Raw genomic sequence first — 57,671 nt, forward strand, 5'->3', positions numbered from 1 at the left:
GTTGCTGAGATTGCTCAAAACCATATCAATCATCTTAAAGATATGATTTCCGATGAAAAGAGTGAAGCCTTTCACGCTTTTGATACATTTCATAAGGAACTAAAGAACAACGTCAACAGCGATATCAAACAAGAAGAAGCGATTGAGATGTTAGCGCAACATCTTGTCACGCGTCCCGTGTTTGAAGCCTTGTTTGAGGGCAATAAATTTGTACAGAACAATGCCATTTCACAAGCAATGGACGAGATCTTAAGAGAACTGGATAAAACGAACATTGAAGAAAAAACCAAAGATCTTGATAAATTTTACAAAAGTGTCACGTTCTGTACAGCAGGTATTACCGAAACTCATGCAAAACAGAATCTTATTATCAAACTTTATGAAAGTTTTTTTGCCAAGGCATTTAAGAAAACCACGGATAAGCTTGGAATTGTTTATACACCCGTTGAGGTTGTTGATTTTATCATTCATTCTGTTGATGATGTATTGCGTCATGAATTTGGAAAAAGCTTGGGGTCACGGGGTGTCTCCATTCTAGACCCTTTTACGGGAACTGGAACCTTTATCACACGGCTTTTACAATCAGATCTCATCAAACCAGAGGATATGGAATATAAGTTCCGTCATGATATACATGCCAATGAGATTGTTCTCTTAGCCTATTACATAGCAGCGATTAACATTGAATCGACGTATCATAGTCTTATGAAAGGAGAGTATATTCCCTTTAAGCATATTGGTTTGGCTGATACGTTTCAGACGCTTAAAGAAAAAAATTTGATAGACGGTATACTTAAAGAAAACAGTGAATATTTGAAACATCAAAAGAAACTGGATATCAAAGTTATCTTTGGCAATCCTCCTTATTCGGTAGGACAAAAAAGCGAAAACGATAATGCAAAGAATACACCTTATCCGATATTAGATGACCGCATTCGTGAAACTTATGCTGCTCAATCTAAAGTAACGAATATACGAGCGCTTTATGATAGTTATATCCGTGCCATTCGCTGGGCAAGCGACCGTATTGATAATGCTGGGATAATCGGCTTTGTTTCTGGTTCAAGCTATATAGAAAAGCCAACAATGGATAGTTTACGAAAATCTTTAGCCAAAGAATTTACGAGTATTTATGTACTTAATTTACGAGGTGATCTTCGTAAAAATATGTTAAGCAATGGAAATGCTCATGAAGGTGAGAATATTTTTGGCAATGGGAGTATGACTGGTATTGCCGTAACCTTATTTATCAAAAATCCCAATGCTGTTGGACCTTGTAAAATTTACTATCATGATATTGGTGATAATCTTTCCACTGAAAAAAAACTTGAGATGCTTCAATACCTTGGTAGTATTGGTGGTATTACACGTGAAGACGGTTGGAAAATAATTACACCAGACAAGCACGGTGATTGGATCAATCAACGTGATGAGAGTTTCGAAACATTCCTAGCTATAGGTGATAAGAAACCTAATGGTAAAAAACTCTTTGAAACGTTTTCTCGTGGTATTATGACGAGTCGTGATTTTTGGGTTTATGACTCAAGCTATAAAGCTTTAGCTACCAACATGAGTAATATGATCACATTCTATAACAGCGAAGTGGAACGTTTTAATAATGCTTATGGACATATTGATCGCAAGATACGTAAAAATGCTGTAAATAATTTTGTCAATTCGGATGAAAGCAAAATTAGTTGGAGTCATAATCTCAAACGAGACTTGGACAAAGGCAAGACTTTTAACTTTGAAGGTGATTGCCTTACTCAAAGCCTTTATCGTCCTTTTACTAAGCAGTGGCTTTATTATAATCGGGATCTCAACGACGGTGTTTACAGAATGCCGCGTATATTCCCAATAGGAAAAGCGATTGATAATAAGGTAATACAAATTTCTACTGTAGGAGCAAGATGTGGTTTTTCTATTTTAATGGCTAAAAATGTACCTGATGTGAATATGGTAGATGGTAGTCAATGCTTTCCACGTTATATTTACGAAAATACTACGGTTTCAAAAAGTAAAAATGAGAGGCAATCTCATTTATTTACGAATTCTACAGAAGCAAGCGTAACAGCTGATTTACAAAAGCGTGATGCCATTACGGATGAAGGGCTAACATATTTTAAAGCTGCTTATCCTAATGAAACTATCACTAAAGATGATTTGTTCTATTATGTTTACGGTTTACTTCATTCAGAAGATTATCGTGCTCGTTATGCTCATAATTTATGCAAAGAATTACCTCGCATTCCTTGCGTAAAGAGTGCTGAGGATTTTTGGAAGTTTGTAACAGCAGGGCGTGAACTAGGTCATTTGCACGTAAATTATGAAGATGTAGAGCCTTATCCAGTAACTTTTAAAAAGGGTAATCCAAAAGTTACAGAGATCTCTAATCCCGAAAAATTCTATTATGTGACTGAAATGCAATTTGCAAAAGCAGGTAAAGAGAAAGATAAATCAACAGTTATTTACAATAGCAATATTACCATAACAGATATCCCTCTTGAAGCTTATGAGTATATCGTTAATGGTAAACCAGCTCTTGAATGGGTTATAGGGCGTCAATGTGTTAAGACTGATAAAAAGAGTGGCATTGTTAATGATGCTAATTGCTATGCTGTTGAAACCATTGGCAACCCTGCCTACCCTCTAGAGTTATTTCAGAGGGTTATTACCGTAAGTTTAGAGACAATGAAAATCGTTAAGAACCTACCAAAACTAGAAATTAGAGAAACTGAATAGACTTGGCTTGCTAAACTCACAAGGGGTATAGAATCTTATAACTATAATCTATACCTCTCTTGTTAAGTTGATTAGATACAATCCTAATATGCGTTATTCTAAAAAAGAAATCATTTCCACTTTTAAATACTCTTATTTTGATTGCTTTAAGACTTTTAAAAAATCCCATCTTAAAGTGAATACGCTTCTTTTACATTGCCTTTAAAAGATTATACCGTAATCTAAAATGATAGCTTTATCCTTTTCAAAAGCTTTGTTTAAACAGAATTATGTATATTCATTTTCTTATATTACTTATAGGTTTTGAAGGTTCTTAAAACCCTCAAAACTAAGTACCATAAAAGTCTTGATAACATTTCTTATGAGTTACAAACTATCTTTTGAAAGGCTTTAAAGGTTACATACTCTCATAAGACATGTTTTAATCATTCACTAAATGATCACTTTTGTCGATTCAATGTACTGACATAAACTGACAAATATATATTTACAGTTGTATTTATTTGTTATGGCTATTTTAATAAGTTGTATTTTGAAAAATTCATAAAACTTAACTTATTGAAATATAATGATTTTAATTTTCTCTCATTTAAAAAAAATGATATAGGTTCTAAAAAGAACTGACAAAAATGACAAAAGTTTATTAAAAGGGATTTTGCTCATCTCTATAATTATCATTCTCTCTTTAGATGTTTTCATAAAAAGCAGTAAATCATAATTATCATATATTCTATTTATCATTTCTCTTATGAAAATGGAAAATGATGCCATGGCTATAAAGAACATAACAGCTATAGAGAAAGCAAAAATGCAAATGAAGGCATTTTTTATAAGAGCGTGGTGCTATTAAGGTCGTTTAAATTAAAGCCTCTTATAAACAAAATTCACAAAAAATTTAAAATTCATTTAGTAAAAAAATGATAGGTTATAAAGCTAAAAATACGCATTATGAGAGCGTTTCTAAATATTATAAATGTATAGATTCAAAGCATAACGCAATCGTTTCTAAAGCCATAATATAGCTCTAAAAGCATATAAATATAAAAGAAGCATTTCATAAGCACATGATAACATTAATACACAATTAAATTTAAAAAATACAAAAAAATATCTAAAAAATATGAATTTACTAGTGAAATGGATTGCGTAGCTGGTCATTTCTTATATCGCATTTGTGCTTTAAGAGATTTTGGGGATGTTAAAGCTGGCGATCTAGGCGGCTTTATTGAAAAGGAAAGCAACTTATCTCACAAAGGAAATTGCTGGGTTTATGACAAAGCGCGCGTCTTTGAAAATGCATCTGCTTCATTATCATCACAAGGCGCATGACCTTTGGAACATATCGCCTTAATCATCTCTTCTTTCGACGCATTCCCCTTCCCCGTCATCGCTTTCTTAATCGTACTTACTGCTATCCCCTCATACGGTATCTGATGCTGTTCACACCACGCCGTTAACGTTGCTAACAAACCACCGTAAATATGCGCGGCATCTGTACCTTTATGACACCTCACCTCTTCAAAATACACCGCGTCAATTTGACCTGCTGTCTGCTTTATTTCATTAAGCCATTGCTTAAAACGCAAGTAACGCATTCCACCGCCTTCAAAACGGCGTGATTGAAAATTCACGGTACCACTGAACATGTCACCACTTGCACCACGTATCGCCCACCCCATCTTCGTACCTAGATCAAAACAAATAATCGTGTTATTCACCACGCCTCTCCATACAAAACGTGTTTTATAAGATTGCTCTTTTTACGAAAATGCTGTTGTAGATCCCTTAAGCGTACCATGTTTCTTTTTTTTATGTGTAATATATTCATTTTATTTGTGTTTTTAAAAATGAGGGATGCATAAATAAAAACGAGGGAATAAGATTTTAAAAGGAATCTCTTCGTAAAAAGGATACAAGAATCATTAGGTGATTAATTTCTTTGTTGCATTTCGAGGATAGTGCTTTACTGCGCACAGTTAATAACAATAAGAATCGATAAAACATAAAAATTAGAAGATTCTAGCTCGCGATACGGTAATTTTATAAGTCATATCCTTGCGTATTTTCCAACCTTCAAAATTGAAGTTTATCCCAAACGCATTTTATATGAAGCATTTCTAATTACAGTGCCATTGTTATCACATTAAACTTTTTATAAACAAACAGACCGTAAGCTTAAAATTGAAATAGCAATATAAAAATAGTTTCTTATTCACCTAACACAACAAATCAAGAAACTATAATTCAGAATACGATCAACTTATTAAATGGAATCTCTGATAATAAAAATGTATAATCTTGATCCCCCGATGATCTAACTACCTTATCTATTAAACAGATTCCTCATCAATCATAGAATAATTATAGATTTGCAAACACATCACTTCTTTTCAAAAATTAAACCCTCCAACAAAATTTTACACTCTATTGATAATATATTCTAAAAGCTCATATTTGAATGCTTTTTTCCCCTGTTTTTACTTTTCATTATAAACTTGAAAGTGTTATACAAATAGTATCGCTTAAAAGAAAAAGGATTTCTAATGGTAAAGATCAAAGTAGAAAACCCCGTTGTTGAACTTGATGGGGATGAGATGACCCGCATCATCTGGAAATATATCAAAGATAAATTAATCTATCCCTACCTCGACATTGATCTAAAATATTATGATCTTTCCGTCGAAAATCGTGATGCAACCAATGATCAGGTAACTATCGATTCTGCCAATGCTATCAAAAAATATGGGGTTGGTATAAAATGCGCAACCATCACACCTGATGAGGCACGCGTTAAAGAATTTAACCTAAAAAAAATGTGGAAATCACCTAATGGCACAATCCGCAATATTTTAGGAGGAGTCATTTTTCGCGAACCCATTATCTGTAAAAATGTCCCTCGCCTTGTTCCTAACTGGACAAAGCCAATTATTATCGGACGTCACGCTTTTGGTGATCAATACAAAGCAACAGATTTTAAATTTCCAGGAAAAGGAAAATTAAGTATTAAATTTGTCGGTGATGATAATCAAGTTATTGAACATGATGTTTTTGATGCTCCAAGCGCAGGGGTTGCCATGGCTATGTATAACCTTGATGAGTCAATTCGTGATTTTGCCCGCGCATCCTTTAATTATGGACTACAACGAAATGTTCCAGTTTATCTTTCAACAAAAAATACCATTCTAAAAACTTACGATGGTCGTTTTAAAGATATCTTTCAAGAAATATTCGATACGGAATTTAAAACTGGATTTGAAAACCGTAAATTATATTACGAACACCGTCTTATTGATGATATGGTTGCTTCTGCATTAAAGTGGTCAGGTGGATACGTATGGGCATGTAAAAACTATGATGGTGATGTCCAATCTGATATTGTTGCCCAAGGCTTTGGTTCTCTGGGTCTCATGACTTCTGTTCTCATGACACCTGACGGCAAAATTGTTGAAGCAGAGGCAGCACACGGCACCGTAACACGCCATTACCGTCAGCATCAAAAAGGTGAAGAAACATCAACAAATTCCATTGCCTCTATTTTTGCATGGACGCGTGGACTAGCGCACCGTGCTAAACTAGATAACAATGAGAAGTTAAAAAACTTTTCCACGACATTGGAAGAAGTTTGTATTAAAACCGTCGAAGAAGGTTTTATGACTAAAGATCTCGCACTTTTGATTGGGCCTAAACAAAAGTGGCTTTCTACAACAGGTTTCCTCAATAAAATTGATGAGAATCTCAAAAAAGCAATGGGCAATTAAGTTATTACTTAAATTAAAATTCAAAGCTCTAAACAGAGCTTTGAATTTCTCTTGGCAAATTTAAAGAACTGCCTTATAAATAAAAAGAGGATAAATTTTATTAAATAGCAAAAACAGTGAAAAAACAAAGCTGGTCTGCGCTTTTATTAGGTAAAAATGGTCTTTGCTTTTTGACGTTTATAGGCGGTGTTGTGTTACACGCTACCAACGTTTATATTGTTATTACTATTTTGCCCTCTCTTATGAATCATATTGGCAATGAAATATATTATTCTTGGGTGGCAACTGTCTTTATTACAGCTTCACTTCTTGGGACTTCACTTGCAACAAAAATATTAGGGAAATTAGGTCCTCGCAACACTTATGTTCTCTCTGGACTTATCTTTACCCTAGGCACTTTCATGTGCAGCATTTCTTCATCTATGCCATTATTTTTAATAGGACGTTTTATTCAAGGATTTGGAAGTGGTTCTTTGTTATCCTTATCCTATTCCATGGTACGTATTGTTTTCAGTCCATCTTTATGGTCACACGCATTAAGTGTCATCTCTGGAATGTGGGGAATATCAACCTTGTTAGGACCAGCAATCGGAGGAATTTCTGTATATTATGGCATGTGGAGAGCATCTTTTTGGATCATTGGTGCATTAGCTATATTATTCTCACTCATAGCCTTTAAATTTTTACCCCAAAAGAATGAAAATTATATTCCAACAACCCCTCTCCCTCTGCTCCAGCTTCTCACACTCACCTTATTGATTTTTATCATTTCTGTTGGAGGAGCTATGGACACAACAATGGCCAAAATTTGCGGATTAGTTATCGGACTTAGTCTCCTCTTTGTCCTAGCAAAAATCGAATCATCTACCCTTCATCCTATGTTGCCACGCAAATCCTTTTCTTTTTCTTCTGAAATTTTTCCTGTTTACGCATTAATACTCGTTATGACGACAGTCGTATATAGTATGGAGCTTTATTTCCCACTTTTTCTTCAAGAGCTTCATGGACAAACTCCACTTCTTGCTGGTTACATAGCAGCACTTATGAGCCTAGGATGGACATGTGGAGCCCTCTCAAGCGCTGGTGTATCGGCAAAAAAAATTCGCAACATCATTATATACTCCCCCCTATTAAAACTATTAGGCATAGCTATTCTTTTATGGCTCATTCCAACAGAAGTTTCCACACTTGAATATATTTTTATGATCTGCTTAGCACTGTTTTCTATTGGAATCAGTGCGGGCATAGCATGGCCACATTTGCTCACAAGGATCTTACAATGTGCAAATGATGAAGATGCTCTCCGTGCCAGTGAATCCCTTACCTCTGTACAACTATTTTCAGCGGCCTTAAGTGCAACTCTAGCAGGAGTTATCACCAATCTTGCTGGCCTCTTTAATCCTGGAGGAACAATAGGAATGATCTTAGCAGCAAAAACTCTTCTTATAGTGCTTATGGGTCTTTTATTTTGTCTTGCTATTCCATTAGCACTGCGCATTTCTTACTGCATATTAAAAAAACCAACAGGACATTCCAATAACTAAAAATAAATATAAAAATTCCTTCTTCATTTAAAAAATGAAAAATATTAAGCATGCTTCTCCATATACCATGAGATGCAAAAAACCATTAATCCACACAAAGTTAGAACACTTCCTAAAACAGCTGTATATTCATAACTATAGCCCAATTTTAAAACTAATGCTCCAGATTCTGCACCAAGAGCGTTGGCAATATTAAAAGCAGACTGCATTAATGCTCCTGCCAAAATCTGTCCCTGTAGTGCAACATCCATAATTTTTGTTTGTATAGAAGGCATAGCAGCAAAAGAAGTTCCAACAAAAAAGCATCCTATTGCCGCTGTTAACGGAGCATAGGATAAAAAGAAAAAAAGAAAAAAAACAAATACGCTCCAAAGCATAGAAAAAAATATCATCGGCGAAATACCAATTTTAACGGCTAATTTAGGCCCCAAGAGATTTCCTACCACCATACCCAATCCAACTAAAGGCATGATAAATGGTACCAACTCAAGTGAAACACCAGAAATATGCATTAACGTTGGCTTGATATAAGTGAAAACAGAAAATAATCCTGACGCTCCCACCGAAACCATCAACAAAAGAAACCACACCTGCTTTTGCTTTAATGCACCCATTTCTTGCAAAGGATTCGTTTTTGGAAAAATTGAATCACAAGGAAAAAAATTCCAAATAAGCAAGCTACATAATAAAGCAATCATACCCACAAGGATAAAAGCAATCTGCCAACCAATAAGTTGACCAATCCAAGTAGCACTGGGTGCTCCCAAAACGGTTGCAATTGTTAAGCCGAGCATAACATATCCAACAGCTTTAGAACGTTCTTTCATTTCGACCATTGAAGAGGCAACCATAGCCGCAAGTCCAAAATAGATTCCATGGGGAAGTCCACTGAGAAAGCGTAATACGACTAATATGCTAAAATCAGAAAAAAAGGCACTAGCAATATTTGCTAAAGCATAAAAAAGCATCAATCCTATCAAAACAGTTTTGCGTGATACCTGAGCTGTTGCCACAGCTAAAAGAGGTGCTCCAATCACAACTCCTAATGCATAAGCAGAAATATATTGACCAGCGGTAGGAATATCAACATAGGAACTTCGTGCCATCTCTGGTAGTAGCCCCATTGCGACAAACTCTGCAGTACCAATAGCAAAACTCCCCACAGCAAGAGCTAAAATTATTAAACGCCGTATTCTCGAATCAATTCCCAATGCAAGAACCTTTTGTTGATAAGAATCCCTCATATCATCACTTCTGGATAGGAGTTTTAACCGTAGATATCTGTAATACACACAAACAAAAATTCAAAACATTGTTATACGCATGCCCAATAGTCCCTAATAAAATTTTAGAAATATTTTGATATATAAAGCATTTTATGAAGCTTTAAGTAAGATTCTTTAATGAAAAACCTTTGAAAACCTCAAGGTCACAGACGTATTTACCTATTTTTATCAGATCTGCCAGATAATAAACTTTATCTCCTCTTTTCAGTCATTGTAATTTTACAATGAAAGCTTTATTTTGCAACGACATACTATATCCTATAAATAATTCTAAAATTTGCTGAAGAATGCATTTCAACAAGTGAATAATATCTCATCATTATTTTGATACAAAGATAAAACGTTTCCCCTAAAATTATTGTTGCTTTATTTTTGCTACCTGAATACAGACCCTCCAAATCGATAAGTTATAATTTCAACTTTATGCCATTTTTATAAATTATTATAGATTCTTTTAAAAATTCTCATGATAATGATGCTTGGTTTCTAGATTTATTAAATACCCTCTTTTAGACATCTTTAGCCCTCCCTCATCTAACAGAGGAATCGCATCAGATATCTAACTCACTATCTGTAAATTAAAATATTCACATAAATATATTATGATTATTTTCAGATAAATTATATAAACAAAGCAAAAAACAAATATAACAAATTTTGTATAAGTATATTTATTGATATTTTATAAATATGACAATTATCGTGATTAATATTTAATTTATTATAACATTATATCTATAGTTTTATAATATTAATAATATTACATAAATATATTTTAAAGAATATTTATATATGAAAAATTAAAAAATAAAATTACAACATTTAAAATGTTGTAATTTTATTTTAACTTTATTTTAATTTTCTAAAAATTTATCTGTTCGATTGTATATAATCCATTCTTTAACTTTAGTAATAAAAAATACCAAGTAGCTCATAAAAGTACAATTTTCATACTTCTTTAAGAGTTCGCTAACGCCTCATTAACATTGTTGCTGTAAACAGTCATCAGAAACAGAAAAACTGTTTTTCTCCGGATCAGGTAGCGCGTACCGGAGTAACAGTTTCTGTTTTATATAGTACTTAGAAAGAGAATATATGCCCTATAAAACCGCACTGTTATATCTTAAGATAGTGGATTTTATAATTTTGGAAGATGTTTCTAATTTCATATTTTTAGCTAAATTTGTAAGTGCGAGAATAAATTCAATAAAAAAATGAGGTGCTATATTTCGATTAATATTTTAGCGTCCTTGTGCCCATAGAGCACGCGTTTCAGCGCAAAAATCAGCATAACAACCTTCCTCAATGGCATCACGAACTCCCTGCATAAGTTGTTGATAATAAAAAAGATTATTCCAAGTCAATAACATCCCCCCAAGAGATTCACCAGATTTGATCAAATGATGCAAATAAGCACAACTATAATCATGTGCTGCTGGACAAAGTGACTGTGGATCAAGAGGATGTGGATCTTCTGCATAACGCGCATTACGCAAATTAATTCTACCAAAGCGGGTAAAAGCTAAACCATGACGTCCTGCACGCGTCGGCATAACACAATCAAACATATCAATACCACGAGCAACACTTTGTAAAATATCATCAGGTGTCCCTACTCCCATAAGATAGCGTGGTTTATCCTCTGGTAAAATCGGACAAGTAGTATCCAATACTGCTGTCATAACACTCTGCGGCTCACCAACAGCAAGCCCTCCAATAGCATAACCTTTTAAATCCATTTCTTTTAATGCTTGAGCAGAACGCTCACGCAGTTTCATATTATCACCACCTTGAACAATCCCAAACAATGCTTTATCTGGCTGATCTCCAAAAGCTGTTTTACAACGCAGCGCCCACCGCAATGAAAGTTCCATAGCTTCTTCCATTTCTTTTTCAGTGGCAGGTAATGCAATACATTGATCCAACTGCATCTGGATATCCGCATCAAGAAGCCCTTGAATTTCGATAGAACGCTCTGGACTCATTTCATAGTAAGCGCCATTAATGTAAGAGCGAAAAATCACACCTTGTTCAGTAATTTTACGGATTCCCTCCAGCGACATCACCTGAAAGCCTCCAGAATCAGTTAAAATAGGTCCGCTCCAGCGTGAAAATTCGTGTAATCCTCCCAAACGTGCAACACGTTCAGCTCCTGGACGTAACATTAAATGATAAGTATTTCCCAAAATGATATCTGCACCAAGATCACGAATTTGATCCATATACATAGCCTTAACGGTTCCTGCCGTCCCAACTGGCATAAATGCGGGTGTACGAACGCATCCTCGCCCCGTTATAATTTCGCCTCGACGTGCATACCCATCTTGAGCAATTTTTCTATAATGAAATGTCTTTATCATAACTCTCGTCTTTTTGATTCCATCAATGCATATCTCTATAGAAAGAAAAAAGATATCCCCTTACGAGCATTGTCATAAGCTTTATGAATTAATTTTTGATTCGCTCAATATTGTAATCAGCATCAAAAATTAAACGAGATAAAAGAACATTTCTTGTTAAGAAATCAACATAATAAAAGTGATAATCTAGCTCCAGAAAACAAGTAAAATCCTTATAATATCACACCTCAAAATACCTATGCTTAACGCACTAAAGCCTTAACAGAACTGCAAAATTATTATCTCAACAATCTCATCTTTACGTACTTTCATAAGTAATAATTTCGTACGAATAGAAGAAAGTTATGAACGCATTGTACAACTTACAATATTCTTTAACTTTTACAGATAAAAAGTTTTCATCTATCGGGCACCGAGAGCCTTACGCTTAATAAAAGTGCAAATGCATATTATCATTTATCCGTTCACAACATTGAGATAGCCCTTGAGATAATTCATAAAAGGGAGCTTTTTCCAATAGTTTTTCCCCACGCCAATCTCATTTGTGACGAGCAAAAGGGATGATTTTGATTAATTCAACCGCATGAATAATCTGTAAGAGACCCCTACCGTGAAAAAAGAAAGGCTTACAAACCGACACTTGTAGAAAATTCACCCTTTAGGATGGAGAAGAAGTCAATATAAGAGAAATTGAAATAAGAAAATCTTACAATATTCAAAGCGCTCTTTCAATGGACAAAATAATAATTTATCCGTTATAAATCAATGTACTAATCTAGAAAGAAACCTATCTCTAAAGTTATTTAGATATAACTTCATAAAACACAAGCCTAGAGATTACATCTTTGCTCCATTGCAATTGCAAATAAAAAAAATCATGATTTTATTTTCATTATCTTGCGCAATATATTCGTATAATATGGCGTTAAAAGGCTCTCCAGATTGTACAAGACAACCAACATCACAAATGTAATACTCTATTTTAAAACCTTACCTTGTATCATCCACATTGATAGATTCATCAAAATTTTTTAAAAAGCACAAGCATGAAAAAATAATTCATTCAATCTAACAGGAAAAATCCTTAATTAAACTGTAAGATCATTACCCACATGGGATAAAAATAAAATGAACCACCTATTATGAAACGCAAAAACAATTGTAAAAAACGACGAACCCTATAAATAGTAAGCACAATAAAATGGGCTATTCATACTCAAATTACATTGAACAAACCGTATTAAGATGCAAAAGCCAAACTTTGATAGAATATTCTATTAACGACAATATTTAGAAACATCATCAATATATTGATTTATAATAATAATCTATTTCTATATGTTGAATGAAGGGCTAGCTTCTCTTATTGTAAATCTGTATATGTTAAAATAACTAAAATCATTTTCTTGCACATCACAAGAGAGATTAACGTGTAAATAAAAACACTAAAAAAAGCACTTTTTTAAGATTCTCACATACTGTAGCTTATCATCGGGTTTTGCATCAATTTATTTTTTTCAAATGATTTTTAAGGGGCTCTCAAAGGGTCTTCAAAGGCGGTTTTCTGGGATTTCACAGACTTTTTAAAAATCTTCAAAGGATTTTAAAAGATCTTTCAAAGCCTTTTATCATTTTTGCTCCAAAATTCCAAATTTCGTTATTTTTAGCTCTTTTTGGCAATTTCAAGTGTCAAAATCCATTTTGACAAAATACGCATTTAATGCTAAATTTTATACATAAAATAGTAAATTATCACGCATTCCTAACTAATCCCACCTCTTCCCACTTACTGTCAAACTACACATACCAAAGGCTCTATTATAACATTGGAGGCTGAAAAAAGCATATGATGATACTGGCTTGCTCCTTCACAAGCATAAAGATGAGGGAGTTTAAATGAATGTTGGTATACACTGAGAGATGTTTCTTTAAAAAAGCGCGTAAATGCGCAACTCTATTTGGGGCGCTTTATTCCACGTAATGAGTGTTCCTCTTATTAAAAAACAAGAGGAACCAAAGCATAAGGCAATGCGTCATCTTCATTATTTAAAAGACATTGCTTTAGATACTTTTGAAAAAGTAAAGCTGAATTAAAAAGGAGAGAGCAAGATGAGCCTTTTATTTTCATCTTTACGTCTTCCACCCAATTGAGCTGTCTCTTCGTTCGAGAAAACACCCAAACAAATCACAACCTTTCCCCAATACAGCAAACAAAATTCTCTAAATCCATAAATTAAAAGAAGCTTGGTAGAAAGAATAAAGGCATAGCAGCCGAACTCTGTTAGGAATTCAAGCTGTAATCCCTGATCGCCACCCTATATCAGATAGGAGAATTTTCTCTTAGAAACTTACAATTGAAACCAATATAATTTATACTATTCTACATCCGCAGCAATAATGGCTTTGGTAATTGAATCTGGGTCTGCAACAGGTTCACCACGTTTAATTTTATCAACATTTTCCATACCTTCAACAACCTGCCCCCATATGGAATATTGACGATCAAGCCACGGAGCATCTGCAAAACAAATAAAAAACTGAGAGTTAGCAGAATTTGGATTCTGACTACGCGCCATAGAAACTGTCCCACGCTTATGAGAAAGATTTGAAAACTCTGCTGTTAAATTTGGTTTTTCTGCCCCCCCCATACCAGCACGTGATAAATTGAATTTTTCACCATCCTTCTTTCCAAATTGCACATCTCCAGTCTGCGCCATAAAGCCATCAATAACGCGATGAAAAATAACATTATCATAAGCACCTTCACGGACAAGTTCTTTGATACGTGCAACATGACAAGGCGCTAAATCAGCAAAAAGCTCAATAACAACTCTGCCCTTTGTTGTTTCAAGAATTAAAGTATTTTCCGGATTTTTATCCTCAATCATATGAAAAGTTCCTTTGCTTCATCTCTCAACTTGTAAAGTAGCAGTATTAATAACATCTGGATTTTCTACAGATCCATTATTACTTGTGGTACCTTTTTTAATTTTATCAACAACATCCATCCCCTTTATTACTTCTCCAACAACCGTATACTGACCGTTTAAAAAAGCAGCATCATCAAAACAAATGAAGAACTGAGAATTCGCGGAATCTGGATCTTGTGAACGTGCCATCCCAACAGTACCACGCTTAAATGGCTGCTTTGAAAACTCAGCCGGTATATTGGGATAATTTGATCCCCCCATACCAACGCGTTTCAGATCAAAATCTCTACTGCCTTTTTTTCCAAATTCTACATCACCAGTTTGCGCCATAAAGCCAGGAATTACACGATGAAACACAACATTATTATAGGCCCCTTCCTCTGTTAGTTTTTTGATTTGCGCAACATGTTTTGGTGCCAAATCAGGACGCAGGCGAATAACAACATCACCGTTGTTGAGAGATAAAACAAGAAGGCTTGAATCACTCGCTGGACTAGAATTACCAGCGACAGCGGACAATGAAAAAAAACAAAATACACATATCAAAACAGCAAAAATTCTACGAAACACACTTATTCTCCTTTAAAGACTGGAATTTCGAGCGCAAAGCTTGTGCAACATTGGGCGGCACAAATGGTGTCACATCACCTCCCATAGAGGCAATTTGACGGACCAATGTAGACGTTATCGCACGCCCAGAAACACTTGCCGGCAAAAAAACAGTTTGCAATTCAGGAGCCAGAATGCCATTCATCCCTGCCATTTGCATTTCATAATCAAGATCAGTACCATCACGCAATCCGCGAACGAGAAATGAAGCACCAACTTCACGTGCCTTATCAATGAGAAGGTTATTAAATGAAAGAACCTGCAATCGATTAGAATCTGCACCAAACAAGTCTTTCCCTACTTGGGTAATAAAACCAACACGCTCTTCAAAGCTAAAGAGTGCTTTTTTGTCACCCTGTATACCTATAGCGACGACCACCTTATCAGCTAACACAAAACACCCTTTTAAAACATCAAGATGACCGTTTGTAAGAGGATCAAACGAACCTGCGTAAAGAGCAATTTTCATGATTTTACTCCTTCCTCTTAAAAATTACTTTTCTTCGCTCATATCAATCGTATCAGAATGCTTCTCACCTTCATCATCCAATGAACTCGTATCATCTTCAGGCTCAGAAATACGTTCAACCGATACGACTCTTTCACCTTTGGCTGTATTAAAAATTGTGACTCCCTTAGTTGAGCGCCCAGCAGTACGAATTCCCTCAACAGGGACACGAATAAGCTGCCCCCCATCTGACACCAACATAATTTGGTCTTGCGCCTTCACCGGAAAAGCCGCTACTAATTTACCAATTTCAGCTGTTTTAGATGGATCTGTTGCACGAATCCCTTTTCCACCACGCCCCGAAATCCGGAACTCATAGGAAGAAGAACGTTTACCATAACCAAATTCACTCACTGTTAAAAGCATTTGTTCACGTGCATGAAGTTCTGCATAACGTTCATCTGTTAACTCTGTTTCAACACCCCCATCTTCATCATCCAGAATGACAATATCTTCAACATCAGCATCTGCACCAGCAGCACGCCGCTCATTCATGACACGTTTAATATAAGCAGAACGTTCAATGGACGTTGCCTCGACATGCTCTAAAATTGTCATTGAAATGACTTTATCGCCTTTAGCCAAATTGATACCACGAACTCCCACAGAATTACGCCCCGCAAAGACACGCACATCAACAACTGGAAAACGGATACACTGTCCATTCGCTGTTGTTAGAACGACATCGTGATGTTCTGTACAAGTTTCGACAGAAAGAATTTCATCTTCCTCATCAAGTTTCATTGCAATTTTACCATTACGGTTGACCTGAACAAAATCTGACAACTTATTACGACGCACAGTTCCACGTGTTGTCGCAAACATGACATCCAATGCGCTCCAGCTTGCTTCATCTTCAGGCAAAGGCATAATTGTCGTAATGCGTTCACCTTGTTGTAAGGGAAGCATATTGATCAAAGCCCGCCCACGTGATTGCGGTGTACCTAGCGGTAAACGCCAAACTTTCTCCTTATAAACAATCCCACGTGATGAAAAGAAAAGAACCGGAGTATGCGTATTGGCGACAAACAACCGTGTTACAAAATCCTCATCCTTCGTGGACATACCAGAACGCCCTTTACCACCACGACGTTGCGCACGATAGGTATTAAGAGGTACGCGCTTAATATAGCCACTATGGCTCACCGTTACGACCATATCCTCTGGCGCGATCAGATCTTCACTCTCCATCTCAGCGCTACCAAAACCAAATACGGTACGCCGCGGTGTTGCAAATTCCTCACGCAGAGCACTCAACTCGTCCTTAACAATACCCATAATGCGTACGCGCGATGCTAAGATATCAAGATAATCAGCAATATCCACACCAATTTTATTCAATTCATCAGCGATTTCATCACGTCCAAGGGCTGTCAATCGTTGCAAACGCAATTCTAAAATAGCACGTGCCTGTTCTTCAGAGAGATTATAAGTACCATCCTCGTGGATAATATGACGAGGATCATCAATAAGTTTAATCAAAGGCGCGACATCCATCGCTGGCCAACGTCGTTCCATTAATTGTGTACGTGCTGTCTGTGGATCAGGAGCTTTGCGAATAAGCGCTATAATTTCATCAATATTGGCAACTGCAAGGGCAAGACCAACCAAAACATGGGCCCGCTCACGCGCTTTACGCAAAAGATATTTTGTTCGCCGACTGACAACTTCTTCCCGAAAAGAAACAAATGCACGAAGCATATCAAGCAACGTCATTTGTTCGGGTTTTCCCCCATTCAACGCAACCATATTACAACCAAAGGAAGTTTGCAGCGGCGTATAACGATATAATTGATTTAAAACAACTTCCGCAACAACATCTTTTTTCAACTCAATAACAACGCGATATCCATCACGATCCGATTCGTCACGTAAATCAGAGATTCCCTCAATGCGTTTATCGCGCACCAATTCGGCCATTTTCTCAATCATTGTGGCCTTATTAACTTGATAAGGGATCTCACTCACAATAATTGCCTGCCGACCACTACGAATTTCTTCAATATCAACTTTAGCACGCATAATAATTGAACCCCGCCCTGTTTCATAAGCTGAACGGACACCAGAGTGGCCAAGGATAATACCCCCTGTAGGAAAATCCGGACCAGGAATAATTTCAATTATTTTATCGAGTGTGATATCAGGATTATCAATCAAAGCGATACAACCATCAACGACTTCACCAAGATTATGGGGAGGAATATTGGTTGCCATTCCCACAGCAATTCCCCCTGACCCATTAACCAAAAGATTGGGAAAACGTGCTGGCAAGACAACTGGTTCACGCTCACGCCCATCGTAATTATCCTGAAAATCAACAGTATCTTTATCAATATCAGCTAAAAGTTCTTCTGAAACTTTTTCTAAACGACACTCAGTATAGCGCATAGCTGCAGGTGGATCACCATCAACGGAACCAAAATTCCCCTGACCATCAATCAATGGATTTCTCAAAGAGAAGTCCTGCGCCATACGCACCAAAGCATCATAAATTGAAGCATCACCATGAGGATGGAATTTTCCCATAACCTCACCAACAACACCAGCAGATTTACGATACGACTTATTGAAAGAAAGCCCCATCTCATTCATAGCATGAAGGATACGTCGATGAACAGGCTTAAGACCATCACGGACATCAGGGAGTGCACGCGAAACAATCACGCTCATCGCATAATCGAGATAGGAGCGTTGCATTTCATCAATAATACTGATTGGTTCAATACCGGTCAGCACATCACGTTCTGGGTGTGGAGTAAGATCGGTCACAATTTAAAAACTTTCAAAAAAGAATCATTTCACTTTATTTATATCGGTTTATATCGAAAAATACACAAAAATGCTAATTTCTCTCCCATAACAAAAAAGAAATTTAACAATATTTTTCAAGATGTTATTAATTTATATTTTAAATTACCAATAATAATTAACAACTTTCACTTTGCTAAACTTCAAAAATCTAAAACAAACAAACCATAAAGCAATCATAATACTGCAACTTTAAAGCCTTTTAAAAAGGAACATCATCATCTAATTTGTGTGAAAAACTTTCTCCTAATTGGTTATTATTTTGACCAAAAGTATTTCTTTGATTTGAACTACTATTAGCAAAGTCACCACTGTAACTCCCCCCTTGACTTGCTCCTTGCTCTCCACCCGCTGCTCCGCGCCCATCAAGCATTTGTAATTCACCACGGTATTTTTGCAAAACAACCTCTGTCGTATAACGGTCATTTCCATTTTGATCTTGCCATTTTCGTGTCTGTAACTGCCCCTCAATATAAATTTTGCTCCCCTTTTTTAAATATTGCTCTGCAACTTTGACAAGGTTTTCATTAAAAATAACAATACTATGCCACTCAGTGCGTTCTTTTCGCTCATTTGTATTCCGATCGCGCCAACTTTCTGAAGTAGCAATACGCAGATTTGCCACTTGATCACCAGAATTCAAACGGCGGATTTCAGGGTCCGCACCAAGATTACCAATTAAAATAACTTTATTAAGGCTACCAGCCATCGCATAAACTCCAAAATTTTAATTTGTAAAATACTCTGTTCTATAACAGTTATAACCATCTTGACCTTCAATTTACATATCGCAATTGACCATCAATATAGGTATTGCTATCCTTTACCAATATTGTATTCAGTGTAATTATAACAAAAGATGATAAAAACGCATAGTTTATTCCACCACGAGAGAATAAAAAGCTGCTTATTTGTATTTTTTTCACAAAACTTATACCTTCCTTTTGCATTAAAGCAGTTAAACACATTGTAATTCTAAAAAAACAGTTTTATTCCATTTTAGGTGCTCAATTTTTGCCACATATGCCAAGGATAAAGTATGACTCATCAAAAATATATCTCCATTCGCGGTGCACGTGAGCATAACCTTAAAAATATTGATCTCGATCTGCCTCGTGATAAACTCATTGTTATAACAGGACTTTCTGGATCAGGGAAATCATCCTTAGCGTTTGATACAATTTACGCTGAAGGACAACGTCGCTATGTCGAAAGCCTTTCAGCCTATGCACGCCAATTTTTGGAAGTCATGCAAAAACCCGATGTCGACCGCATAGACGGTCTCTCTCCCGCTATCTCCATTGAACAAAAAACAACCAGTCGCAATCCTCGTTCAACGGTAGGTACCGTTACTGAAATCCACGATTACATGCGTCTTCTCTTTGCCCGTATTGGCATTCCTCATTCTCCTGTGACAGGACTTCCTATTGAAAGCCAGACAGTAAGCCAAATGGTGGATCAAATTATGTCCTTACCAGAAGGAACGCGAATTTTTATTATGGCCCCTTTGGTGCGAGGACGAAAGGGAGAATATAAAAAAGAGCTAACAGAACTTTTAAAAAGAGGATTTCAACGCGCTAAAGTTGATGGAAAATTCTATGAAATCGCTGATATTCCACCTCTTGATAAAAAATATAAACACGACATCGATGTCGTGGTAGACCGCATTGTTGTACAAAAGGATATCACCTCTCGTTTAGCTGATAGTATAGAAACCTGTTTACAGCTAGCAAATGGACTTGCCATTGCTGAAATGACAGATCACCCCTTGACACCAAAAGAAACGACAAAGGAATCTGCTCATAAATCAAAAAATGATACACACAAACGGCTCATTTTTTCAGAAAAGTTTTCTTGCCCTATATCTGGTTTCTCTATCCCTGAAATTGAACCACGCCTTTTTTCGTTCAATAATCCTTTTGGTGCCTGTCCTCTCTGCGATGGACTGGGCATAAAAAAAGCAATGGATCCACTGAAAATTGTGCCCAATAAAAATCTTACCCTCAAGAATGGCGCCATTGCCCCTTGGGCTAAATCAGATTCACTTTACTATAAACAAACCTTAGAAGCATTAGGAAAAGCTTACGGTTTCAAACTCACAGATCAATGGTGTGAACTCTCTAATGAAGCACAACAGGCTATTCTTTACGGTACAAAAAGAGATGAAATTTCTTTTATCTATAAAAATAATTCTGGTTCGCATAAAACGACCCAACCTTTTGAAGGAATCATCCCTAATATGGAGAGACGCTGGAAAGAAACCGATTCTGCTTGGTCTCGAGAAGAAATCGAACGTTATATGTCTTCTTCGCCCTGTCCGGCTTGTCACGGTTATCGTTTAAAACCAGAGGCACTTGCTGTAAAAATCAACGGAATGCATATTGGGCAAATATCAGATCTTTCCATCTCACAAGCAGATGATTGGTTTGCCAATGTTCATCAATATCTCACAGAAAAACAACGTAATATCGCCGTACGTATTTTAAAAGAAATTCGTGAACGTTTGGCTTTTTTAAATCATGTAGGATTGGAATATCTTACCTTGTCTCGAAATTCAGGAACGCTTTCAGGGGGAGAAAGCCAACGTATTCGATTAGCATCTCAAATTGGTTCTGGTCTTACAGGCGTTCTTTATATTTTAGATGAACCATCTATCGGTTTACACCAACGCGATAATGAACGCCTTTTGGAAATGCTGCAGCATTTGCGCAATCTTGGCAATACAGTTATTGTCGTTGAACATGATGAAGATGCTATTCTCACGGCAGACTATGTTGTCGATATGGGGCCGTCCGCGGGCGTTCATGGTGGAAAAATCGTAGCACAAGGAACACCGCAGGAAATTATAGAAAATTCAGCCTCTCTCACAGGCCAATACCTTTCAGGAAAAATGGCTGTTAAAATGCCGACAGAGCGACGCAAAATATCAAAAACGAAAACACTTAAAGTCATTGGCGCCAAAGGCAATAACCTCAAAAATATCAATGCGAACATCCCTCTTGGAACCTTCACATGCATAACTGGTGTTTCTGGAGGAGGAAAGTCAACATTTCTTATTGAAACGCTTTTCAAAGCAGCATCACATCATATCATGGGCTCTCATCACAGCCCTGCCAGCTATGACAAAATTGAAGGACTAGAATTTCTTGATAAAGTCATTGATATCAACCAGTCCCCTATTGGACGCACCCCACGCTCTAATCCCGCAACCTATACAGGTGCTTTTACACCGATTCGTGAGTGGTTTGCCGATCTTCCAGAATCAAAAGCCCGCGGTTACAAAGCTGGGCGTTTTTCATTTAATGTTAAAGGAGGACGTTGCGAAACATGTCAAGGTGATGGAGTCATCAAAATTGAAATGCATTTTTTACCTGATGTCTATGTTACTTGCGATGTCTGTAAAGGAAAACGCTATAACCGAGAAACACTAGAAATAAAATTCAAAGGACAGTCTATAGCCGATATTTTGGATATGACAATTGAAAAGGCAGAAGAATTTTTCCAAGCTATTCCCGCTATTCATAATAAAATGGAAACTCTCATTAAAGTAGGATTGGGTTACATAAAAGTAGGACAGCAAGCAACCACACTTTCTGGTGGAGAAGCACAACGTGTAAAACTTGCGAAAGAGCTTTCACGTAAAACAACGGGACGTACACTCTATATTTTGGATGAACCGACAACAGGTTTACATTTTCATGATATTTCCAAACTTCTTGAAGTGCTTCACGAACTAGTCGAGCAAGGCAACACAGTCATCGTCATTGAACATAACCTTGATGTTATAAAAACAGCCGACTGGATTATTGATTTAGGACCAGAAGGTGGAGATCGCGGTGGAGAAATCGTTGCAATTGGACGCCCTGAAGACATTATTAAAATTCCCGCTTCCTATACAGGAAAATTTCTAAAAGATGTTTTACTGCGCCCATCCCTCTATAATTCCAATTCTTAAAAATGCTTCCCCTTATAAAATACAGCATACGAACAAAGCCTGTACTTTTATTATTACCTGTAAACCAACACCTAATTCCAGTGGTGCAACATGTTGGAAGCAAAGACTAAAAACAATTTAGCGCTTTATAAGCTGTTTTATTTTAGTTTTTGTATTGTCAAATAGCGGCAAACATATTGCATAGCTCTATTGGGTGTAATCTCTGAAACGAGAAGACAACCTAATTTTGAAAGGATATGAAGTTTTAAGGGTATAAACCAGTTTCCATCTTTACCCTCCCCTTTTAATTCATCTTTACGATTTTCAAAAACATCCACAGCAATATTTTAAAAAGAATGAAGATTGCGCATTGCTTCACGCTTTTGTTTATCGCATTCTTTAATGAGATCTCGCTCCTCACGAAAAACAAAACGCCCCAAATAGAATATATTTGCGTTGCCAATTCACACGTTTGTTTTAAAAAATATTTTTCAACACTCCCAAATCCAGTTCACGACATTACCTGAGAATGGTAAATTAATTATTATACACCACTATCTTTGCGCTTTTAAGCAAGTGCAAACTAACACCTTCATTTCCAATATTTGCGCTCTCCCCTAATCTCTAATATTGTAATAACCTTTGGTTATCGAGAGCTTTCATAAAAAGCATTTATATTCCTTTTTCAAATGTTTTTATCCACACACTCATATCTCTTGATATACAAGGATATAGCTTTGATGAGACGATCTAAAATGAGAAAATCTTACGCTATTAGAATTCCTCATGCCATATAGAAAACGTCTAATTATCCTTATAAGTCAATGCATTATCCCCCAAAAAGGAAGCAAACTCTCTTAATGATATTATTTTGATTCGCTTATAAGGATTATAAGTTTTTTCCAAAGCAATAATATTTCACTTTAATTTTACAAAAGAAGCGCCTCTCCAAGAATATATAGTATCATCATTTCCGACTTTTTGTGCACAAAGTATCTGTTGGACATCTTACAGTTGTCAATATAATGTGATGCAGTCTAAAAAGACAAAATAACGTTGGAGATAATTTCAGCATGAAAAAAATTGAAGCCATTATAAAACCTTTCAAACTTGATGAAGTGAAAGAAGCGCTTCAAAAAATTGGGTTACATGGTATTACAGTAACAGAAGCGAAAGGTTTTGGTCGTCAAAGGGAACATACAGAACTTTATCGTGGGACGAAATATGTTGTTGACTTTCTCCCTAAAGTAAAAATTGAAATTGTCGTGTCCGATGACAAACTGGAACAAACTGTTGATGCAATACGTAAAGCAGCCCAAACTAAACATATAGGAGATGGAAAAATATTTGTCTTTTCCATTGATGATGCCATTCGTATAGGGACTGACGAAACTGGGATCGATGCCCTTTAATAGATAACGAAAAAATTAGTCTTTTTATCCACCTCAACGCCACATTAAGGAAATTGAATATGACAACCGCATCAGATATTATCAAACAGATTGCAGACAACGAAATCCGTTTTGTTGATTTACGTTTTACTGATCCACGAGGAAAATTGCATCACATCACAATGGATATCGCAGAAATCAGCGAGGATACTTTTAGTGATGGTGTTATGTTTGATGGCTCTTCAATTGCTGGTTGGAAAACAATTAATGAATCTGACATGGTTTTAATGCCAGATCCAGCAACAGCACATATTGATCCTTTTTTTGCTCAATCTACTTTGGTCATATTTTGTGACGTACTTGACCCTGTCTCTGGTGAATTTTATCGTAGAGATCCTCGTTCTATCGCCAAAAGGGCTGAGGTTTATATGAAATCTTTAAACATTGGAGATACAATCAATGTGGGTCCAGAAGCAGAGTTTTTTATCTTTGATGATGTGCGCTATAAAACGGACCCTTACAACACAGGGTTTAAACTCGATTCAAGTGAACTTCCCTCTAATGATGATACGGAATATGAAACAGGAAATCTAGGGCATCGCCCACGAATAAAGGGAGGCTACCTTCCTGTTCCGCCGATTGATTCTTGCCAAGATATGCGTTCTGAAATGCTCACAGCACTCAAAGATATGGGTGTACAGGTCGAAAAACACCATCACGAAGTAGCAGCGGGCCAACATGAATTGGGTATTCGTTTTGATACACTTGTTCGCGAGGCTGACAAGATGCAAATTTTTAAATATGTTGTACATCAAATAGCAAACAGTTATGGGAAAACAGCAACCTTCATGCCAAAACCAGTTTTTGGTGATAACGGCTCTGGAATGCATGTCCACATTTCCATTTGGAAAGATGGCAAACCCATTTTTGCAGGAAATGAATATGCTGGACTATCAGAAACCTGTCTGTTTTTTATCGGTGGTGTTATTAAGCACGCAAAAGCAATAAATGCTTTTACCAACCCATCCACAAACTCCTATAAACGTTTGGTTCCTGGTTATGAAGCTCCTGTTCTTCTTGCCTATTCAGCACGTAATCGTTCTGCATCTTGCCGTATTCCAATGAGCTCCTCACCAAATTCAAAACGCGTAGAAGTTCGTTTTCCAGACCCAACAGCAAATCCCTATTTGGCATTTGCAGCCCTTTTAATGGCTGGTCTTGACGGTATCAAAAACAAAATTCATCCCGGACATGCTATGGATAAAGATCTTTATGATCTTCCCTTAAAGGAACTTAAAGAAATCCCTACTGTTTCAGGAAGCCTGCGTGAAGCGCTTGAAGCACTTGACAAAGATCGTGGCTTTCTTAAAGCTGGCGACGTTTTTGATGATGATCAGATTAATTCCTTCATTCAAGTAAAGATGCAAGAAGTCTTGCGTTACGAAACAACACCCCATCCTGTTGAATTTGATATGTACTATTCTGTTTAAACAATTAATACGCATTCTTTTGATTTTAAAAATGGAGGCAAAAGCCTCCATTTTTGTGGATATTCGTCTCATGCAAAAGCGCAAGAGGCTTTTTGCTCATCCGCTTTTCCTTTATAATGCGTTGAATCTCTTCAAATGAATTAACAAAGGTTTCTAATGCCGCGAATTTGTTTTCTCGTTCCCGTTCTTTTATGCATTGTCTTTATCACATCAACAACTAAAGCACATACAATAACCAACCAAATGCTTACAACTCTTGAGAAAGCAACATCTGCTTATAGTAAAGCACTTAAAAATGCCGATGCAAATGCCATCTTAAATGCTATTCCTCCCCAAATCATCAACCGCTTAACCGCCAAAAAAAATCTTAATCAATCACAATTTCTACAAATTATGAAAAGCCAAATAGAACGGTTGGCAGAAAGTTACAAGATTGAAACAATCAACATTGATCAAAAACAAAAACGTGAAGGGACACTTGATAATGGCATTCCTTATTTTGTTATACCCGTGGAGCTTGTAACCGCAACAAATGCTGGAAAAAAATGCTCTATTCAAACTGAAATTATTGCCCTCCTTCACGATAATGAATGGTATTTTATCCGTGGTAATGACGAAGCAATCTTAAACATAACCAATGAAATATTTCCTGGACTTGAAAAAGTAAAAATCAATCCTCTCAAAATCACAAAAATAATGTAACAGCAAAAACAACACATTGATTTATAAATGAATTAGAAAGCTAAATATCGTAAGATTCTCTCATTTCAAATCTGTGTATATTGAATCAATAAAGACCATTTCCTTGTGTGTCAAAAACGGGGCTAGCATATGAGTAAAAACTGTACAAGAAAGAACTAAAAATGCCTCTTATGAACCCTCTCAAATACCAAGGACTGTTCGCAACACCTACGAGCTGGTAAAGTGTATGATGGTACTGGCTTGCTTCTTCACAAGCGTAAAGATGGTGGTGTTCAATGGCTTTATCGTTATACCATTCATGGTTGTCACCGTGAAATGGGCTTGGGTACTCTTTGAGAGATGTTTCTTTAAAAAGCTCAAGGAAATAAAGAAATCTTATAAACATACTGTAGCAATTGTAACCGCAGCATTAAATTCAACTTTTTTATGAGCACGGCGTGCTATTGTTTCTTTATCCGTTCCCCATTGTTCCATCATCCAATCTTCATCTAAATGGGCAATAGACCATGCATGATCAGCATCAATCTTTCCCGCAGCAACAGCAAGAGCAATGAGAGCAGACCCTGTTAAGGTCGTCATCAGATGAAGTGCAGCAAGCATATAAGGAGATTCCACTCTACGTAAATAATTACTGACTGCTTGAAGCGTTTCTGGTGATTGTTCCACATGCATTAGCCCTTCTGTCAAATAAAATCGCGCACCCAATTTTTCTTCTGCCCAATCTAATAAAGGATCCCATTGTTCAGATTGTTTTTGCACCAACTCTTTAGGTGTCTGCGCACGATAAAAGATCATATCACATGCAACGAAACGCAATAAATCTTCAAACACAGCCTGCATATCATCAGCGATACCATCAATAACAGTATTAACCAAACGTGTCATCGGCATTTTTACCGGATCAACAACGTGCTGTTGACTCTCAAATTCTTGAGCAACGAATTCAGCAAATACTTGTGTTGGCACATGAAAATGACGCCTTGCGGGCGTTTTAACAGAACGTTCATCTAATAAGATAGTAAAACCTCTTTCCTCACAAGCAATTTTCACTTGTTTATAAAATCGTTTTGGGTGTGATTGGCATGAAAGATTTTGAGTCTGTTGAACAGAAATCTTTTTATTCAATGGCATATCAAAATGATCCAAAATCTCACGCATATTATTTACCTCTGATCTTTTTAAGAAAGAGACTATTTTTTCTAAGTTTTATATATTTTAATAAGATTTAATCCACCCTTCCCACACCTCAAAGAAGGAAAAAGATTCTTGCCAACCTCACTCTAATTTAAGAGTTATATTTCATGTTTCTTTTACAAACAAGCCAATGATGATACCTTTTCATATATTCAATACAGTCACAACTGTAGAATATTTTTTAAAAATATTATTTTAATTAAAAAGTTAAATATATTGAATGAGATGGTAAAAGCAATCGTGTTTTACCATTCTGTTCGTTATCCACCTACAATAGTGCACTCGATACGAACAGCTAAAAAATACTTTTTGCAAAATTTTAAAGTAGAAAAAAGCTTATTATCCCCAAAAGAACAGTGTGCTTTACACATCATCAACTTTTGCTTCACCATTCCAATAATTCTCTAACATATCCAATAAACACCCCCTGCATAGAATCTTTTCTCCCTAATAACTCCCCTAAATAACGATATTTTATGGCAATAGGGCAATGACAAGACAAAATTATAATCGTAAATTTTCTTTTACCTATACATATGTTTTCTAAAGCACTAAATTATTTAACTTATTTTTCTTAATATACTTCACATACTGCACTAGCTTAAATTTAATTGTATAATTATAGAGTGTAGAGGTCGTGAAACCTGAAAATAATACTTTAATACACTTGGCCCTGCAGAAACTAACTGTGCAACTGTGGCTTAATAGTGGCTTGACAATCATAATCAAAATATTTTTTCCTCTGATTCAGAATCGCGTATTATCTTATACGCAACTCTTGAAGAAGCCTTTGATGAACTCGCTCAGAAAAAGGATGGTTATCTCCTAAGCTGTGCGGCTTACCCCGACTTGCATACATTTATATTCACCCGTTTAGGTGACATGCAATTATTTAATAGCTTTTCATGCCTACCCATTCTATGGTTTTAGCTAAACACAATAAGGCTGATGAAATTAAAATCGTAGCGACTCATCCTACTCCGCAATCTCTGGTAGCTCATCAATATGACAAAGTATTTGCCAACAGCAATGCTGATGCAGCCGTTCTTTGTAAGGCTGAAAAAGCCGATGCTTGTATCACAACATCGGTTGCAGCAAACCGTTATAAGCTGAATATTATGAAAAATTTTGGACAAGTGCCAATGGCTTTCTTGCTCCATTCGCTAAAGTCAGCTCATTATAAAACAATCTGAAGCTCCTCTTTCTATTGTTAACTTGGTTGACAAATTCCGTATGCGTCAAGAACGAGATGGGAGCATTAAGGAACCAACTTCAGCAGATAGTAATATGATTAATGAATTGATCACTCTACTCAATCATCATGCAGATATAATTGACGGATTATCTCCGGAACTTTTGGTGACCACTTCTGATGATCTTCATCAGTGAATGCTCAGCGGTTTAACTACCCCTCCTAAACTTGATAACACCTTGACTGCTTTCAAAGCGCCATTAACAGATGCTCCCCTATTTTTCTTGGCTCCAATGCGTGCAACAAATGAACCTGATCCAGAAGGATTCCGACTGGAATTAGACAGGATATCGTCATGAAACGGACTATCTTGCCGACGCCTCAAAATATACAAAGGATTATGTATCACCTTTTCAATGTATAAAAATGGGAAGAGCATCAAAAGGTTTTTTAGAAGGCAATTACATTGTTTTATTCCCAAAATCTGTGCAACTGCTAAAAAAATTGACAAACAAGCATTTGCTTTGTTTGTTCAGCAAACTCTTTGATATTTACAACAAGCAAACAATTGTGAAAGCTGAAAATTTACTCGGTCGAGATAGTAAATTCCTGTTCAGTCAATTGCATAGTCGTAACTTATCTAAAGAAGACATTTACGATGTTCACTGTTTATGGGGGTATTATCATGACTATGCACATCATACTGGACCGCAACCATTAGATAAGAATCTGTATATAAAATTAAATTGGTTTACAGATCTTCTAGAAGAAATTAAAGTTAACTTAGTTACAGTGCGTATTATGCTAGAAGACTGTTCAAAGTTTTGGAAAGAAATAACTGAATTTATCCTCTTAGAACGCATATTTCGTTATCCAAAAGATTCTGATCAGCATATGACATTCGATGCTGGTACAGGGGTGATGCTGGTACAGGGGTCTTGCTTTTTGAAATATTGATGCGAAACAAAGCATTGATTGAAACGGATCAAGGAGGTATCTTTAATTTGGAGCATCTCAAACAAGTAATAGCATTGATGATTGCAGCTATAGAAGCACTTGAAGCATTAGATGATGATGCTTATTTGGCAGGAGCTAAGGATTATATCCAAGATAATCTTGGAAAACCACAGACCTCAAAGTCACGATTTAACTTTTCAACATCATCTTATGCACAGTACATTATTGTGGGATTAAATCATTGAGTTTCTTAAAAGGACGGTTATTCCTATTTACCTTTGCTATTCTAGCATTGTTTTCCATAAGTTGGTTATTATCTAAGAATTTGGTTAGCAATATACCCGTCATGCATGCGGTTGGACTTAGGTTGTTTGCCACCGCTGCCGCCTTATGGTTAATTGCACTATTTCGTGAGAAAGCCGTTTTCAGATCCCTACCATTGCTTTCCATGATACCTGCTTTTTTTATTCTCTCAGTGTTAGGATTCTCGCTGTATTTTGTATGCAGTTTTGGTGCATTAAAATCACTCAAAGCCAGTGATTTAACCATGGTGCTCGCTACTATTCCAGGAATTACTTATATATTAGGTGCATTGACAAATGTCCTTAAATTCTCATGGCTGAAGCTTAGTGGAGTGATAATTGTCAGTGTAGCAGCTGTAGCATTCAATATAAACAGTGGAGAAGGTGGATATTATAACCTGATAGGAGTAGGTCTTGCCTTAACAGCAGCACTTTCTTACTCTGCTTATGGCTTATTGTCTAAACGTTATCTTAAACATTTACCTTTGCTCACCTCACTGGCTTGGATTACAACAATTTCTGCCGCATCATTTATGCCATTATTCATTTTTGATCCTACCCCACTCTTATATCTTAAGTTAGAAGATGTATTTAAGATATTGATTTTAGGAACTATTTGCTCGGCACCAGTTTACGTTTTGTACCAAAAAGTTTTAGCTGAGGGAGGTGTATTATACGCCAACACTATTGGCGTATTATCCCCTTTTGCAGTGGTTACATGTGAATGGATAATCGGCTCGAGCCCTTCTCTCAACATTATCAAAATAATTGCTATGATGATGGCTGTTATAGGAATGACATTCTTATTTATAGATGCATCAAAGGTATCTGGATGGCAACAAAAACGTCGTGCCACAAATTCCAAATTTAATAAGGAAACAAAATGAAAAAACTCGCATTAGTTTGCCAGCGCAATACAAAGCTCCCGTTTATATTTGAAGCAGCACAAGCAGCTAATATCGAATTAGTAATGATCTATGATACCGCTGAAAGCGCTCCTATTCAACACCCCGCAGCAGTCAGTGAAACTTGGCAACTTCCTGTTTTTGATAAGCCAGAGGCAGCTCTAGACGCTTTTGCAGTAGGCGTAAAAGAACGCAATATTGCTGGGGTTATGACCCTTCGCGAAGAAGCCATTCTATGGACAGCTTTGGCTGCCAAAAAAATCAACACTCCAAGTATTGAACCAGAAGTAGCAGCATTAACCAGAAACAAATATCTCATGCGTCAAGCTTTTGCTAAAGCAGGCTTAAGAACACCAAAATTTCTGTATATAGATAATCCAGAAGACCTATCACAAACACAAACCTTAGACTATCCGCTCGTTATTAAACCCGTCTCTGGGTGGGCGAGTACAGGCGTCATGTTAGCTAAAAATCCTGAAGAATTTTCTAAGCTCATCAAAGCTGTATGGAATATTCAGCATAAAGATATGGCACGTTTTAATGATAAAAATAAACCTGTAGGTTTAATCGTAGAGCAATATTTGCCAGGAAAAGAATTTGTCGTAGAATGTTTTGTTGATACAACAGGTGTGCATGTTTTAGCCGTTGGCGACAAAGGACAACCTGAAGGACCATGGTTTGAAGAAACAATTTATCGTCAACGCTGTGATATAGATGATCCTTTAATTATTGCTTTATGTGAGGCTGCATGCTCTGGAGTCAAAGCTCTTGGTATAAATATGGGAGCTGCCCATGTAGAGCTACGCCTAGATGCTAATAATTTACCTTATATCATTGAGATCGGCGCTCGTATAGGTGGGTCAGGTGTCTCCCATTTTATTGTAGAACAAGGTACAGGAATTTCATTTGCAAAACTCTGTATGAATGCCGCTTTAGCTGAACAAAATTTAGATCTTCCTGATGTCCTCCCAGCTAAAAAAGTGGCTGCAAATTATATTATTCCTCTTCATGGGGATGGACGCTTCTCTGGATTTTTAGGTCTCGATAAGGTCGTACAACATCCACAAACTAGCAGAACTATCATTTTCTTTGAAATGGATCATATTTCACCACCTCCACCAGCATTTGGTGGATATCCTGGCTTTATTTTCTCTGTTCATGCCTCAAACAAAGAAGCGTGCAATTACCATAAATGGCTTGATGACACTTTAAACATCATATGGCAAAATACTGACTTATAAAAACAATTTATTGTTTTGCATGTTGAATGAGCGTTCCCAATATTGGAGAACTCTCTCATCCCAACCCTGTTTATATTTAATCAGTCAAAACAATTTTCTTACACGTTACAAAAGAAGTAAAAATGCCTCTTATGCATCATCTTACGACAAGAGCTGTAGCAAAAAACATTGGAAGCTGGCAAAGTGTGTGATGGTGCCGGCTTGTTACTTCATAAGCGTAAAGATGGGAGGCTCAATGGATTTACCGTTAGACCATTCAAAAATGCCGTCGCGAAAGGACTTTTGGAACGTTGAGAGAACTTCTTTAAAACAAGCGCGTAAAACTGCACCCACTGGAAATACCATATTTATCAATAAGCCGATAAAGATATTTCTCTTACCCTTTTCAAAACCTAATGATTGAGGAAGCGATGATCTACTTTTACACCCCATTTTAATAGACTCTCTTCAATATCTCCATATTTCAAACCATAAAGAAAACTTGTCATCGACTTTTTCGATATGATCAATCTCTTCTCCCCACGCCTTAAAGAAAGAAGAAAATCTTACCACTTTCACTCCGATTTAAAAGTTATATTTCATCTCTATTTAACAAACAAAACAACGGCCTTGTTCATCTATTCAGCAACAATTCTAACAATTTCTTCAAAGGATTTATCTTGATTTTAAAATTAAAGATAGTGAATCTTATGGTGAAAGGAAGCACACTTTACCACTTTTCTTATTCCCCACTTACAATAATGCACTCGATTCCAAAGCTTCAAAAACGCTTTTTGCAAAATTTAAAAGTAGAAAAATGCCCATTATCCATGAAACTATAGAGTTGTGCATTCTTTCCCTTCACATATCCTTAAAAGCAAAGGCTCTCAATCAGCACAAACAATATTCCCCTGCCTTTTTTCATGCCTGATATCAGCATACCTTACACAACAGTGTTTTATGGCATAATAAGATAACAATGCTGTTCTTTTAAAAAGATGATAACGAAGGTATCCCAAATATTTATAGCCAAAACAAGACAAAAAAATTTAGAATCTAATAGACCAATTTTTTAAAAGCATTTAAGAAATGCTATACTCAATAAAAATAAATCAACGTGATACTTTCATATTTATTAAAGTACATGGGACTCTTGTTAAAAAATTCTGCACAAACAGTGGTTTTAGTTCTCGACAACAGAACAAGATTTTGAAAATCACATTTATTATTTTTAAAATAAGAGTGATTAAAAATGATAGCGCAATCCACCAGAAAAACGAACTCCAGAAAAACCCGCCTTTGTTAACGTATGCTGATAGCCAAGATCACTGTAAAGTGTAACTTTAGAAGAAAACTGTGAATTGACACCCAAGCCAACCTCTAAGGAAGAACCAAAAGAACTCAACTGGAAAACATCTTTAAAATGAACAAATTTTTCTTTATCAAAACAATGAGTAAGATGAATATTGCCATAAAAAGAAGTGATACGATCCTTTTCAGATGCTGAAAATGTTTTATTTAAACGCCCACCGATACGCACCAACCATTGACCTATTTTTTTCATCTCAACATCAAATCCATCAATATCACGAAACTTATTAAATTGAAGATGTTGATAAATAAGCTGAAGTTGCGGATCAAAAATAAGATCTTCATATCCTGTCATAAACACTTTACCAGCAGAAAAGGAAACGTTCAAAGGACTTGCTTTTAATGTCGCCGTCTTACCCCAAGCATGGGTAAGCACATCCCCTTTAAACAAACCATAAGATAAAAGACCATCTACATAAAAACCAGTGTTGTTTTCCACACTAGCGTATGCCGTAAATGACCATTTATTAAACGTACTCTTTTGGCTTCGTTCCACGTTACGAGGTTGTAAGGAAAGCTTTCCATAGGTTCCCATAATCCCAAAAAATGTCGTACTATATGCGCTTTCTATTGTTTTGAGCAAAATATCTGTTTTTATAGCGTTATAATCAACATGACCATCGTACCCATATTTAAGTGTAGAAAGATCTGAGACATAACGATAACGCCCACCATAACTGTGAATAGATAAAGCAAAATTCTCTTCGTTTTTTAACAATTTACGAGAAATAGACCGCGTAGCTTGCAACTGTTTTTGTTGATGACGAATATCCATGAGTCCAACATGAAACAAAGCATTTGGTAACAAAAGATAGGTCGGAACTTGTGGAACAACCTCTCTGACCTTTAACTCAGAAGGGGGAATAGCAGACACCTCTAAAACAGGCTGAATATATTTACTTTCAAGGCGGAAATCCCAAAAGTCTCCATCTCCTTCAACCAATCTTTGAGAAGTTTGTGCATTTCCAAGAGAAGAATTCGGACCATAAGCATGAAGATAATATTGGTAAGGCAAACCCTCTAATGCAATATAAGCACGATCTAACTGAAAAGAATCTTCTGCCGCTTTTCCAGAAACCTGAATAAGTGAAATACTATGAGCCTTTTCACCGGTTGCTATCTCCCCCTGATTTCCTGGAACAAATTGCACATAAACTGTGGTTTTCCCAGAAACATCACCATGTACCAAAAGTCGGTCAGTCTGTTTATTATCAAGCAAACCATCACGACTGAGATGTGTATTGAGATAAATATCTGCACTATCTTGCGCACTATAAACTTCTTTCTCTCCCTTCCCAATATAAAGTGTCTGATACTCCTGAAACATTGGCGTTTCAAAAGCAATCAAACTATCAGAAAGTTTTACAAATGAAATAAATGAACTTGTACGGTTTGCAATATGTGAATCTATCGCCCTTCTTTTTGTTACGAACCATTTTGATCCTCCTGTTAAATAAAGCTCAGCAATAGAATCATCAGCAACACGAGTTCCTCCTATCAATGAAGAAGAATCAGCCAAAATCGCTACAGCCCCCCCCTTTTCAGCTGTTAATAATAAGTCACCAAAAATTTTTGTGCCTTCTGTTACTGCAATATAACTACGACTGTTATGACTATGAATAGCTGTTCCATCTGCAACCTCAAAAACCGTCCTTTTCAAAAAAACTAGTCCTTGTTCGTACGCATTGTTCCCTCCCCCCATCTCAAAATGCATACCATGTTTGTTACCGATTGCCTTAATTGTTGAATCTTCAATATTAACCCGCGAAATTAAAATATTTTCATTCCAGCCAACATTGGATTGTGCCTTAGAATCTTGTCCAACCATTAAAACATGAACATTTGTAGAAACAATATTAGTCTTCTTCAAATAAACAGAACCACGCTGGTCTACATTGAAAACTGTATACGCAATTTTTTCATTTGTATTTTCTTTATCTTCTGTTTTTTGACGTTTTGAAGTAATGGTAACATCATCTAAAGTTGCATTTCCCCTTATACCCACATAAAGTGCAGCGGCATCATTTACATCAATAAATCCACCTGTCATCTGAATGCCCGCATCAGCACCAACGAAAAGAGCACTCTCTCGACCAATACCCTGACCTTCTACTTTAATTTTTGTATTCGTTAACCTAACAGCTGCTTCTTGCTTCTCTGCATAAGCAGCTATATGAGAAGCTTCAACTGTTCCACGATTGACCTCAATTATTCCACTATCAGCTTTAAGACCTACTGATACATTTTTAAAAGCTGAATCGCTTAAAACAATTCTTCCCCCTCGTGATACAACAGCACCATAAATATCTTCTATACCTGAAATTCCTTCAACCTCTACACGCATTGCCTGAATAACTGTATTAGGCTCCTGTACTACTATAGCAGCAGGCAATATGAGAGAACTACCTTCCCCATTCTTTTCTTTAACAGGTGCAGTGAACTTATATATTTTATCACTAATTGTATGCTTTGCACCATCTCTGCATTCATAAGGTAATTTGTTTTCATCACATGACAGTAATACAAATGAACGAGAATGTGCCTCAATATTTGTGTTTAACAAAAAAGAAAAAATAGCTGCCGTAAAAACACACGAATATAAGCGATTTTTAGATACCATGCTTATCATTATTTTCAAAACTTTCTTTTTCTCAACAAACACAAAAAATGCCGGTAAAAAATAAACCATACATTAAATACGATAAGAATAAAACAAACAAAGTTATTTTACTATTTTACTGATAAATGACATCATTTCATAATATGTTTTGTATTTTATGTAAAGAAAGAACAAAAAACTTAATAATACCATTTAGGATTACGCTCTCTTAAAGAACTAATCCACCAATTGCTGAGAATGGCAACACAAAGTGTCGGAAAAATAATCTCAAAAAAACTTGAAGAAAGGCAAACTTTGGAGAGATATAATCTTAAATTTCTTTCACTACCCAAAAATAAAAATACAATAAAATGAGAATAATTGTTAAGATTTAAAAACTCAAAATGTCTTAATAAAAACACAACACTATGAAATAAACTATACAAAAGTTATAATTGCACCATTTCTTCTACAACAAAAACCTAAGGAAATGCTCACTAGCGTATAAGTTAATGTAGGTATCTAATTCTATATAAAAGCTGTAAACTACCTAGTGAAAAAATTGAATAAATTTTCTCGTAAGTTCCTATCATCAATGTTTTCAATTCATCAATAAACCACTCTAAAAGATATCATCTCGAAATAGACCATAAAATAAAAAGATATTTACATCAAAATTACTTGCATAACGCTTTAATATCTTCTGATAAAATGTAAAATACAATAAAACACTCACTTTCCTGAAATTAAAAAACATCAAAATAAAATATTTCATCAAATTCATTTTTATAAAAGTAATCTATTTATTATCGTTAAAGAGGATATTTTAGCAAAGCTATTCTTTGCCATTTTTTATATTGAATAACCTTCTCTAAAAATGCTAACCATCCCCCAATATTATTATCATCTGAAAATAATACATTGCTAAGCTAGTTTCTAATGAATATAACTATATCGAGGGTAAAAGAGCAGCACTTTTACTCCCTCACCCCTATTAATATTTTCATTGAACTATTACTTTAAAGATGAATATATTTTACTGTTAGGTCACTTTTTCAAAACTTTTCTATTTTTTATCATTCTGAAGACGTAACATCAAATCTTGTTTTTGTTTCAAAGTATCATTGTCCATAACCTTCTGATACCCTGCTACCATTAAATTGACTAAAAATGAATCACTTCGCGGTGTTGATGAAAAATAGATTCCCTTTGAATCCTGCAATTTGTACCGATAACCTGCTTTAGTCATACACTCATAAATTGCTGCAAATTCACTTGCACGCGAATCCATATTTTCAGAAGAAACGTAGATTGGTTTCCATCCACATTTTAACAGTGCTTGTTGAACCATAGATTTATTGACACCAAGCTTTTCCCCTCATGCCAATATCGATGGGGGAGATTTACTAACACATCCCGCAGAGCTTAAAAAAAATCATAGCACTCAATAATTTCAATATTTTTTTCATTTTCCCCCTCCCTCAATATTTACGAATAAAAAAGCCTATAACTCTGTGCTAATTTTTTCACATGTAAGATTGCTAGTCTATTGAGAAAAACAATCCCGCCCCCCTTGCGAGAACAAAAATATAAGGATTATTGATTACAACAGCATCAATATTTAAGGTTGACATTCGGGCTGCTCTTTGTTCTCTTCACAATGAGGACTATTCAAGCGCCTCTCTACACTTCGCTGAGGAATAACAGCATCAGGCTGACAAATTGGAAGATTTTCATACTTTTCACACCACTTTACCCTTCCCAATTTATCTTGGAAACCTGCTTGTATCATGCATGCATTCACAGACTCCTCTGCATTGAATCTCTCATCAGTACTTGTTTCTGTATCAAAACGACCATCAAGATACTGTATTCCACACTCTAACAGAGCTTTTTTTATCTCAAGTTGATCAGCACCAGACTTTTCCCATGCATCTACAGCTGTTTGAGAAGGCTTTTCTGGATAACATCCAGCCATAACAAATAGGGTCATCCCACTTAATAATTTTAAAATCTGCTTCATTTTCCTATCCTTGAATAATTTGATATTATGAAACAATCCATAAATTACTTTACATGCTGTTTTTTCACTTCCAAAATAACGATGAACATTATCAACCTTCATGGTTATTTATCTCTTTCCGATAATTATGCCACCGATATTATATCAAAAATACAGCAAAATTACTACTTAAATCGTATTCTATCAACGTTATGCATATAATTATTCTCAATATTTTGATTACAACCAAGATAGATATTTTATATTATTGCGCCAACAGTTGTAGTCCCCATAAATAAATAGCATTGACATGCTGAATTAAGCCATCCCCACACGGGCATGAGAAACATGAAGGTAGGGATTGTTGATCGTCACAAACAGCAAGACTTAAGGTTTGCATTCAGGTGCATTTTTATATTTTTTACAAAAAGGGCTGTTTAAGCGCTTCTTGACACTGCGCTGTGGAACAACAGCGCCTGGACGACAAATCGGGGGATCTTCGGCTTTATGATTCTCGCACCAAGTCCCTCCCCCCACTTTATCACGAAATCCCGATTGAACCATACAGGCATCAATAGTTGCCCATGCATTGTAGCTGAGTTTTCTGTTTTCTGGATCGGCATCAATAAGGCTTGGCATACCACATTCTAACAAAGCTTTTCCTACCTCAGTAAAATCAGTAACACCATTTTTCTCCCACGTAGCCACCTCTCCTGGAGGAGGTTTATTAAACTGGCACCCAGCTATACCCAATAGAATTATCGCACTTAATAATTTTAAGGTTTGTTTCATTTTTTCCTCCATGATTTAATTCAAGGCTTTTGTTCTAAATGAGATATGCCATAAAACTTTTGGCATTTCGGACCCGCATCTCCAAGACAGGTATGGGAGCTTATGGGATTCATGATCACTCTCCACCATTCTGTCCACCAGTTACTACCAGCAGGTGCTGTCTCGTAAGTATAGTCATTGCCGCCAATAATTCTGCTTACAAAGTCAAATCTATGCCCATCAAAACCTGTTTCATGCCTCTGTGAATGACCGCTATGATGGTCTGTCATGCTAACAACCGTCATACTTTCTTCCATTACATTGATATCTTGACCAGAAATCAGATGAGAAGCAATAATCGTAGCATCTCATTGTACATCCATATCAACTTTGCCTGTTACCTCAAGGATAAACGGAATCATTGTTGTGTGTATTTCAGAGCTATTGGAAGACTTCTCGTGTAAAAAGCCACTTTCCGATGATTGTTTTTTCTGGTCGTAGTGTTCTTGAGCGCCTTTTATGGTAATATTAAATAATTTTGCACCGAAATACAATTGCGGAGTGCATTTTGTCCGCCTCCACTTGTAATAAAAACTACTCTCGTATCAATATTATAAAAAATAAGTTTGATCCTTCCTCTTATGAGAGCAATAACAATAAGAATCGTAAAACTGTCACACGTTCATTGTTCTTTTTAATTTACTCTTCTATGAGATTTTATTGTAATACCTTGCTGCTGTTTATTAAAGTTTTTATAAAAACAATGATACAATGCCTTATGTAACTTTGTTATCCACTATTTTCTACCAACGCCAATTCTCTTTAAGAAAAAAGAATAGAAAAAAACTTCACCCCTTCTTTTCAAGAAAAGACATAAAGAACTTTATCTTCGTTTCTAAAAGCAATAGTAATTTTCTAAACAACAAAATTTAAGCAACCAATTTTTTAAAGAGCTTAAAAAACAATTCTTACAATAACTTCTCTTGTAAAACAGAACTTCATTAATACGTTTAGAAAAAGATATCTGCCTATAATCTTGTATCTGGTAAAATCTATTTGCGCTGTTAGGCATTTTAACCTGAAAGACTTATATTGATAGCACAGCTCACCATCAAAAAACGCCTAATATTTATATGATTTGGTCGTTACCGTAAGCAATGGCTCACAAAAACTTCCAAAGCAAAATAATAACGAGCAGATTTTTTCAATCTAGATTGTTCTAACCTTTAGAGAATAACAATCAAACACCTGTTTTCCTGATGACATCAGCTATTTGTTTTGAGTTTTATCTCTATTCACATTTTATTGCTGTTTCTTTTGCTTAAAATTATAAAGTTTAAGTACATAGAAACAAACAACAAGCCAAGCAATCCAACTAACACCTATAATTAAAACCGGTCGTGTCTCATCAAAATACCATAAGAGAATAAAAATAAAAACCATAAATAAAATAGAAAAAATCGACCCTATTGGCCAAAATGGAATGGGAAATTTTAAACCATTCTGTGCTTCTTTAGGCATCTTAATTCGCATAGAAAATTGTGAAAGTAGAATCATCATCCAAACAAAAACTGTCGCAAATGTTGCCATTGCGGCAATAAGAAAAAAAAGCTTTTCATGATAAAAATAATTAAGGAGAGCACCAAGAAGAAAGATACCGAAGATCATCAAAATAACAAAAACTGGTATACCATTTTTTGATAAATATTGAAACTTTTTTAAAGCATAACCTTCCTGCGATAAACCATGGATCATACGACAAGCACCATACATTCCACTATTCATTGCTGAAATAGCCGCTGTAACAACAACAATATTTAAAATATTTGCTGCATACGAAATCCCAAGATTTTCAAAAATAGATACAAAAGGGCTATCCATAAGACCAATCTCATTCCAAGGATAAAGAGACATTAAAATAGCTAACGTCATGACGTAAAAAAGCAAAATACGAACTGGAGTAGAATTAATTGCCTTTGAAATCGTTTGATGAGGGTTTTGAACTTCCATAACTGCCATGCCAATAATTTCTATGCCACCAAAAGCAAAAACAACAACACTAAAGCAAGCTAAAAAACCAAACCAACCATTGGGAAAAATACCACCATTTTTCCATAAATTATGAACAGTAACGGTAGAAAAATCTGCACCTTCACCCCACCCCCAAAAAATAATTGCTATTCCTAAAATAATCATCGCAATGATAGCTATAACTTTAATAGAAGAGAGCCAAAACTCTAGTTCACCATAGACTTCTACAGCAGCTAAATTAATGCCTGTGATGATTAATGTAATACTCAGTGCCCATACCCAAGGAGCAACATCAGGATACCAAAAACCCATATAAGTCGCAAAAGCTGTAATATCAGCCAAACCAACAAGAATCATCTCAAATACATATGTCCATCCCGTTAAAAAACCTGCTAATGGTGATATGTAATTTGCCGCATAACGAGCAAAAGAACCAGGCAATGGATTATGAAGTATCATCTCTCCTAGAGCCCGCATAACCATAAAAATAGCTAAACCAGCAATACAATAGGCAATCAAAACACTGGGACCCGCAAGCTTAATTGCCTGTGCAGACCCATAAAAAAGACCTGTTCCAATAGCAGAACCAAGAGCTAAAAAAATAACTTGGCGCTTACTCATACCCCGTTTCAGTTCATTTATTGCCATTTCTTTCCTTACTTTTTGAAATGCTGACAATCCACACCACGATAACAGCCCTATGATAAATAAAGCCTCATGTTTCTTTCACAAATATATTTCAAAAAACATCGAAGACCAGCCAGTCCAACACTTTGCTCTAAACAATGAAAAAATACTTTTATTGCGAATTATTCAGCTTTTATAGCCTACAATTTCGTATTATTTTATTCAAATAAAGTGATAATGATTTTTTTCACAATTGTCATTTAATTCATTTCGTATTCTCTAGTTTTTTACAGAGAAAATTAACCTTAATGTAATCTAAACTTTTAGGCTTCTCTTTCGGTGCACTGAAATAGAAGCCTAAAAATTCATAACAAACACATTAACTATGCATAAAATTAATTTTTTGTTACTTTAAGCAAACTTTCTTTGAGCCCATAAAACAAACTTTTTATGCCAATTGAATAGCTCAATCAATGATAATACGAATCTCGCAAGTCTTCAAAAGCATGAGAAAATTTATCTAGAACCCATCTTTTAAGGACTCCAGCTGTCTTAACGACAAGCTTTCCAATGAAAAAAAAATATACGATAAAAAGAGCATCTTTGATTATTGGTCCGATGATAGCGTTCTCATTACCTCTGGGAATTTGCCCTGAGATAGCAATAAAATCTTTGTTTTTCGCTGAAATAAGAGGCTCTTTCTCTTGAGCCACTATCATAATGAAAACTTCCTCTGGAAAGCTAGCTCTCCTAAAATTTGCATGAATCTCAAGAATTTGAGAGAAAAAAAGAACTGTTATTGAAACACATAATTTAGCACTTTTAAACATTCTTTTCTCCTTTTTTATTTTAAATATCAAAAATGAACTATAAAATTCATAAAGTATTAAAAATAAGAAGAATATAAAATAAAAATTTTATTTTTACTTGATACAATACATATATCATAATTTATATTTATAAAAATACAATATCACGAATATATAATTCGCATATATTATTTAACTTATATTAAAATTTCTGATATAAATCAGAAAATATAGGTGCTTTAATTTTATAGTTTCTATAAAATAACAAAATATCTAGTTAACTACAAAAATCAGATATATACAGTAATAAATATATAATTTATTAAATAATTCAAATATAGTATTGCTCTTCTATATTTTCATATGAGGAAGTTTCAAAATTCAATATCCCCCCTTCAGCATTGACCTTAAAACAAATACTATTGAAAACTTAATGGAGGAAAAATTGTTTCTGGTAAAACAGATAATAAGTGCCCTTCACGCACAAGTATATGTGCTTGATGAAGATCTGGAGCCAGATAGCGATCTTCCTTAAGAGAAGCAACATTTTTTCGTAAACATTCCATAACAGATTGCAAAAAAGTACTTGTTTTTAAAGGTGCACGATATTCAATTCCTTGTGCCGCAACAAGCGTTTCAATGCCAATAAGTATAAAAAGGTTTTCACTCATGACCAATAACCGACGAGCGCCATGGCAAGCCATTGAAACATGATCTTCTTGATTAGCTGAAGTAGGTGTTGAATCAACGGAAGCAGGATAGGCCATTTGCTTATTTTCAGACATTAAAGCTGCTGCTGTTACTTCAGCGATCATAAAACCTGAATGAAGACCTGGATTATGCGCTAAAAAAGCTGGAAGTCCATAAGAAACTGCTGGATCAACCATAAGAGCAATACGCCGCTGAGAAATAGATCCTATTTCACACAAAGCAAGAGCGATCTGATCAGCAGCAAACGCTACAGGTTCAGCATGAAAATTTCCACCTGATACAACTTCACCATTCCTTAAAATCAAAGGATTATCTGTAACAGCATTTGCTTCAATAATAAGTGTTTTTGCTGCGGCTAACAAAATATCAAAACATGCCCCCATGACCTGTGGCTGGCAACGTATACAATAAGGATCTTGTACACGCTCATCCCCCTGTAAATGTGCTGCACGAATTTCTGAATCCTCTACAAGCTTTTCTAATGTTTTCGATACGGCAATCTGCCCATAATGTCCTCGTAAAATATGGATATCAGGATGAAATGGCACCGTTGATCCCATGAGGGCATCTGTTGTCAAAGCTCCTGCCAGCAATCCACCACACAATGCCCGATAACCTCGAAAAAGACCGGCAAGTGCAAGGGCTGTTGAGGTTTGAGTCCCATTAATAAGAGCGAGACCTTCCTTTGCCTTTAAAATAATAGGCGACAATCCCGCTTTTTCTAACGCAGCTGCTCCACTCATACGAATATTTTTAAAAAATGCTTCTCCCTCTCCCATCATAACAGCCGCCATGTGAGCAAGTGGGGCTAGATCACCGGAAGCGCCAACAGACCCTTTTTCAGGGATGACAGGAATGACGCCCTTTGCAAGCATATTTTCCAGCAAATTTATCAATTCTAGACGAACCCCTGAAGCCCCTCTTCCTAAAGAGATAAGCTTTAAGCTCATTATCAAACGCACAATATTTTCTGCTAAAGGTTCTCCCACCCCACAACAATGGGACAAAATAAGATTTCTCTGTAAAACAGCAACATTGTCCGCATCAATTTTAATGGAAGCCAATTTCCCAAAACCAGTATTAACACCATACACGGGCTTACTTCCAGCAGCAATTTCAGAAATGCGCTGCGCTCCTTTCTCGATAGCTAAATGCGTATTATTATGAAGTTTACCCACTTCTCCATTAAAATAAATATCTTTAAGTTCACTAAGCGTTACCTCGCCCGGTTTTAGTGTAATCATCATGATTTTCTTTCTTCGTTCATTAAAGTACAATGCTTAACATTATTGATCTTTCTATAAAACAAAAAAAACTATAACGACTCTTTAAAGCGATAATGCTTTCTTAAAGATATTCCTTACAATGGAGTCATTATCCAAAAGTAGAATAGTTGACGATAAATGAAAATGAAATATTGACAAGCACAACCAAAGTAATGGATTTCAAAAATAGATAACACTTTAATTTATAATCATAATCTAGCATGCTGCATATTAAATGAGAGAGCTGAATATCTTAAAACTCTCTCATTCCAAATCTGTGTATGTTGAATAAATCAAAACCATTCGCTTGCACGTAATAAGCGAGATTGGCGTATGGATAAAACTGTAAAAAAGGACTAAAAACTCCTCTTATGAACCGTGTCAAAGGCTGTCGCAACATTGGGAGATGAAAGTGTGGATGGTGCAGGCTTATTCTTTTATGAAGCGTAAAGATGGAAAACTCAATGGATTTATTATCAAGCTATTCTTACTAAACTTATAAAAACCTTAAATAGATAGCTGTCACAATCTATCATGATTGCAAAAATCAAACTCTATAGAAAATTAAAAACTTATTCAACACATCACAACAGAGAAGAAATTGAGCTTATTTGCCACTTCTAAAATTGTATTTAAAGCGCCAGATTAAAACTTGAAAAACACATCTTCAATAAAACCACATAAGACTTGGCCTAACCCGTTATTTAAAATAGAAAATAAAAGAAGTTTTCTTATATCAAAAAAAATAATTAATATATTGTTTTATATTATATCTTTTAAAAAGAGAAATGCTTCATATAGCATATTTATATTTTACTTTTTTGTTATACTGAATCTAAATTTAGAGATAATTTCAAAATGAGTTGTTTTTTGAAGGTTCTTCCAAGCCATTACCTTTTTTACTACAAATTTCTGATTATGATAATTTTTTGTACTTTTTCAGTTATTTTTGTCAAAATTTATTAAAAACACTCTCATAATAAAAAGCAATCATAAAAACAAAGACTTATCAAATATTTCTATTCAATCTACCTCTTTCCATTTTATAAAATAATCTGTTGTTAAACTGCAGTAAAGAAAGTGTTTCGATGCTATAATGCAGTGCATAAATTTTCTATTTAAACTCTCTCATATCAAGTGAACAATGAAAATCAGACGTAATAAGATGTCAACGTGAATGCTGAAGAAAAAAACCGTCCCCCTCAAAACCTGCCTTAATAAGGCGTTAATTTCCTGAATACCGCCCACTCTGATGTGCTAAAAGAGCAAAAGCAATCATCGATATCCGATTATCCTGTATACATATAGAGCTCACTTCGATACAAAAGCTCCAAATTACCTTGCACTTCATATTTCTTTATCAATGCAACCAATTGCCGCAAATATTCTTCTCCATAGCGAGCAATAGCGCGTTGCGCTTGCGTTGAAGAGCGGCTCATTCCAATAAAAGCTTCAGATGGGATCATCATCGTCCAATTGTGCGTATGAAAAGAAACCTTTTCCGATTTTACCCCAAAGCCATCACTCATTTCCTGTAAAAAATCAAAATTACGATAATAACGGGAATAATTTGGACTCATCTTCTCTAACAATGTCTCATAAGCCTCTAGAAATTCGCTATGCTTGAAATCACGATTATTTTGAATAACCGCCATGACACCATTGACCCGAAGTTGATCTGAAATAACGCAAAGCAATTTAGGGCGATCCATCCATTGAAATGCCTGCGCTGCAACGATAAGATCTACCTTGCCTATTTGAGGCAATAGATCTTCGGCTCGGCCCTGATACCAACGCACGTTCGGAAATTTTCTTCGTCCCTGCTTAATCATATCTTCCGATACATCAATAGCATGATATTGGTGCTCGTTGCCTAAAAATTTAACAATCCCCTCTAATGCGATGCCTGTCCCAGCGCCTACATCCACGATGGACAAATTCTTTTTGTTCTTAAAAGGAAAGAGCATGGTCTTAAATAAAGTAAGGGGATAGCGAGGACGATAGCGATTATAATCATCAGCCAATCCGTCAAATTTTTCACTTTGCTGTTGGACACTTTCTATCATAGAACTTTGTCTCTCCTTACAGTTGCTGATATACATAATTAAAAAGTATTTTTATCCAATATGTTAAGCATAACTTCTAAAGGAAGAAAATAAGAACTGCCCTGACCTTCTATCTTTCCATAAGATTGATACTTACATTTTTCTCTTTTCCAATTGTTATCTGCACGTTGCGAAATCCAAAACTCCTACGAAAATAATATAATTTTCTGTAATAATAATTGATATAAATATTATTGATCTTTTATAAGATGACATCTATATTACTATTATTATTTTAATATCAACAAGTCACTTAAGCGTACCTAAAACGCATAGAGATATCAGTTTATTGATAAATACGCCTGTTTATAAATTTCAAAATACTTTCCACCAAGAAAATAAACCCTATATAATACATAAAATATCTGTGGAGACATCTTTATGTTAAATGTACAAACTTCTTCAATGTTTAAAATATTAAAAAAATTTCCAATCGTGATTTTTTTGGCATGGTTAGTGCCACTTTTAAGTGGGTGCGGATTTAATACGATACCAACAAATGAAGAAAAAGCACATGCAGCATGGAGTGAAGTGCTCAATCAATATCAACGTCGTACAGATCTCATCCCCAATCTTGTAGAAACAGTTAAAGCTTACGCAGCTCATGAACAAAGTGTTTTCACAAATGTAATTGAAGCACGCGCTAAAGCAACACAAGTCAACATTAATGCAGATATGTTGAATAATCCAGAAGTTATGCAGCAATATCTCAAAAATCAAGCAAATTTATCAAGTGCACTTTCGCGGCTTATGGCTGTTGTTGAAAACTATCCGGATCTTAAAGCAAACCAAAACTTTCTTGCTCTTCAATCACAATTAGAAGGAACAGAAAACCGTATTTCCGTTGCGCGCCGCGATTATATTGAAACAGTACGTGCCTACAATACTGCACTCAAAACAATGCCGACGATGATTTGGGCAAAATTATGGTTTCGCGATGCTAAACCTATGCCAACTTTTACCATCGATACGGATAGCCAACAAACACCAAAGGTTAATTTTAATTAATGAAATCATTTCGATACTCTTTGCAACGTATTGTATTTCCACAATTATGGGCCTTTATCTGCTCTCTGTATTTAGTTGCTGCATTGGGAAGTATCGCTTGTTCGCAAACAAAATTTCCTCATTTAACAGGTTATGTTAATGATGTGGCTCATTTGCTCGATAATGCAACCAAGGAAGACTTGACAAAAAAACTGGCAGCACTCGAAGAGAAAACGGGAGATCAAATTGTTCTTGTGACACTCCCTACTCTTTCGGGCAACGATATAGAAACATACAGCAATTCTCTTTTTCGTACATGGGGATTAGGCCAAAAGAAGATCAATAATGGTGTATTACTGGTCATTGCACCGAATGAACGCACAGCACGTATCGAAGTTGGATATGGTTTGGAAGGAGAGCTAACAGATGCCATTTCTTCTGTCATCATTAATAGCTTCATGATTCCTAATTTTCGTGAAGGAAATTATCAAAAAGGGATTGTCGAAGCGGTTCATGCAATTATCAAAGTAATCACACAAAGTGATGCTGATTTTTCTTTTCGAATCAATCAAAAAGCTAAAGCTGTTGAAGAACAACGTAAACAAGCTGAAAAAGAAGAAATGATTATCAATACAATCATGTTTTTCATTCTCTTTATAGTCGTTGGTTTGCCCATTCTTGCAATGATTTTTGGTAAAAAAGTAGGCCCACAAAAGTATCTTTGGATGGGGATTATCTTCACACCTTGGTTTCTTAACTTAAGTGCCGGTGGCAGATATCCTGGTGGAAAGTTCGGAGGTCCTCGAGGTGGAGGGGGATTTAGGGGTGGTGGTGGATCATCAGGTGGTGGCGGTGCAACAGGAAGATGGTAAAACGAGCATATAACGATTTTTTTATAAAATTCATTGCACTTCTTATAAACTATCTCTTAATTTTATTCTTTTTTTATTTTTCTGATTACAATATAAACTCAAACATCAAGATAAATATTACTAATGACATTTGAATTGAAACATACGGATCGTAATCACTTATCACATCATTTTAATGCAATTCTAGGCAATCCACCAGTTGAATGGAAGATAAGTGATCATCTAGTTGAGTATCCTGAAGCTCTGCGTTATATGCAAGAACGTGTAGAAAAAATTCTTGCAAAAACCGCACATGAACAAGTTTGGCTTCTTGAACACCCTTCCCTTTATACAGCGGGGACGAGTGCCAACAAAAAAGATCTTTTAGCACCCCATTTATTCCCTGTTTATGAAGCAGGACGTGGAGGTGAATTTACATATCACGGTCCAGGACAACGTATTGCTTATATCATGCTTGATCTTAAACGCCGAAAACAAGATATTCGTGCTTTCATTAGTGCATTAGAAGAATGGATCATACAGATGCTTGCAAATTTTAATATTAAAGGCGAACGACGAGAAGATCGCGTTGGTGTCTGGATTAAACAGCCTCATTGCCCATCAAAACAAAATGATCTTTCTTCTGAAAATAAAATTGCAGCTATTGGCATTCGAGTGCGCAAATGGATAAGCTTTCATGGAGTTTCTATCAATGTTAATCCTAATTTAGCCCATTATTCAGGAATTGTTCCTTGTGGAATTACAAACCATGGTGTAACAAGCTTTCTTGATCTAGGGTACTCTGTAACAATGTATGATATTGATATCGCTCTCAAACACGCTTTTGAAGAAATTTTTGGTCCAACAATTGATGTTTCCTAAGTGCATTGATTTTTAAATAAAAAACAGGCATAAAATTTATTTTAATAAATATTTTATGAGGTGGATAGTTAAACGCTATGAGCGATAACAACAAGGATCTTTTTAGTGTTTTAAATAAAGCCCAATCTCGGGTAAATACAAAAGAAAGCACTCTGCAGTCTCCAATGAAATCAAAAGCGGTGATTTCAAAAAAAAGTGCGAAAGATATGCAAGAAGATGACTATAATGCTCTCTCTATTCGAGTACTTGAGGGATTAGAGCCCGTACGTTTACGCCCTGGAATGTATATTGGTGGAACAGACAGTAAAGCACTTCATCATTTATTTGCCGAAATTATTGATAACGCGATGGATGAAGCTGTTGCGGGTTATGCAGATTCTATTGAAGTCTCATTAGATAGGAACGGTTATATAACCGTTACAGATAATGGACGCGGTATTCCTGTCGAAAATCATCCTCAAATGCCCGAGAAATCTACTCTTGAAGTTATTATGACACAACTCCACTCAGGCGGAAAATTTGATGGAAAAGCTTATCAAACTGCTGGTGGACTTCATGGAGTAGGAATTTCTGTCGTCAATGCTCTTTCTGATGATATGGAAGTTGAAGTTGCACGAGAACGAAAACTGTACCGCCAACGTTTCTCACGCGGTATTCCTCAATCTGGATTGGAAGATCTGGGAGATGTTTATAATCGTCGTGGTACGCGCGTTCGTTTTCATCCTGATCATGAAATTTTTGGTGAAAAAGCAGCTTTTGATCCAGAAAAAATCTATAAGATGACATGCTCCAAAGCCTATCTTTTTGGTGGCGTAAAAATTCGCTGGTCTTGTGATCCCGTCATACTTGAAGGCACAAAAAATATTCCTGAAAAAGCTGTTTTTCATTTTCCCGATGGGCTTAAAGACTATTTACTTGCGTCACTAAAAGATGAATATCGAGTAACGTCAGAAATTTTTTCTGGCAAAACACAACAAAATAACGGCCATGGCTGCGTTGAATGGGCGATCGCTTGGCATGGTGGTGATTCTTGTGTGCAATCTTACTGCAATACGATTCCTACAGGAGAAGGCGGAACACACGAAATAGGATTACGCCAAGCTCTTTTGCGTGGATTGAAATCCTACGCTGAGTTAATAGGAAACAAGCGCGCAGCAATTATTACGTCTGACGATATTATGATTTCAACAGCCGCAATACTTTCAGTCTTTATCAGTAACCCTGAATTTGTTGGACAAACAAAAGATCGATTAGCAACCATTGAAGCACAGCGTATCGTTGAGAATGCAATCCGCGATCCTTTTGATCATTGGTTAGCAAATTCCCCACAAGAAGCAACAAAACTTCTCGATTGGGTTATCGAACGTGCTGAAGAACGTGTTAGACGACGCCAAGATAGAGAAATAAGTCGAAAAACTGCTGTCCGTAAATTACGTCTGCCCGGTAAACTTGCAGATTGTAGCCAGAACCATGCTTTGGGTGCTGAACTATTCATTGTTGAAGGGGATTCTGCAGGAGGATCTGCTAAACAAGCAAGAAATAGAGCAAACCAAGCAATTTTACCTCTTCGTGGTAAAATCTTAAATGTCGCTAGTGCTGCACATGAAAAAATGAACTCAAGCCAAACAATTAGCGATCTTATCCTTGCTCTTGGATGTGGAACACGCTCCAAGTATCGTGAAAAAGATCTCAGATATGAACGTATTATCATCATGACAGATGCTGATGTTGATGGTGCTCATATTGCGTCACTGCTCATTACCTTCTTCTTTCAAGAAATGCCTGACCTTATTCATCAGGGACATTTATATCTTGCCGTCCCTCCCCTTTATAGAATATCGCAAGGAGGAAAAGTTGCTTATGCTCGTGACGACATTCATAAGGATGAATTGCTCAAAACTGAATTTACTGGAAAAGCTAAAATCGAAATCGGGCGTTTTAAAGGGCTGGGTGAAATGCGCGCAGAACAACTTAAAGAAACGACTATGCATCCTCAAAAACGTACATTGCTTCGTGTTTCTATTGATGCCGTGGAAATACAAGAAACGAAAAAGACTGTAGAAAGTCTCATGGGAACAAAACCAGAAGCACGATTTCGTTTCATACAAGAAAACTCTACTTTTGCTTCTAATCTAGACATCTAATATAAAAAATATCCCTTTCAAACCACTGCGGCTGCGTCAATCACGCGCAGTTGCGGATTGATCGTTCCATTCCAATAATTCAAACTAAGATGACCAGCTAAATGAATCATTTCACCAATATTTTCAAAAAGAAAATCACCAAGTGATGTCCCTACAGCACGAAAAGCTATTCCTTGTAGTTTTTTTCCTTCAACATTAGATACAATGAGGCGAAGATGTCCTTTACCAACTTCAGATAGATTCACCAGTCGATGAGAGGGAAGAACAAAAACAGGTGTTGCATTCCCTGCCCCAAATGGCCCTGCTTTTTCAAGCAATTCAAACAGCGCTTCATTAACACCGGAAGCAGAAAGAGAACCATCTATACTAAGAGATTTTTTTGCACGCAACTGTGAAACCATTAAAGAAACTTTTTCTTCTAGCCATTTTCGAAAAATTTCAATTTTTGTTGATTGAATTGTAATTCCTGCTGCCATACTGTGTCCCCCTCCTTTTTCTAATAAATTTAATGTAACAGCTTCACGAACGAGTGCTCCTAAATCTATACCATTAATTGAGCGTCCCGACCCTACGCCATTTCCATCTTCTTTCAAAGCAATAGCAAAAACAGGACAAAAAAAACGCTCTTTGAGACGGGAAGCAAGAATACCAATAATTCCCGGATGCCATTCTTTATGAGAAATTACAAGCGACAATGGTATTTCTTGATCTTGATAAAGAGAAGTAATATAAGATTCCGCTTGTGCTAATTGAATGTTCTCCATTTCTTGGCGTTCTTGATTAAGCCGATCTAATTGTTCTGCTATTCTGTCCGCTTCATCTTTATTCTCACAACTAAGCAAACGTGCTCCCAAAGCTTGATCACCAATGCGCCCTCCTGCATTAATTCTAGGACCTAATAAAAAACCTAAATGAAAACTATTAAGCGGCTCCCCTATTCGTGCAACCTTTGTTAAAGCTGTTATTCCTAGATTATGCATAGAACGAGCAACTTGCAGCCCTTTTATCACAAAAGCACGGTTAACCCCCTGTAATGGAACAACATCACATATGGTTGCCAATGCAACAAGATCAAGCATACTGAGAAGATCAGGCAGTTTCCCTTTGAATTGTTTTTTCCGCAGTAAATGATGAACCCAAGCTAATGTAACAAAGACAACACCCGCTGCACATAAATGACCCTGTTCAGAAAAATCATCAGGACGATTAGGATTGACAAGAGCAATAGCTTCTTGATGAATCTCTGACATTTGATGATGATCTAAAATCACAACATCAGCCCCAGCAAGCCTAGCTGCTTTTACGGCATCTGGACTGTTTGCGCCACAATCAACAGTGATAATTAACCGAGCGCCTTCTTGCACAAGCATCCTCATTGCTTGTTCATTCGGACCATAGCCTTCAACAATACGATCAGGAATATAAATTTTGACTTCAATACCAAAATAACGAAAAAAACGCGCTATGAGTGCCGATGAACAAGCACCATCAACATCATAATCACCAAACACAGCAACCTGTTCTTGATTGAGAAGAGCCTTAACAATGCGCTCTGCAGCGCATTGCATATCCCTAAAACTTTCTGGATCAGGCATAAGCGTACGTAATGTTGGATTAATAAAAGCAACAGCCTCAGCTTCATCCACATCTCTTGCTGAAAGTACTCGAGCTAGCTGATCTGGAAAACCAAATTTTTGAGAAATAGCGCGCGCATTATTTATCCCTTGAACATCAAGGGCATCTAACCAAGCTTGACCACAAGCAGAAGATTCAACATTGAGAAAATAACGAGACCACTGCATTATTACTTATTTTATAATGAAGAACGATAAAATACAATCATGCGTTAAAGATAAAATAGTCTTTTGCAACATTCATTTTAAATTTAAATGATCCACAAACTTCTTTAATGCGGTATTATAATACCTCTCTCATAACATGCTGTTTTATAAAGTTTTTATTTTCTCTTGACGTCAATCAAAAGACATTATATCAGAGCAAGTAGTATGCGTTAAATATTTCGCTATGGTAACAATTTTCAACGCAAAACAGTAAAAATTCCCTTATATTAAAAGGGTTCTAATAAAGGATACTTCTATGGCAACTTTTTCACAAAAGCCAACTGAAGTGGTGAAAAAATGGGTTATTATTGACGCAGAAAACCTTGTTTTAGGTCGTCTTGCCACATTTGTTGCGAACCGCTTACGTGGCAAACATAAAGCTACATTTACTCCACATGTTGATGATGGTGACAACGTTATTGTCATTAATGCAGATAAAATAGCTCTCACTGGCAAAAAATATACGGATAAAAAATATTATTGGCATACCGGCTATATTGGTGGAATAAAACAACGTACAGCACGTCAACTTCTTGAGGGGCGTTTTCCCGAACGCGTTATTGAAAAAGCGGTAGAACGTATGATTCCTCGTGGGCCTCTTGGTCGCCGTCAATTGAAGAATCTGCGTGTTTATGCTGGAAACCAACATCCACATGAAGCACAACAGCCTGAATCTCTTGACGTTGGTGCTTTAAACCGCAAAAACAAAAGGATTGCTTGATTATGGCTGAAATTAATTCTCTTTCTGAGCTTAGCATAGTAACAAGTATTACAGAAACACATGAAAATGTTGTTCCTGTTCACGTGCAAAAGCTTGATTCACAAGGACGTGCTTACGCAACAGGAAAGCGTAAAGACGCTGTTGCACGTGTATGGATTAAACCAGGTTCTGGAAAAATCACGATCAACAATAAGGAATTTGACAAATATTTTGCTCGTCCTGTTCTTAGAATGATTCTTCGTCAACCAATTGTTGCAACAAATAGGGATACCCAATTTGATATTATTGCAACCGTTGCAGGCGGTGGTCTTTCCGGACAAGCCGGTGCAGTGCGCCATGGCATTTCCAAAGCTTTAACCTATTACGAACCAGAACTTCGCTCAATCTTGAAAAAAGGTGGGTTTCTTACCCGTGATAGCCGTGTTGTTGAACGTAAAAAGTACGGTAAAGCAAAAGCACGTCGTTCTTTCCAATTCTCAAAGCGTTAATTTCAATTTTTGCAATGCATAAAGCCTCGGACAAAAACGGGGCTTTTTCCCCTACTAAAACAAACTTTTAGATGAATGTAGGAACAAATCTATACCGATTAGAAAAAACAAGAATGCAAAACAATCCCTTCTCTTAAGATAAAAGGCAAGAAAAATAGACCGAAAAAATTCAAAACTTCAGTTTCAATTTTTAAAATCTGTTTTACTAACTTGTAATATATCCACGTGCTGAAGCACAAAAATATTTACGCGACAACTTTAGCAATCTTATAAGCTTTTCAATGCTTTTTCTATCACCACTTAACAAGCTTTAGTCCAAGAAATGCTTTACCATTGTGATAAAATGAGGGACAGAAATAGGCTTTGACATATATTCTTCACATCCACTGGCACGAATTCGCTCCTCATCGCCTTTCATAGCAAAAGCTGTTACAGCAACAACGGGGATTGATCGAAGTTCTTCATCTTCTTTTAATTGTTTAATAACATCTATTCCAGAGACCTCTGGCAACTGGATATCCACAAGGATAAGAGATGGCATTGATGAACGCGCCAAATCTAATGCCATAAGACCATTACGTGTTTCAACGGTTTCATAACCACTCGCTTCTACAAGATCGCGAAATAACTTCATATTAAGCTCATTATCTTCCACGATCATGACTTTTTTTGACATTCGTATAACTCCACCCTTCTCAGATAAAATAGAGAAATAGAAATGAATCCACATTCTCTTTGCTTAAGATAAAATGATAAAATGAATTGTAAACCACAAAGAGATTAAAAGATTCCAATAAAAGCATTTTTGCAAATATTTGTAAGACGCATCGCTATACTTATTCAGTTCATCAACATAAACCCCACAAATAGTCGTAAGATTGTGTGACCTTGTATTTTTTGAGTTGATATACAAAGTTTATGGATATCTCAATTAATGCATTCGCGTTTTCATCATAAAAAAAATATCAACCACAAACTTAGCTCAAATGCGCATTTTGAAGAGAAAAAAATTTAAGTAAATTTAAAAAGCAACTGATTAGCTGAATTTAATGCACCATATACTGGCATCCACAAAACAATATCTTAATGATATAAAAGGATAAACTTATCAAGGTCATTAAGATTAAAAAAATAAATAAACCGTGATTAAATATCACGGTTTATTTAATATAAAACATTCAATAACAGCATAATTCAAAGTTTATCAAGGATAATATCTTTTAATTCAAAGCCCATGAACTATGAGCAAAAGCATCGAATGTTCTTCCACCTGTCTCTCTGTTAGGACTCGGTGGCTTTCTAGTAAAGAAATATACAAGATATGCGATGAGACCAAAAATCGCTGTCTCCAACCCCATTAAACCGGCAACTTTTTGGACATTTTTTTCAGCCCCTTGTCCTCCAAACTGGCTAATAATCATATCAACAGCTTTAATAACTCTATTTTCCTGTGTCATTACAGAAATAAAACCAGCATTTTGAAATCTGCCATTTAAAGAATCAGCATTGGCTCTTAAAATCTGTGAAAAGAAAATCGCTACTGCAACAAAACATACTATACAATGCTTGAATATTTTCATCATAACCACCTAATTACAATATTTAGTAAAATAAATTTTCTTTACCGCCCCCTCTAAATATAAAACATTCCGTTATCTATCGATAAAGTATATTTATCTTCTGATAATAAAAATATAATACAAAATTTAATTAATAATTTTATTTTAATTGTTAATTTTATATTATATTACACTTACAATATATCCGTTACATGTTTATTTAATAATTGTCAATTATTTTATTTGTACTTTACATTATGTAGTTTAATAATGAAAATATATTAAAATAAAATTATTTTATTGTTTTTATTATAAATTTAGCTTTATTATCATAAATATTATTATGATTTTATAATATATAAAAATATCAATATGTTGTTTTTAGTTACACATAATATTTTTATTTTTTTGTATAATATAGTAAAATAAATATTTTTATAAAATAATTTTTCCTTAGGATAGATTGAGAAAAAATATTTGCCCCAGCTACAATTAGCGTAAGCACCAGCTTAACTCTTTGATTGAAAAAGCTAAATTAGGTAAGATAAGGGATAACTTTGGTGAATGCGCCAAATCTAATGCCATAAGCTATTACACATTTCAACGATTTCACAGCCATGCGTTTCTACAAGAACGTGGGATAATTTTAATAAAGTTCATTGTCTTCCACAATTATAAATTTCTAACATTAATATAATTCCACGACTTTAAGATAAAATAGAGAAATAAAAATGAATACACCTTCTTTCTAACCAAGATAAAATGATTAAAAATATAAATCATAAAAAATTTAATAATGTCCAATAAAAGCATTTTTGCAAATATTTGTAAGACGCATCGCTATACTTATTCAGTTTATCAAAATGATAATCTAGAATAGCCGTAAAATGATGTGATCGTATATTTTTTGAGTTAATACGAAAAATTTATGGATATTCAAATCAGCTCATGCCCCTTTTCATCTTAGAAAAGATATCAATCACGAAAATTAACATAGATATATATTTTGGAAAAAAATTTAAATAACGTTGATATGGATAGATTATTTGCTAGCAAACAATCTTCTCTATTAAATCAGAGTGTTCACTACTGTGATATTGTAATCTCAATCACGACAACACTTCAATAACAGACTAAAATATAGATTCACTATAAGCTTAAAATAAAAATTTTGGAATTGATCATACATACAATGAATGAACCGTAAAATACAAAAGTAATCATAACACTAGAAAATGAAAAAGCTTATCACTCTTGTTCACTATTCCTTCCTCTCTCATTTTTTCTGTGTTATTTTTAAAGTCTTGTAAAAGATATGAATTACATGCAAAAAAAATTAGCCCTTTGTAATCTCTACGCCATCAATCACATTAGTTTTATTAATGATAAGCAATAACATTTGTATAGCTCTAAGCTTAGAGAGCAAAACCAGATTAAAGTATTATTTTTATTTATTGTAAAGAGGATGTAAAACTCCATTTTTCTCTTATAATTGTTAAGAAAAATTGAAAAATGAGCTTATTAATATTAAAAAAATAGAAAATATTTTTTTTAAAAATAATATCTTATTTAATTACTTTTTAAAATAATATAAATATATTATGTTTATATTGTATATTTCTAATTAAATAATAATATTTATAATAACACTAAAATATTACATAATAAATATCTTTCTATTAAATAAAATCATAACATAAAATAAGAAATTAACAATAAAATCAAGTATAATTCTCTTAGTTTACCAGTACAACAAATAAATATATTTAATTATGTTATTGAACTCAGTTGCATTACCATCGTTTTTGCCCGCTTTGCTTAGTGGATCCTTTTATTTCCAAGCAATTATTAACTGAATTTTGACTGCTCAGCATGCTGAAAAATCTCTATGTGATTGTTGTCTTGATAATTGCTATCATGTTGTTTGGCGAAGCTCTTAGCTTTCTATCGGGCAACTTAAAAGCTTTATTCTGTCAATTTTCTTATTGTTTAAGCAAAAACTCACCCACATAATAATAGCACCAACAAAATCCACACGAATAACCACATTCTACACATATAAAATTACTCATCTT

42 protein-coding genes and 2 pseudogenes are annotated in these 57,671 nt (G+C 35.6%); 22 read left to right on the plus strand and 22 right to left on the minus strand.

Features of this window, described 5'->3' with window-relative positions; all coding sequences use genetic code 11:
• The coding region (locus ACFIN0_RS05065; protein ID WP_375702058.1) for a type ISP restriction/modification enzyme at nucleotides 1-2,742 on the plus strand (2,742 nt) is incomplete at its 5' end.
• Nucleotides 2,743-4,010: 1,268 nt separating this feature from the next.
• Here ACFIN0_RS05065 and ACFIN0_RS05070 read toward each other — a convergent pair.
• Nucleotides 4,011-4,460 carry a crossover junction endodeoxyribonuclease RuvC gene (locus ACFIN0_RS05070; RefSeq protein ID WP_375702059.1) on the minus strand — a complete coding sequence of 150 codons (450 nt, stop codon included), beginning with the start codon at nucleotides 4,458-4,460 and terminating at the stop codon, nucleotides 4,011-4,013.
• A gap of 825 nt (nucleotides 4,461-5,285) precedes the next feature.
• Between ACFIN0_RS05070 and ACFIN0_RS05075 the strand changes: the two genes are divergently transcribed.
• Both ACFIN0_RS05075 and ACFIN0_RS05080 read left to right on the plus strand, forming a co-directional pair.
• The gene (locus tag ACFIN0_RS05075) at nucleotides 5,286-6,500 is read left to right on the plus strand and encodes an NADP-dependent isocitrate dehydrogenase (protein WP_375702060.1); all 1,215 of its coding nucleotides are present in this window, start codon (nucleotides 5,286-5,288) and stop codon (nucleotides 6,498-6,500) included.
• 116 nt (nucleotides 6,501-6,616) lie between these two features.
• The gene (locus ACFIN0_RS05080; RefSeq protein ID WP_375609467.1) at nucleotides 6,617-8,044 is read left to right on the plus strand and encodes an MFS transporter; all 1,428 of its coding nucleotides are present in this window, start codon (nucleotides 6,617-6,619) and stop codon (nucleotides 8,042-8,044) included.
• 44 nt (nucleotides 8,045-8,088) lie between these two features.
• Here ACFIN0_RS05080 and ACFIN0_RS05085 read toward each other — a convergent pair whose 3' ends face one another.
• Together ACFIN0_RS05085 and tgt are read right to left on the minus strand one after the other, a co-directional pair.
• Nucleotides 8,089-9,288, minus strand: a complete 1,200-nt coding sequence (locus ACFIN0_RS05085; RefSeq protein WP_375702061.1) for an MFS transporter — start codon at nucleotides 9,286-9,288, stop codon at nucleotides 8,089-8,091.
• 1,283 nt (nucleotides 9,289-10,571) lie between these two features.
• Nucleotides 10,572-11,690: a tRNA guanosine(34) transglycosylase Tgt gene (tgt, locus tag ACFIN0_RS05090; RefSeq protein WP_375610442.1), complete on the minus strand. Its 1,119-nt coding sequence runs from the start codon at nucleotides 11,688-11,690 to the stop codon at nucleotides 10,572-10,574.
• Between the two features lie 1,944 nt (nucleotides 11,691-13,634).
• Here tgt and ACFIN0_RS05095 point away from each other — a divergent pair.
• On the plus strand, nucleotides 13,635-13,784 hold the full coding sequence (locus ACFIN0_RS05095) for a hypothetical protein (protein ID WP_375606664.1): 150 nt from the start codon (nucleotides 13,635-13,637) through the stop codon (nucleotides 13,782-13,784).
• 281 nt (nucleotides 13,785-14,065) lie between these two features.
• On the opposite strand, the gene ACFIN0_RS05100 is transcribed toward ACFIN0_RS05095, so the two are convergent.
• The 5 genes from ACFIN0_RS05100 to ssb form a co-directional block, all read right to left on the minus strand.
• Complete coding sequence (locus tag ACFIN0_RS05100) at nucleotides 14,066-14,578, minus strand: peptidylprolyl isomerase (RefSeq protein ID WP_375606665.1); 513 nt, start codon at nucleotides 14,576-14,578, stop codon at nucleotides 14,066-14,068.
• 18 nt (nucleotides 14,579-14,596) lie between these two features.
• Nucleotides 14,597-15,190, minus strand: a complete 594-nt coding sequence (locus ACFIN0_RS05105; RefSeq protein ID WP_375702062.1) for a peptidylprolyl isomerase — start codon at nucleotides 15,188-15,190, stop codon at nucleotides 14,597-14,599.
• A complete protein-coding gene (gene coaD, locus ACFIN0_RS05110; protein WP_375702063.1) occupies nucleotides 15,180-15,698 on the minus strand; it encodes a pantetheine-phosphate adenylyltransferase in 519 nt (172 codons plus the stop codon). The genes ACFIN0_RS05105 and coaD overlap by 11 nt, the downstream gene beginning before the upstream one ends.
• Before the next feature lie 24 nt (nucleotides 15,699-15,722).
• Nucleotides 15,723-18,506, minus strand: a complete 2,784-nt coding sequence (gyrA, locus tag ACFIN0_RS05115; protein WP_375615116.1) for a DNA gyrase subunit A — start codon at nucleotides 18,504-18,506, stop codon at nucleotides 15,723-15,725.
• A 241-nt stretch (nucleotides 18,507-18,747) separates the two neighbouring features.
• Nucleotides 18,748-19,254 carry a single-stranded DNA-binding protein gene (gene ssb, locus ACFIN0_RS05120; protein WP_375606669.1) on the minus strand — a complete coding sequence of 169 codons (507 nt, stop codon included), beginning with the start codon at nucleotides 19,252-19,254 and terminating at the stop codon, nucleotides 18,748-18,750.
• A 330-nt stretch (nucleotides 19,255-19,584) separates the two neighbouring features.
• Between ssb and uvrA the strand changes: the two genes are divergently transcribed.
• The 4 genes from uvrA (at nucleotide 19,585) to ACFIN0_RS05140 (ending at nucleotide 26,062) form a co-directional block, all read left to right on the plus strand.
• The gene (uvrA, locus tag ACFIN0_RS05125) at nucleotides 19,585-22,500 is read left to right on the plus strand and encodes an excinuclease ABC subunit UvrA (protein ID WP_375702064.1); all 2,916 of its coding nucleotides are present in this window, start codon (nucleotides 19,585-19,587) and stop codon (nucleotides 22,498-22,500) included.
• A 1,052-nt stretch (nucleotides 22,501-23,552) separates the two neighbouring features.
• Complete coding sequence (locus ACFIN0_RS05130; protein WP_375606671.1) at nucleotides 23,553-23,891, plus strand: P-II family nitrogen regulator; 339 nt, start codon at nucleotides 23,553-23,555, stop codon at nucleotides 23,889-23,891.
• A 59-nt stretch (nucleotides 23,892-23,950) separates the two neighbouring features.
• Nucleotides 23,951-25,360: a type I glutamate--ammonia ligase gene (glnA, locus tag ACFIN0_RS05135; RefSeq protein ID WP_375606672.1), complete on the plus strand. Its 1,410-nt coding sequence runs from the start codon at nucleotides 23,951-23,953 to the stop codon at nucleotides 25,358-25,360.
• Between the two features lie 156 nt (nucleotides 25,361-25,516).
• Complete coding sequence (locus ACFIN0_RS05140; protein ID WP_375610437.1) at nucleotides 25,517-26,062, plus strand: hypothetical protein; 546 nt, start codon at nucleotides 25,517-25,519, stop codon at nucleotides 26,060-26,062.
• Nucleotides 26,063-26,437: 375 nt separating this feature from the next.
• On the opposite strand, the gene ACFIN0_RS05145 is transcribed toward ACFIN0_RS05140, so the two are convergent.
• Complete coding sequence (locus tag ACFIN0_RS05145; RefSeq protein WP_375608386.1) at nucleotides 26,438-27,220, minus strand: ATP12 family chaperone protein; 783 nt, start codon at nucleotides 27,218-27,220, stop codon at nucleotides 26,438-26,440.
• A gap of 941 nt (nucleotides 27,221-28,161) precedes the next feature.
• On the opposite strand from ACFIN0_RS05145, the gene ACFIN0_RS05150 reads away from it, so the two are divergent.
• Together ACFIN0_RS05150 and ACFIN0_RS05155 are read left to right on the plus strand one after the other, a co-directional pair.
• Nucleotides 28,162-28,449 carry a prephenate dehydratase domain-containing protein gene (locus ACFIN0_RS05150; protein ID WP_375702065.1) on the plus strand — a complete coding sequence of 96 codons (288 nt, stop codon included), beginning with the start codon at nucleotides 28,162-28,164 and terminating at the stop codon, nucleotides 28,447-28,449.
• Between the two features lie 40 nt (nucleotides 28,450-28,489).
• The gene (locus tag ACFIN0_RS05155; protein WP_375608388.1) at nucleotides 28,490-28,645 is read left to right on the plus strand and encodes a hypothetical protein; all 156 of its coding nucleotides are present in this window, start codon (nucleotides 28,490-28,492) and stop codon (nucleotides 28,643-28,645) included.
• On the opposite strand, the gene ACFIN0_RS05160 is transcribed toward ACFIN0_RS05155, so the two are convergent.
• On the minus strand, nucleotides 28,639-28,842 hold the full coding sequence (locus tag ACFIN0_RS05160; RefSeq protein WP_375702066.1) for a hypothetical protein: 204 nt from the start codon (nucleotides 28,840-28,842) through the stop codon (nucleotides 28,639-28,641). The genes ACFIN0_RS05155 and ACFIN0_RS05160 overlap by 7 nt on opposite strands.
• A gap of 32 nt (nucleotides 28,843-28,874) precedes the next feature.
• Here ACFIN0_RS05160 and ACFIN0_RS05165 point away from each other — a divergent pair, with 32 nt between their 5' ends.
• The 5 genes and pseudogenes from ACFIN0_RS05165 to ACFIN0_RS05185 all read left to right on the plus strand — a co-directional run.
• On the plus strand, nucleotides 28,875-29,405 hold the full coding sequence (locus ACFIN0_RS05165) for a hypothetical protein (RefSeq protein WP_375702067.1): 531 nt from the start codon (nucleotides 28,875-28,877) through the stop codon (nucleotides 29,403-29,405).
• Nucleotides 29,405-29,650 (plus strand): hypothetical protein, encoded by a 246-nt coding sequence (locus ACFIN0_RS05170; protein WP_375702068.1) that lies wholly within the window; start codon nucleotides 29,405-29,407, stop codon nucleotides 29,648-29,650. Before ACFIN0_RS05165 ends, ACFIN0_RS05170 begins: the two co-directional genes overlap by 1 nt.
• Nucleotides 29,647-30,594: a DMT family transporter gene (locus tag ACFIN0_RS05175; RefSeq protein WP_375702069.1), complete on the plus strand. Its 948-nt coding sequence runs from the start codon at nucleotides 29,647-29,649 to the stop codon at nucleotides 30,592-30,594. Before ACFIN0_RS05170 ends, ACFIN0_RS05175 begins: the two co-directional genes overlap by 4 nt.
• Entirely contained in the window at nucleotides 30,591-31,853 is a 1,263-nt protein-coding gene (locus ACFIN0_RS05180) for an acetyl-CoA carboxylase biotin carboxylase subunit family protein (RefSeq protein WP_375702070.1), read from the plus strand. Before ACFIN0_RS05175 ends, ACFIN0_RS05180 begins: the two co-directional genes overlap by 4 nt.
• Nucleotides 31,854-31,975: 122 nt before the next feature.
• Nucleotides 31,976-32,181 (plus strand): annotated as a pseudogene (locus ACFIN0_RS05185) (Arm DNA-binding domain-containing protein); the annotation flags it as partial.
• 897 nt (nucleotides 32,182-33,078) lie between these two features.
• Here ACFIN0_RS05185 and ACFIN0_RS05190 read toward each other — a convergent pair.
• The 9 genes and pseudogenes from ACFIN0_RS05190 to ACFIN0_RS05230 form a co-directional block, all read right to left on the minus strand.
• Nucleotides 33,079-35,832 (minus strand): autotransporter outer membrane beta-barrel domain-containing protein, encoded by a 2,754-nt coding sequence (locus ACFIN0_RS05190; RefSeq protein ID WP_375702082.1) that lies wholly within the window; start codon nucleotides 35,830-35,832, stop codon nucleotides 33,079-33,081.
• Between the two features lie 1,036 nt (nucleotides 35,833-36,868).
• Nucleotides 36,869-37,271: pseudogene (locus ACFIN0_RS05195) on the minus strand (hypothetical protein).
• 152 nt (nucleotides 37,272-37,423) lie between these two features.
• Entirely contained in the window at nucleotides 37,424-37,825 is a 402-nt protein-coding gene (locus ACFIN0_RS05200) for a hypothetical protein (protein ID WP_375606682.1), read from the minus strand.
• A gap of 366 nt (nucleotides 37,826-38,191) precedes the next feature.
• Entirely contained in the window at nucleotides 38,192-38,596 is a 405-nt protein-coding gene (locus ACFIN0_RS05205) for a hypothetical protein (RefSeq protein ID WP_375702071.1), read from the minus strand.
• Nucleotides 38,597-38,616: 20 nt separating this feature from the next.
• Complete coding sequence (locus ACFIN0_RS05210; RefSeq protein ID WP_375702072.1) at nucleotides 38,617-38,880, minus strand: hypothetical protein; 264 nt, start codon at nucleotides 38,878-38,880, stop codon at nucleotides 38,617-38,619.
• Nucleotides 38,881-39,877: 997 nt separating this feature from the next.
• Nucleotides 39,878-41,254, minus strand: coding sequence for an amino acid permease (locus ACFIN0_RS05215; RefSeq protein WP_375610429.1), 1,377 nt, complete (start codon nucleotides 41,252-41,254; stop codon nucleotides 39,878-39,880).
• Nucleotides 41,255-41,703: 449 nt separating this feature from the next.
• Complete coding sequence (locus ACFIN0_RS05220) at nucleotides 41,704-42,063, minus strand: hypothetical protein (RefSeq protein ID WP_375608698.1); 360 nt, start codon at nucleotides 42,061-42,063, stop codon at nucleotides 41,704-41,706.
• 398 nt (nucleotides 42,064-42,461) lie between these two features.
• The gene (hutH, locus tag ACFIN0_RS05225) at nucleotides 42,462-44,000 is read right to left on the minus strand and encodes a histidine ammonia-lyase (RefSeq protein WP_375702073.1); all 1,539 of its coding nucleotides are present in this window, start codon (nucleotides 43,998-44,000) and stop codon (nucleotides 42,462-42,464) included.
• Nucleotides 44,001-45,307: 1,307 nt separating this feature from the next.
• On the minus strand, nucleotides 45,308-46,084 hold the full coding sequence (locus ACFIN0_RS05230) for a class I SAM-dependent methyltransferase (RefSeq protein ID WP_375702074.1): 777 nt from the start codon (nucleotides 46,082-46,084) through the stop codon (nucleotides 45,308-45,310).
• Nucleotides 46,085-46,504: 420 nt separating this feature from the next.
• Here ACFIN0_RS05230 and ACFIN0_RS05235 point away from each other — a divergent pair, with 420 nt between their 5' ends.
• From ACFIN0_RS05235 to parE, 4 genes are all read left to right on the plus strand, one after another.
• Nucleotides 46,505-47,131 carry a LemA family protein gene (locus tag ACFIN0_RS05235; protein ID WP_375702075.1) on the plus strand — a complete coding sequence of 209 codons (627 nt, stop codon included), beginning with the start codon at nucleotides 46,505-46,507 and terminating at the stop codon, nucleotides 47,129-47,131.
• Nucleotides 47,131-47,982, plus strand: coding sequence for a TPM domain-containing protein (locus ACFIN0_RS05240; protein WP_375702076.1), 852 nt, complete (start codon nucleotides 47,131-47,133; stop codon nucleotides 47,980-47,982). Before ACFIN0_RS05235 ends, ACFIN0_RS05240 begins: the two co-directional genes overlap by 1 nt.
• 123 nt (nucleotides 47,983-48,105) lie before the next feature.
• Nucleotides 48,106-48,843, plus strand: coding sequence for a lipoyl(octanoyl) transferase LipB (gene lipB / locus ACFIN0_RS05245; RefSeq protein ID WP_375606691.1), 738 nt, complete (start codon nucleotides 48,106-48,108; stop codon nucleotides 48,841-48,843).
• A 77-nt stretch (nucleotides 48,844-48,920) separates the two neighbouring features.
• A complete protein-coding gene (gene parE, locus ACFIN0_RS05250) occupies nucleotides 48,921-50,987 on the plus strand; it encodes a DNA topoisomerase IV subunit B (RefSeq protein ID WP_375702077.1) in 2,067 nt (688 codons plus the stop codon).
• A 17-nt stretch (nucleotides 50,988-51,004) separates the two neighbouring features.
• On the opposite strand, the gene recJ is transcribed toward parE, so the two are convergent.
• Nucleotides 51,005-52,789 (minus strand): single-stranded-DNA-specific exonuclease RecJ, encoded by a 1,785-nt coding sequence (recJ, locus tag ACFIN0_RS05255; protein WP_375609452.1) that lies wholly within the window; start codon nucleotides 52,787-52,789, stop codon nucleotides 51,005-51,007.
• Between the two features lie 295 nt (nucleotides 52,790-53,084).
• Between recJ and rplM the strand changes: the two genes are divergently transcribed.
• The 3 genes from rplM (at nucleotide 53,085) to ACFIN0_RS05270 (ending at nucleotide 54,269) form a co-directional block, all read left to right on the plus strand.
• Nucleotides 53,085-53,549, plus strand: a complete 465-nt coding sequence (gene rplM, locus ACFIN0_RS05260) for a 50S ribosomal protein L13 (protein WP_375606694.1) — start codon at nucleotides 53,085-53,087, stop codon at nucleotides 53,547-53,549.
• Nucleotides 53,550-53,551: 2 nt separating this feature from the next.
• On the plus strand, nucleotides 53,552-54,037 hold the full coding sequence (gene rpsI, locus ACFIN0_RS05265; RefSeq protein WP_015856545.1) for a 30S ribosomal protein S9: 486 nt from the start codon (nucleotides 53,552-53,554) through the stop codon (nucleotides 54,035-54,037).
• 154 nt (nucleotides 54,038-54,191) lie between these two features.
• The gene (locus ACFIN0_RS05270) at nucleotides 54,192-54,269 is read left to right on the plus strand and encodes a hypothetical protein (RefSeq protein ID WP_375606729.1); all 78 of its coding nucleotides are present in this window, start codon (nucleotides 54,192-54,194) and stop codon (nucleotides 54,267-54,269) included.
• 78 nt (nucleotides 54,270-54,347) lie between these two features.
• On the opposite strand, the gene ACFIN0_RS05275 is transcribed toward ACFIN0_RS05270, so the two are convergent.
• Both ACFIN0_RS05275 and ACFIN0_RS05280 read right to left on the minus strand, forming a co-directional pair.
• Nucleotides 54,348-54,713, minus strand: coding sequence for a response regulator (locus tag ACFIN0_RS05275; protein WP_273724078.1), 366 nt, complete (start codon nucleotides 54,711-54,713; stop codon nucleotides 54,348-54,350).
• Between the two features lie 544 nt (nucleotides 54,714-55,257).
• Nucleotides 55,258-55,617: a hypothetical protein gene (locus ACFIN0_RS05280; RefSeq protein ID WP_375613153.1), complete on the minus strand. Its 360-nt coding sequence runs from the start codon at nucleotides 55,615-55,617 to the stop codon at nucleotides 55,258-55,260.
• Nucleotides 55,618-57,671: the final 2,054 nt, after the last annotated feature.

The organism is Bartonella sp. AA89HNZF, assembly GCF_042196905.1.
In the GTDB taxonomy this organism is placed as follows: domain Bacteria; phylum Pseudomonadota; class Alphaproteobacteria; order Rhizobiales; family Rhizobiaceae; genus Bartonella.

What these genes read in the sequence shown, in the direction of transcription:
- ACFIN0_RS05210 (WP_375702072.1), bottom strand. Translation starts at nt 38,880, where the DNA reads ATGACGGTTGTTAGCATGACAGACCATCATAGCGGTCATTCACAGAGG.
- ACFIN0_RS05145 (WP_375608386.1), bottom strand. Translation starts at nt 27,220, where the DNA reads ATGCGTGAGATTTTGGATCATTTTGATATGCCATTGAATAAAAAGATT.
- recJ (WP_375609452.1), bottom strand. Translation starts at nt 52,789, where the DNA reads ATGCAGTGGTCTCGTTATTTTCTCAATGTTGAATCTTCTGCTTGTGGT.
- coaD (WP_375702063.1), bottom strand. Translation starts at nt 15,698, where the DNA reads ATGAAAATTGCTCTTTACGCAGGTTCGTTTGATCCTCTTACAAACGGT.
- ACFIN0_RS05085 (WP_375702061.1), bottom strand. Translation starts at nt 9,288, where the DNA reads ATGAGGGATTCTTATCAACAAAAGGTTCTTGCATTGGGAATTGATTCG.
- ACFIN0_RS05165 (WP_375702067.1), top strand. Translation starts at nt 28,875, where the DNA reads ATGGGAAGAGCATCAAAAGGTTTTTTAGAAGGCAATTACATTGTTTTA.
- ACFIN0_RS05180 (WP_375702070.1), top strand. Translation starts at nt 30,591, where the DNA reads ATGAAAAAACTCGCATTAGTTTGCCAGCGCAATACAAAGCTCCCGTTT.
- parE (WP_375702077.1), top strand. Translation starts at nt 48,921, where the DNA reads ATGAGCGATAACAACAAGGATCTTTTTAGTGTTTTAAATAAAGCCCAA.
- ACFIN0_RS05205 (WP_375702071.1), bottom strand. Translation starts at nt 38,596, where the DNA reads ATGAAACAAACCTTAAAATTATTAAGTGCGATAATTCTATTGGGTATA.
- ACFIN0_RS05280 (WP_375613153.1), bottom strand. Translation starts at nt 55,617, where the DNA reads ATGAAAATATTCAAGCATTGTATAGTATGTTTTGTTGCAGTAGCGATT.
- rplM (WP_375606694.1), top strand. Translation starts at nt 53,085, where the DNA reads ATGGCAACTTTTTCACAAAAGCCAACTGAAGTGGTGAAAAAATGGGTT.
- ACFIN0_RS05220 (WP_375608698.1), bottom strand. Translation starts at nt 42,063, where the DNA reads ATGTTTAAAAGTGCTAAATTATGTGTTTCAATAACAGTTCTTTTTTTC.
- ACFIN0_RS05150 (WP_375702065.1), top strand. Translation starts at nt 28,162, where the DNA reads ATGCCTACCCATTCTATGGTTTTAGCTAAACACAATAAGGCTGATGAA.
- ACFIN0_RS05235 (WP_375702075.1), top strand. Translation starts at nt 46,505, where the DNA reads ATGTTAAATGTACAAACTTCTTCAATGTTTAAAATATTAAAAAAATTT.
- glnA (WP_375606672.1), top strand. Translation starts at nt 23,951, where the DNA reads ATGACAACCGCATCAGATATTATCAAACAGATTGCAGACAACGAAATC.
- uvrA (WP_375702064.1), top strand. Translation starts at nt 19,585, where the DNA reads ATGACTCATCAAAAATATATCTCCATTCGCGGTGCACGTGAGCATAAC.
- ACFIN0_RS05130 (WP_375606671.1), top strand. Translation starts at nt 23,553, where the DNA reads ATGAAAAAAATTGAAGCCATTATAAAACCTTTCAAACTTGATGAAGTG.
- ACFIN0_RS05190 (WP_375702082.1), bottom strand. Translation starts at nt 35,832, where the DNA reads ATGATAAGCATGGTATCTAAAAATCGCTTATATTCGTGTGTTTTTACG.
- lipB (WP_375606691.1), top strand. Translation starts at nt 48,106, where the DNA reads ATGACATTTGAATTGAAACATACGGATCGTAATCACTTATCACATCAT.
- ACFIN0_RS05215 (WP_375610429.1), bottom strand. Translation starts at nt 41,254, where the DNA reads ATGGCAATAAATGAACTGAAACGGGGTATGAGTAAGCGCCAAGTTATT.
- ACFIN0_RS05240 (WP_375702076.1), top strand. Translation starts at nt 47,131, where the DNA reads ATGAAATCATTTCGATACTCTTTGCAACGTATTGTATTTCCACAATTA.
- ACFIN0_RS05275 (WP_273724078.1), bottom strand. Translation starts at nt 54,713, where the DNA reads ATGTCAAAAAAAGTCATGATCGTGGAAGATAATGAGCTTAATATGAAG.
- ACFIN0_RS05170 (WP_375702068.1), top strand. Translation starts at nt 29,405, where the DNA reads ATGCGAAACAAAGCATTGATTGAAACGGATCAAGGAGGTATCTTTAAT.
- ACFIN0_RS05155 (WP_375608388.1), top strand. Translation starts at nt 28,490, where the DNA reads ATGCGTCAAGAACGAGATGGGAGCATTAAGGAACCAACTTCAGCAGAT.
- ACFIN0_RS05140 (WP_375610437.1), top strand. Translation starts at nt 25,517, where the DNA reads ATGCCGCGAATTTGTTTTCTCGTTCCCGTTCTTTTATGCATTGTCTTT.
- hutH (WP_375702073.1), bottom strand. Translation starts at nt 44,000, where the DNA reads ATGATGATTACACTAAAACCGGGCGAGGTAACGCTTAGTGAACTTAAA.
- ACFIN0_RS05100 (WP_375606665.1), bottom strand. Translation starts at nt 14,578, where the DNA reads ATGATTGAGGATAAAAATCCGGAAAATACTTTAATTCTTGAAACAACA.
- tgt (WP_375610442.1), bottom strand. Translation starts at nt 11,690, where the DNA reads ATGATAAAGACATTTCATTATAGAAAAATTGCTCAAGATGGGTATGCA.
- ssb (WP_375606669.1), bottom strand. Translation starts at nt 19,254, where the DNA reads ATGGCTGGTAGCCTTAATAAAGTTATTTTAATTGGTAATCTTGGTGCG.
- ACFIN0_RS05075 (WP_375702060.1), top strand. Translation starts at nt 5,286, where the DNA reads ATGGTAAAGATCAAAGTAGAAAACCCCGTTGTTGAACTTGATGGGGAT.
- ACFIN0_RS05200 (WP_375606682.1), bottom strand. Translation starts at nt 37,825, where the DNA reads ATGAAGCAGATTTTAAAATTATTAAGTGGGATGACCCTATTTGTTATG.
- ACFIN0_RS05230 (WP_375702074.1), bottom strand. Translation starts at nt 46,084, where the DNA reads ATGATAGAAAGTGTCCAACAGCAAAGTGAAAAATTTGACGGATTGGCT.
- ACFIN0_RS05095 (WP_375606664.1), top strand. Translation starts at nt 13,635, where the DNA reads ATGCGCAACTCTATTTGGGGCGCTTTATTCCACGTAATGAGTGTTCCT.
- rpsI (WP_015856545.1), top strand. Translation starts at nt 53,552, where the DNA reads ATGGCTGAAATTAATTCTCTTTCTGAGCTTAGCATAGTAACAAGTATT.